The following is a 57,248-nucleotide window of genomic DNA, read 5'->3' as shown; positions in this document are numbered from 1 at the left end:
GCCTGGTCGAGCAACATCCGCACGGCGTGGTGGTGGCACCGGACATCCGTACCGGCGTGCTCGGTGAGGTCGTCGTGTACCCCAAGGGGCGCGTTCGGCTCGCGCACGTGGACATCGCCGCCGAGATCGCCGGACTGTCGCAACGTACGAAGCCGGACGGCTATCCGCTGCGGATGATCGGCATGCGGGAATCGCGATCAGAGAACTCCTGGCTGCACAATTCGCCATTGCTGATGCGCGGCAACAGGACTCAGTGCGCACTCATGCATTCCGACGATGCCGCCTCCCGGCAGTTGTCCGACGGCGACGCCGTGCGGGTGCGCTCACCGTACGGCCAGATCGACATCGCGCTGTCACTCACCGACGACATCATGCGCGGCACGGTCGCGATACCGCATGGTTGGGGGCACAAGGGGAGTGGCGGCTGGCGGATCGCGAATCAGGCGGGTGGGGCCAATGTCAATCAATTGATGTCGAGCGATCCGGGCGATGTCGAGGCGCTGGCCGGCATGTCCTGGCTGACGGGCGTGCCGGTGCAGGTGGAACGCTGCTGATCCTCCGCGAAACGGCATTCCGGCAGGTCCCTGCTCGAACTTTCTCTGCTGGAATGCCATTTCGGCGGTCGAGGGTATTACTGTAAGTGTTACAGTTGTGGGCGTGAGCGAAGTCGTCGATCAGGCCGTCACCAGTGTCGACATCGGGAAACGGGCCGCCGGGCGGGCCGAGAAACGCATGTTGATCGACGGCGAGCTGGTGGCCGCGGCCTCAGGTGCCGAATTCGACAACCTCAGCCCCGCCACCGGTCTGGTGCTGGGGACGACTGCGGCCGCCGGTGCGCACGATATGGATAACGCGATCGGGGCTGCCCGGCGTGCGTTCGACGATTCCGACTGGAGCACCAATCGTGAGTTGCGTCGGCGCGTGCTGGCCCAATTGCAGGCCGCGATCGAGGCCGAAAAGGACGATCTGCGTGAGGAATTGATCGCCGAGGTGGGATGCCCGGCGATGACGACGGAAAATGCCCAGCTGGACTGGCCGCTGGCCGATGCGCTGCGGTACCCGGCCCGCCTGATCGATGAATTCGAATGGGAGCGGACTCTCGACGGCGGCGGGCTGTTCGGTGAGCGCAATGCCCGCACGGTGGTCAAAGAGGCGGTCGGTGTGGTGGCCGCGATCACCCCGTCGAACTTCCCGATCGAGGTGATCCTCAACAAGCTCGGGCCGGCGCTGGCCGCAGGCAATACCGTTGTGCTCAAACCAGATCCGAACACCCCGTGGAATGCCACCCGGTTGGGCCGGCTGATCGCGGAGCGCACCGACATGCCACCCGGCGTGGTCAATGTGGTGCCCACGCCGTCCAACGAGGTGGCCGGGCGACTGGGCACCGACCCGCGTGTCGACATGGTGTCGTTCACCGGGTCGACGGCAGTCGGCCGGCATCTGATGCGCGTCGGCGCCGACACCATGAAGCGCACATTCCTCGAACTCGGCGGCAAGTCGGCGATGATCGTGCTCGACGACGCGAAGGCCGCCCACATCATCCCCGGCGCCATCGGAGCCTGCGTGCACGCCGGGCAGGCGTGTGCGGCCAACACCCGGATGCTGGTGCACCGCAGCCTGTTCGACGAGGCGGTTGCCAATGTGACGATGGCCTTCGGAGCGGTCCCGGTGGGCGATCCCGCCTTGCCGACCACGCTCGTCGGCCCCTTGATCAGTGCGGCGCAGAAGCAACGGGTGCTCGACGCCATCGACGGTGCGCGACGCGACGGCGCGGACATCGCGGTGGGCGGCGGCGAGGTCGCCGGTTTGGCAGGCCATCTGCGCGACGGGCACTTCGTGGCACCCACCGTCATCGTCGGGGCAGATCCACGATCGGCGATCGCCCAGGACGAGGTGTTCGGTCCGGTGCTGGTGATGTTGCCGTTCGACGATGACGACGAGGCGGTGCGGATCGCCAACGACAGCGCGTTCGGCTTGGCCGGCGCGGTGATGTCCGCGTCATCGGAGCGGGCGATGGGCGTCGCCCGGCGGATCCGCACCGGCGCCATCGGTGTCAACGGCGGGATGTACTACGGGGCCGACGCCCCATTCGGCGGGTACAAGAACAGTGGCGTCGGAAGACAATGCGGCATAGAGGGGTTCGCTCAGTACACCGAAACCAAAACGATCGGCTGGCGGCTGCCCCGGCACTAGCGGTCTTTCCGCGAGCAGACGCAAACTCGCACATTTGCGTACCCGGGAGTGCGATTATGCGTCTGCTCGGCAGAATGCCTCAGCACGATCGAGAATGCTGTCGAGGATGTGGTCGAAGTTGCCGTCGTCGGCCATGCCGATTCGGTAGCCGCGCCCCGGGATCGAGGCGATCAGCGGCATCGCCTCGGCATCGATCACCTGTTCCCAGTACTCGCGGGGAAACTGATCGTCCGCGGTCCGGCTCTGCAAGCGCTGCAGCACAGCGGAACTGCGGACGAGCACCGAAATGGCCGTGTAGGTGTCGAAAGCCTGCTTGGCAGTGAGCCCGGCCGCCACCAGCGCGGCCACCGGCTGCTCGATCTTCTCCAGCGCGATGCGGGCCGCCGGCACGCCGCGGGTCCCGCGGATCAGGATGAGATCACACATGATCGGATTCTCGGTGAACATCTCGCGCATGCGGTGGGCATGGATGCGCAGGGAGTCCCGCCAGGTGTCCGCGTCGATGGACAGCACGCTGAGGTCGTAATCGAGCAGGACGCGCTCGGTCATCGCGTCGAGCAGCTGATCTTTGCGGCGGAAGTACCAGTAGATACTGGTGACCCCGACATCGAGATGCCGGGCCAGCTGCGGCATGCTGAGGTTGTCGATCGACACCTCGTCGGCGATTTCGAAAGCGCCGCGCAGGATTTCGTCGACGCTGATCGACCCGCGTTCGCGGCGTTGACGACCACTGGTGTTCACGGGCCTGACCATGGCATCGTCCTTCAGCGGATCGGGTCGAACGTGACGGGTATGGCAGTAGGGGAGCGGAACGGCTGCCCGTAGATGTGCGGGCCGTCATCGGTGACCAGCTCGAGACCGCGGACCCGGCCGAGCAGGCTCTCCATGGCCACCCTGGTCTCCATCCGGGCCAGGTGCAGTCCTAGGCAGGTGTGCTCTCCAGCGGCAAAGGTGATGTGTGGCACCCGCTTCCGGAAGATGTCGAACTCCTCGGGCCTTTCCCACCGGTTCTCGTCGCGGTTGGCAGAACCCATGCAGACGTCGATCACCGCGCCTGCCGGCAGCGCCACACCCTCGAGTTCGGTGTCCCGCGTAGCCGAGCGTTGCACTGTGGTGAGAGGCGTCTCGTACCGCAATCCCTCTTCGATCGCCTGGCCGATGAGCCCATGGTCGGCCTGCACGGCGGCGAATTGCTCAGGGTGGGTGAGCAACAGGTACAGCAGATTGCCCGAAGAGCGGTAGGTGGTCTCCAGCCCGGCGGGCAGCAGCAGCCGCAGGAACGAATAGATGGCCTCATCGGTCAGCCTCTCGCCGTCGATCTCGGCGGTGACGAGGTCGCCGATGATGTCGTCGGTGGGCTTGGAGCGGCGTAGCTCGATCTGGCCGAGGAAATAGTCTTTCAACGCCGCGGAGGCTTCGAAAGCGCGCTTGTACTTCACCGTGTAACTGATCAGTTCGACGGCCCGTTTCCGGAACCAGGGCAAGTCTTCCTCAGGCAGGCCGAGCAGCGTCGAGATCACCCGAGTCGGAAATTCGAAGGTGAAATCGCGCACCAGATCAGCGGTGCCGGCCTCGATGAACTCATCGACGAGCGCCTCGCAGATGGGGCGGACGATCTCGGGTTCCCACCGTTGCAGCGAACGCGACTTGAAGGCGGCCGAGACCAGGTTGCGATGGTCGCGGTGGGTTTTGCCCTGCATCGCCAGGATGGTGGGGCCGATGAAGAGGCCGATGGTGTTGTCGTAGATCGTCGAGTTGAACGATTTGCCGTCCCGGAACACGGTATTGACCGCGTCGAATGACACGGCCGCGAATTGGTGTTCTGGCAGTAGCGAATCGGGCGTCTTGGACCAGTCCATCACAGAGCCGCGAAACACCCCGTGCTGTGCGCGGTGCCACGCGAAGATCGGGTACGGATCGCGTAGTAGGGCGGCAGTGCCGGTGGCGGACGCGTCGGCGGCTTCGCCGGCAGCGACGTCCTGCACTTCACTTTCCACAGCTCACCCCACCGTTCGCACGGGATTCACGATGCTGATGCATATTACTGTAAATATTACAGTAATGAAGTGCGATCGCATGTGGACCGTCAGAGGGCGATCGGGGCCCCATTGCTCATCGACGCGATGAAGCCTCCGTCGACCTGGATGTCCTGACCGTTGACCCAGCGTGCCTCGGGAGATGCCAAGAAGGCGATCAGCGGCACCACATCGTCGACCGTGGCGTGCCGGCCCACCGTCGCCCGAACCAAATCGAGAACGTCCTTGCCCATGGTCTGTTCGAAATCGGTCAGGATGGGTGTCTCGACGGGGCCGGGGCTGACGGTATTGACCCGCACCCCGTACTTGGACCAGGCCGGTCCCGCCAGCCGTTTGGTGAACAGGATCGCGGCCTGCTTCGAGGTGGTGTACACAGGGAAGTTCGGATCCTGTCCGGTCTGCCACTGCGCCACCGCATCTCCGTCGGCGAGCTCGAGCAGCCCGTCGAGGATGTCGAGGCGTTGTTGCCAGCCCAACGCCGCGGTCGATGCCACCGTGACGATCGAGCCGCCCTGCCGCAGTAGCGGCAACATGCCCTCGACCATCAGTCGCATGCCGAGATAGTTGACCTTCAGGACGTCGGCTGCCGGTGCAGTGCCCGGGACTCCTGCGACGTGCGCCAGCATGTCCCAGCCGTCACCGATCTCGCTCAGGAACCTGGCGATGTCATCGGCATCGCGTAGGTCGCAGGTGGCGTGTTCGGAAGCCGGTGTCTCGTTGGTGCGCAGGTCGACGGCGAGCACGTGGTCGCCGCGTTGGTGAAAGTGCGCCGCGGTGGCCGCTCCGATGCCGGATCCAGCCCCGACGACAACGATTCTGCGTGCGCTTTCCGACATGCGCCGACCTCTCACTGAATGAACGACAGTAAGGATGACTGTAAACAATTCCGGCCGGTCGGACAATCGTCTGCGACATGCTTCGAGGGTGCTACCGTGAGGCTTACCGGAACGGTCTTCGGCACGGTGGTGATGTGGGTCTTGCAAGGAGACGAAACGATGAGCGCGACCGACGAGCGTGCGGCGGTGCGGCCGCAGCGTGACGGGTTGGACGAGCTGCTGACGGTTGCCCGCCGGTCTTTCATCGCCGAAGGTCCGCCCGATGTCGCGTTGCGCCGCAACCGCATCGACCGCCTGCTCGCAATGATCCTGGACAACTCCGAGGAATTCGTGGCGGCCACCGCGTCCGATTACGGATCGCGATCGCGATCGGCGGCATTCTTTGCCGAGATCCTGGGCATGCTCTCGGTCATCGAGGACACCAGGGCCCATGTGCCGCAATGGATGCGCGCGACGAAGCTGATGCGGACAGCCCGGTTCGCCGGCCTGCGCGCGGAGGTGCTGCCGAGTCCACTCGGTGTCATCGGTGTCATCGGTCCGTGGAACTTCCCCGTCCAGTTGACAGTGTTGCCGGCGGCGGCGGCATTCGCCGCGGGCAACCGCGTGATGATCAAGATGTCGGAGGTCACCCCTGCTACCGCGGAGCTGATGGCGGCGACCGCGCCGAGGTATTTCGACGCCACCGAACTGCAGGTCGTGACTGGCGGACCGGAGGTGGCCGCCGAGTTCGCCGGCCTGGCGTTCGACCACCTGTTCTTCACCGGCTCACCTTCGATCGGGGCGCTGGTGGCCCGGGCCGCGTCCGACAACCTGGTTCCGGTGACCTTGGAGCTGGGCGGTAAGAACCCGGTTGTGGTTGCGCCCGGAGCCGACATCGAGCGTGCGGCGAGTCGAATCGCCCAGGCCCGCATGGTCAATGGTGGCCAGGTCTGCGTATGCCCCGACTATGTCTTCGTACCCGACGCTGAGGTGGACCGGTTCGTCGCGGTTGCGCGCGCGACGCTGAGTGGACTGTTTCCCACCATCATCGACAACGCCGACTACTGCTCCTCGGTGAACCAGGCCAACTTCGACCGGGTGGTCGGCCTGATCGCCGATGCGCGAGGCCATGGCGCGCGGATCGACTCCGTCGTGCCGGCAGGAGAGATCCTGCCGGATCCTGGTTCGCGCAAGATCCCTCCGACCATCGTGCGCGACATCGACGACCGGATGCGGATCGCGAACGAGGAGGTGTTCGGACCGGTGCTCGCCGTCCGCGGCTACTCCGCACTCGCCGAGGCCATCGACCACATCAACGCCAACCCGTCACCTTTGGTGGCCTATTGGTTCGGCCCCGACGACGCTGACTTCCGGCACTTCGTCAGCCATACTCGCAGCGGTGGCGTGGCCCGCAATGACTTTGCCGCCCACATGATTCCGTCGAGCGCACCGTTCGGCGGCGTCGGGCGCAGCGGAACCGGCGCCTACCACGGAAAGGCGGGTTTCGACACGTTCAGCCACTACCGCACCGTGGTCGGCAGCGACCTGCCGTTCAGCGTCACCGGTCAGGCGGCCAGACCGTTCACCGCGCCGATGCGCCTCATGGCCGACCTCAGCTTGCGGCGAGCCCGCAGCCGAACCGCCGCCCGGCTCAGGAAATTTCGCTGATCGCCTGCTCGCGGGCCCAGCGGTAGTCGGCCTTGCCCGCCGGGCTGCGCTCGATGGCCGGGCGGAACACCACGGCCTTGGGCAGCTTGTAGCGGGCGATCGAGGATTCGGCGTGCCGGATCAGGTCGTCGGCATCGACCGGACCGTCAGCCAATGCCTCCTCGGCCAAACAGACGACCGCCACCACTTCCTGCCCCCAGCGTTCACTCGGCCGGCCCGTGACCACCACATCCCGCACCGCCGGATGTGACGCGATCGCGGATTCGACCTCCTCGGCGAAGATCTTCTCGCCACCGGAATTGATGGTGACCGAGTCACGGCCGAGCAACTCGATGACACCACCGTCGAGATGGCGGGCCCGGTCACCGGGCGTCGCATAACGGACGCCGTCGATGACCGGGAACGTCGCCGCCGTCTTGGCCGCATCACCCTTGTAGCCCAGCGGCACGAACCCGCGCTGTGCCAGCCACCCCAGACCATCGTGGCCGGCGGGCAGCACCGCGGTGAAATCCTCGGCCACCACGCAGGTATCGGGTCCGGCGTTGAAGGTGCCGGTCGAGACCGCGCCGGATGCCGACATGTGGCTCATCTGAGCGCCGGTTTCCGACGAACCCACCCCGTCGACGACGATGAGGTTCTCCTTGGCGTCGATGAGTTGTTGTTTGACGTACGGGGTGAGCTGTGCGCCGCCGTTGGCCACGACGGAGAGAGACGACACATCCACCGTGCCGTTCTGGACGCCGGCTCTGATCGCATCCAACAGCGGGCGGGCCATCGCGTCACCCACCACCGTCGCCACCAGAACCTGCTCGCGTTCGATGGTGCGCACCACGTCATCGGCGTCGAAACGGTCCACCACGCCGGGAAATACGACCGTCTGGCCCGTGCTGATCGCTGTCATCACGGCCCACTGGGCCGCACCGTGGATCAGCGGCGGCAGGATCATCAGCTTGGTGCCGGGATTCTCGGCCGCACGGCTGACGATCTCATCGACAGAGGCCGCTTTCTCGCCGGTCATCATGTTGCGTCCACCGAACGCGGTCATGAAGATGTCGTGCTGGCGCCACAAGACACCCTTGGGCATTCCGGTGGTCCCGCCGGTGTAGAGCACATAGAGATCGTCCGGGCTGGGTTCGACGGGGACGGCACCCTGCGACGGTGTGCCGACGATCGTCTCGTAATCCACTGCGCCGTCGAGCAGGTCATTGCCCGAGCCGTCGGCGATCTGAATCAGGACCCGCAGCCCCGGAAGCTCCGGCAGGACCTCGGCGACCCGCGGTGCGAAGGCGGCGTGGTACACGAGAGCGGACGCCCCGGAATCGGCCAGCAGGTATTGCAGTTCGTTCTTGACGTAGCGGTAGTTGACGTTGAACGGGGCAACGCGGGCTCGGAAGGAACCGAGCATGGACTCGACGAACTCAGGTCCGTTGTAAGCATAGATCCCGAGCAGATCCTGACCCACCTCGTGACCTGCCAGCTCGGCGCGTTCGGTCTGCGCACCCAGTCCGCGCGAATGCAGGTACGCCGCCAGGCGATTCGACCGATCCACGATCTGGCGATAGGTGTAGCGCCTGTCGCCCTGCACGATCAACGGACGGTCTCCGATGGCGGCGGCGACGGCTTCGGCGACAGCCGGAACGGTGAACTGCACGGTATCTCCTAGTGGGCGGATCAGCGCTGCCAGGCGCGCAGCAGGTCGTCGGTGGTGGTGACGGTGGCCAGCAGGGACAGCGTATTGTCGATCACCGCGTCGGCATAGGCTTTCGGGATCCCGGCCACGGCGTCGCGGGGGAGCACCACCCGGTACCCGGCATTGACGGCGTCCATCACCAAGTTGATGATTGCGATGTTCACCGATACGCCGACGGCCACGATGGTGCGTACCCCGAGGTTGCGCAGGATCGCGTCGAGATCGGTACCGCCCATCGGACCCAGGCCATGCCAGCGTGACAGTACGAGATCGTCTGGCTCCGGGCCGAATTCGGGAAGCAGGGTGGCGCCCGGAGTGCCGGGCAGGATGCCGACGTCGTTGCGGCCGATGGCGAAGATCTTGGCGTTGTGGTTGGAGCCCAGTCCATCCGGGCGTCTCTGGACGAGGCAATGCACCACTTTTGCAGAGGCGGCCCGGGCGACCGGCAGCAACCGGGCGATGTTGGGTAGCGCCTCGTGGCGGGCCGCGTCGGCCAGTGCGGCCAGCCCGGCGTCGGGCCCGACCACCGCGCCCTGGCATTCCTGGGTGATGATCGCGGTGTGCGCGGGTGTGACCAGTTCTCTCAGATCGGGTCTCATACGCCGGCGGCAGCACTCTCGACCGGAGGAACCTCGTAAAACTGAGTGGCCCACTTACGCATGGCCATATAGGGTTTCGCATCGATCTTGGCCAGTGGAGGGTGTTCGACGTACTTCTGGTAGCGCCAGATGTCGCAGTCCTCCCACACGGTCTTGAGGAACTGCTTCTCGACCTGTCTGCGTACCTGCTCGGGTGGGATGTCGGACGTCTCACCCGGAATTTTGGGCCACCAGATCGAATAGAACATGTCCGACACCTCGTCGTCGACGGGCGTGCAGGCGAAGATCAACCGGTGATTCGAGGAACCCTCGAAGGCACTCATCGCGAACCCCAGCCCCGAGAAGTGACTGTGAATCCTCAGTGCCATCTTGTTTGGATCGTCACTGCGGGCGTCGGGCCAGCCTGTCAGGAACCGCCATTCCTCGCCGACATGTTCCCAGTGCAGGCACACCGGCGTCACGGTGGCGCCGTGCACGTACCGGAAATGCGAACTGTCAGGACCGTTCTCGGCCACGATCTGCGGATGCACCGGGATCGCGTCGGCCCGGCTGGAGAACTCCGGATAGGGCCGGTAGTACGCATCCGGATCGGTTTCGAACTGCGGGAACTTGTGGAAGATGTCGGGCAGATCCCACTGTGGTTCCGAACCGGCGGGCTGGTACCACATGAAGATGCAGCCGTACTGCTCCTTGACCGGGTACGAACGCAGCCGAAGACCGCGGTTGGGCTTGTCGGGCTGGTAGGGGATATAGGTGTTGTTGCCCTCGGGGCCCCACCGCCAGCCGTGGAACGGGCACTCGACACAGTCGCCCACCACCTTGCCACCGTGCCCGATGTGGGCGCCCAGATGCTTGCAGTGGGCTTCCAGCACATGTAGCTCACCGGATTCGTCCCGGTAGGCCGCGAGATCCTCGCCGAAGTACTTCAGCGCCTTCACGTCACCAACTGCGAACTCCGCTGACCAACCGATCATGAACCAGCCGGTGACCTTCCAGGTGAACGGCACTTTCATGGCCGGCTTCCTCCCTGCTTCCACTCCGTAGCCCATAGGTACGGAAGACATTACAGTAGTGGTTTCTGGAGAGAAAGGGTCCACATCGCGATTGCGTGGAACGCGATGGTGCCCGGGCGGACGCGACCGTGATGTTGATTCTACTGAATGGCTTACGGTAGCGTTTACAAAAGCAGGTTTGACCGTCCCCGCAGCGCCGGGCGACCTGGTCGGAGGTTATGTCGCGGACCGTGACTCGTCACAGAGTCGGAAAAGGATGATCGATGACTGCGGCCACGGTGGTGTTCGACCCGTTCTCTGAGGACTTCTTCAACAGTCCTTACGAGATGTACCGCCAGATGCGCTTGCATGCACCGGTCTATTACAGCGAGCAGTACGACTTCTATGCGCTGACCCGTCATGAGGATGTCGCCGCCGCGTTCAAGGACCACGAGACCTACTCCTCGGCCTACGGCGTCGACCTCGCCCAGGTCCGCAAAGGCGATGTGACCGAGCATGGTTCGATCATCGCCATGGATCCGCCGGCGCACCGGAGGATGCGCAGCCTGCTCAACAAGGTCTTCACGCCGCGTGCGATCCAGTCCAAACGGGAACTCGTGACCGAGCTGGTGGACAAGCACCTTTCAGCAGTAGACCCGGCCGGGTTCGACTTCGTCCAGGACTTCTCGGCGCTCTTTCCCGTCGACGTGATGACCACCCTGCAGGGTGTACCCGACGAAGACCACCAACAGATTCGGCTGTGGATCGACGATCTCCTCCACCGGGAGCCCGGCGAAATCGAGATGAGTGCGGCAGGGATGGAATCGGCCGTCAACATGGCCGTCTACTACTTCCGGCTGATCAAGAAGCGGCGCGACGAACTGGGCGAGGATTTGATCAGCAAGCTGATCGAGTCCGAAATCGAGCGGGACGACGGTGAGATGTCCCCGCTGACGAACATCGAGATCACCGAATTCGCCACGCTTCTCGGTGGCGCCGGTGCCGAGACGGTGACCAAGCTGCTCGGCAACGCGGCGGTGGTGTTCGCGCAGAATCCCGGCGAATGGCAGAAGCTGCTCGACGATCGCAGCAAGGTGCCGGCGGCCGTCGAGGAGCTCCTGCGTTACGAGGCGCCGGCGCAATACAACGTGCGCCGTTCGATGCGCGAGGTCGAATTGCACGGGGTGACGATCCCGGTGGGCAAGCCGGTTTTCCTGGTGGGTGGTTCCGCCAACCGGGACCCGGAGGCGTGGACCGAACCGGACCGCTTCGACGTCGACCGCGATCGTGCCCAGGCGCAGAACCTCGGGCTGGGCTACGGGATTCACAGCTGCCTGGGCGCGGCGTTGGCACGGCTGGAGAGTGTGATCGCGCTGGACAAGATGCTGGACTTCATGCCGCGCTACGAAGTCGACTGGGACGGCTGCAAGCGGGTCAACATGCAGAACGTCGCCGGCTGGAGCAACGTGCCGGTTCGTGTGCTGAGCTGATCGAGCACCGGCCAGACGAGAGATATAGTCCAGCTCAATCGACCAGGAGGTGACCCGTTGTCCGATGACATCGAGGCGATCAAGCAGCTCAAGGCCCGGTACTGCCGATACTTGGACACCAAGGACATCGAAGCCTGGCGGGGCCTGTTCGCCGAAGACGTCGTCGTCACCCTGGACATGGCCGTCTCGACCGGTGGCGCCGATCCGCAGACCGCTCCACCGCTCAACGGCTTCGACGAGTTCTTTCCGGTGGTGTGGGGCGGCGTCGAGCATGCGGCGACAGTGCACCACTGCCACACACCCGAGATCACGTTGACCTCTGACACCACCGCGACCGGCATCTGGGCCATGGAGGACATGCTGTTCTTCGCCGACGGCAATGAGCTGCACGGAGCCGGGCATTACCACGAGACGTACGAGAAGCGTGACGGCACATGGCAGATCACCAGCCTGCACTTGACCAGAACCGTGTTGAAATTCAAGACTGCCTGACGTTTGTAAAAAGGTCTGCGGTCTCGCCGAACGCCTTGATGTAGTCGAGCGCGGACTGCGGGCTGCCGCCGTCCACGTGGATGACCGCCCAGGTGGCGCCGTGACCCTCCAGTTCGGCCAGCGCCTCGCGCGCGTGCCGAACCGATGCATCGTCGTCGAGGTCGACAGGCGGACACACCACCTGGATGTCGACGGTGGCTGGGTCGCGGCCGGCATCTGCGAGGCGCTGGCGCAGGCGCCGCACGGCGGAGCTGAACTGATCGGCATTCTCGATGGCCGCGGTGCGCATCGTCGCCGCCATTCCCGGCGTGGCTATGATCGGCATCCACCCGTTGCCGTGCTCGACCACACGCCGGATCGCGGCGGCACCGTTCCCGCCGATCCAGATCGGCGGATGCGGGCGCTGAGCCGGCTGCTGCAGCCACACCGGTCCCACTGCGGCGAAATCAGCACCGGTAACCGGTTTTTCGGGCTCGATCCAGATGGCGCGCAACGCCTCCAGTGCTTCGTCGAGCAGCTCGGCGCGGCGCTCCAGGCTGACGCCCACCGCCGCGAACTCGGATCCCAGGTAACCCGCTCCGACGCCGGCGATGAGCCGGCCGCCGGAGATCAGGTCCACGCTGCCCAGGGCCTTGGCCGACAGGTACGGATTGCGGAAGGGGAGCACGTACAGGTTGGTCATCAACCGGATGCGCGTGGTGGCCGCTGCCATGAAGCTCAGCGCGGCGATCGGGTCGAGAGTGTTGTGGCCACCGTTGTTCCGCCACTTGACCGACGGGGCCGGATGCTCGCTCAATGCGACCGCTGCGAAGCCCGCCGCTTCGGCTTGGGTGACTACTGCCCGGATGACCTCCGGCTGCAGGAAATCGTCAGGTGCGGTGGGCAGCTCGCTGGGGTATTCCAGGGTGTACTTCAATCCGTCTTTCCGTTCCGGAGTAATACTGTAAGCGTTACCGTAGCATCGATCGCTGATCGTCAACCGGGATGGAGTAGCGATGGATCGCCGACGAAAAGTACTCGTCATGGGGGCAAGTGGAAACGTCGGCGCCTGTGTCACCCGGCAACTCGTCGAGCGTGGAGATGACGTACGGGTGCTGCTGCGCCGCAACAGTTCGACCAGGGGCATCGACGGCGTGGAGGTCGAACGGTGCTACGGCGACGTCTTCGACACCGAAGCGGTGGCGGCGGCCATGGCCGACCGCGACGTGGTGTTCTACTGCGTGGTCGACACCCGAGCCCATCTGGCCGACCCGGCACCGCTGTTCTCCACCAATGTCGAAGGCCTGCGCAATGTTCTCGAGGTGGCCGTCGATGCCGACCTAAAGCGGTTCGTGTTCCTCAGCACCATCGGAACCATCGCCGTCGGTGACGACGGTGCCACCGTCGACGAGGACACCCCGTTCAACTGGGCCGGCAAGGGCGGTCCGTACATCGAATCGCGGCGCCAAGCCGAAGACCTGGTGCTGTCGTATGCCAGGGAGCGCGGTCTGCCGGCCGTGGCGATGTGTGTGTCCAATCCCTACGGCCCGCCCGACTGGCAGCCGAAACAGGGCGCGCTCGTGGCGATGGCGGCGTTCGGCAAGCTCCCCGTCTATGTGCGTGGCGTCGGCTCGGAGGTGGTCGGGATAGATGACGCAGCGGAAGCCCTCGTCCTGGCCGCCGAGTATGGCCGAATCGGTGGACGCTACATCGTCTCCGAGCGTTACATGACCCAGCGCGAGATGTTGACCGTCGCCGCGCAGGCTGTGGGTGCCCGGCCACCCAGGTTCGGCATCCCCATGGCTCCGCTGTACGTCTTCGGATGGTTGGCGGGCATCTCCAATCGCCTGCTCGGCACAGATTTTCCGATCAACCTCGCCGCGGCGCGGCTGATCTGGCTGACCTCGCCCGCCGACCACAGCAAGGCGACCCGTGACCTCGGCTGGAAGCCCGGGCCGACCGAAGAATTCATCGGCCGGGCAGCCAAGTTCTACGTGGACCGCAAGAACCGCGACGAGAAGGTCATCGACTTGTGAGTACGCCGGATTTCGACGCCATCGTCGTCGGGGCCGGATTCTCCGGATTGTATGCCTTGCACCGCCTCCGGGAATCCGGCTTGCGGGTACGCGTTCTGGAAAAGGCCGATGCCGTCGGCGGCACCTGGCTGGTCAATCGTTATCCGGGCGCGCGCTGCGACATCGAGAGCATCGAATACTCCTACAGCTTCAGCGACGAGATCCAGCAGGAGTGGGTCTGGACGGAGACCATGCCGGCCCAGCCGGAGATCGAGGCCTACCTGAACTTCGTCGCCGACCGGCTCGACCTGCGCCGCGATATCGCTTTCGGTACCGAGGTCGTGGCGATGAGGTTCGACGAGGCCACCTCTGAATGGTGCGTCACCACGGCCGACGGTCAGATCCTGCACACGCCGTTCGTGGTGGCGGCCACCGGAATCCTTTCGGTCCCTGTGGAACCCGATATTCCGGGGGCCAGTCGATTCACCGGTACATCGGTGTTCACCAGCCGCTGGCCGCGCGACGGCGTCGACCTCACGGGCAAGCGCGTCGGTGTGATCGGCACCGGCTCCACCGGTGTCCAACTGATCCCGGTGGTGGCCGAGCAGGCCGAGCAGCTGACGGTGTTTCAACGCTCACCCGCGTTCACACTGCCCTGGCAGGTGCGGCCGTTCGAACCCGGCGAGCTGGATCGCCTGAAGGCCGACTACGCACAGATTCGTGCCGCACAACGTGAGCATCCGGTGGGCGCGGCGCGGCTCAGCGCATTCTCGGTGTTGCTGGAGATGCTCGCGCGGCCACCGGTGAAGACGGCGACGCCAGAGGCGAAACAACGCGCTGTCGAGGAACACGGCGTGATGGGTGCGCTCAACTGGGGAGACGTCTTCTTCGACATCGACGCCAACCGGATGGCCACCGACCTGTACGGCCGGGCCGTCGCTCGTATCGTCACCGACCCGCAGACGGCGGCGGCCCTGGTACCGAGCCACCCGTTCGCCTGCAAGCGACCGATCATCGATCAGGGCTATTACGAGACGTACAACCGGGACAACGTCACCCTCGTCGACCTGCGTCGGGGAGCCATCCGGGAGGTGACCGCAAGCGGAATCTCGACCGAGCAGGGCGATTTCGAGCTCGACGTGATCATCTACGCCACCGGGTTCGATGCCATGACCGGAGCCCTGAGCCGAATCGACGTGCGTGGCCGCGACGGGGTGGTGCTGGGGGAGTACTGGGCGAAACAGGGTGCGCTGTCGTACCTGGGCCTGGCCGTGGCGGGCTTCCCCAACTTGTTCACGATTCAGGGACCGGGAAGTCCTTCGGCAGCAACGAACTTCGTGGCCGCTCTGGAACAACATGTGGAGTGGATCGCGGACTGCATCGCCTATCTGCGGGCCGGCGGATACCGGACCATCGAAGCGACGACGCAGGCACAGGCTGAGTGGGTCGAGCACACCACGTCGTTGGTGGCGCCCACGGTGCTGGTGCACCCGAGCTGCAATTCCTGGTACAACGGCGGCAACGTGCCCGGCAAGAAGCGGATGTACCTCGGATACACCGCGGGGATCCCCGAGTACCGTCGCCGCTGTGACGAGATCGCGCGCGACGGCTATACGGGATTCACCGTTGCATAGGGCAGCACGGATCGCCTGGGAACTCGGGGGTGTGGTGCCCCGCTCGGTGGGTGCGCTGCGCGGTGACTGGAATCCGTTCAGCGTGACCGGGCTCCGTCAACTCGGCGAGGTGACGCTCGACGAGCTGGTGGTGACCGGGATGACCCTGACCGGTCCGCCTCCACAGTTGCCGCGTGCCGTGGGCGACTACCGAGACGCCGCCTCCGAACTCGCCGCACTAGATGTCGACAGTGCGCACATCTGCCCGGACGCTCTGCAGGTCAAACACATCCGACCACGCCGGTTCGGCGCGCTGACGTTCGAGGAGCTGGTGTTCGATCACGAACCCGCGCTGCCTGCGTCGGTGCTCACGGATGGTCACGGCGGTGTGGCCATGGCCAGAGTGAGGCTGTACCGCTGTGGCGACGAGACGCGGCCGTGGCTCATCTGGATCCATGGGGCGGGACAGGGTGATCCGATGGACCTGCTGGTCGCGCGAGTCCGACGCTTGCGGGACATGGGCTTCAACGTGGCCTTGCCGGTGCAACCGGGCCATGGGCCACGGCGAAATTCCTGGCCCGAGTATCCAGCCCGCGATCCGCTGGCCAATGTGGCGGGCACGATGCGGGCGGTGTCGGAGGTGCGGGCGCTGATCGGCTGGCTCGAACCGCGGGCATCGTCGATCGCCGTGGCCGGGCTGTCGCTGGGCAGCGCTGTGGCGGCTCTTGTTTCGCATCTCGACGCGCGTGTTTCCGCGGTCGCGGTGTACACGCCCATTCTCGGGCTCAACACCATGATCGGGCTTCATCTCGGACGCTGGGGATCGGCTGGGCAGGCGGCCGGTGCCGAGTTGCAGTCCGGCATCGTCACGGCGCTGACCTCGGTGATCGATCCGCTTGCCACGCTGCCACTGGCCGAGCACCGGCTGATCGTGGGGGCATGGCACGATCGGATGGCGATGCGGGCCTCGGCGCTGGCCCTGCATGAACGGTGGGGCGGTGAACTGCACTGGCACGACGGCAGCCACGTCGGGCATCTGTTCTCGGGCGCGGTGCAGAAGGCGACCGAACAGTTCTTAGCTGCCGTAGGTTGAGATGATCCTGGCTGTGACACAGGCGATCTCATGATCGAGATCGTGGTCCTCGGGCAGCACCACCCACTGGAATGCGATCCCGAAGATCGATCCGGTGATGTCCCGCATTGCCATGTCGACATCGATGTCGGCCCGCAGGGAGGCGTCAGCGATACCCGCCTGCAGCCCCGCCTCGATTTTGACTGCGGCCCCGGCCAATTGCGCGCGGACGCCGTCGCGCAGCGGAGACGTGGTCTTGACGGCCTCGAACGCCGACACGAACATCGCCCGCGTCACCGAGGCATCCTCGGCGTGGATCTCCCGCACCCGGTCGAAATGCGCCAACACCTGCTGTAGTCCGGTGGCGCCGGGTTGGGGATCGGGATTGAGACGCGCGACGTACACATTCTGGAAGGCGTCGAGGATCGCGTCCTTACTGCCGTAGCGGGCGTGCACCATGGCCCGGCTGTACCCGGCCCGCCGGCCGATTTCAGCGGCTGTCGTTGCTTCCCAACCCTTTTCGACGATGAGTTCCGCGGCGGCCTGCAACAGCCTGCGCGAGGACAGCTCGACGCGTTCCGGCTGGGTCAGGCCATGGGCTGGGGAAGGCACCCTTGCATATTAGACGGTCGACAACTAACTTAGTTGTTCAGTGTCAAATTTCTGCGGCGGAGGTTATGGATGACACCGATCACGGTGCCCGTCTCCGGGGCGGTGCCCACAAGCATCGACGGTGTCACCCCATCCTGGCTGTCCGAGGCGCTGGCCACGCAGGTAACCGCGGTGCGGCCCAAACGGATCGCGGAGGACACCGGCTTTTCCGCGGCGTTGTACCGCATTCATCTGAGCGGATCCGATGATGTGCCAGAGACTTTGATCGTCAAGCTACCCGCTGAGTCTTTGGCTCGCGGCGGGATGGAGATGCTCGGCGGATACCAGCGTGAGCTGGACTTCTACCGGTGCGTCGCGTCGGATGCGCCCATCGCCACCCCGCGCTGTCACGTTGCGCGGATGTCCGGAGCCGATTTCATCCTGGTGCTCGAGGATCTGCGGGATTGGGAGAACGCCGACCATCTGGCCGGGTTGTCGCTCGAACGTGCTCAGCTGTGTATCGAACAGTTGGCCGGCTTGCACACATGGTCGGCAGGCGTTGATGGCAGTGTCCTGCAGAAGTTTCCGAGCATCGACAGCGCCTTGACGCGAGACCTGTTCCTGCCGGCCTTCGCACCGGGATGGGAGCTCTACCGAGACCACACCGAGCAAACGGTTCCGCCGGAGGTTGCGGTTTTCGCCGAGCGGTTCGCCGATCTGGCGCCCGCCGCGCTTGCAGCACTCTCGCAGCGGAACATGTTGCTGCACGGCGATATCCGGGCCGACAACATGTTCTTCAGGGGCGGGGCGTTGAAAGTGGTGGACTTCCAGTTGACGGTCCGCGGCGCGGGTGCGGCCGACATCGCCTACCTGGTCAGCCAGGGTCTGCCCACCGAGGTGCGCCATGGCCGCGACGAGGAGTTGCTGCGCGCCTACGTCAACCAGGTCGGTGGATACGCGTTCGACGAGGCCTGGCGGCATTACCGTTTCGCGACCGCCCTGCTGCTGTACATGCCGGTGGTCGCCCTGCTGACGTGGGATGTGGCACCCGAACGGTCGCGACAACTGTGCCTGACGCTCATCGACCGCGCCGTCGCGGCCATCGACGATATCGACGCGTTGGAGGAGTTTTCATGAGGACAGCGCGCGAAGTGGTCGAACAGTACAACTGGGTGGTCTGGAACGAGAGGGACTTCGCCCTCGCCGATGAGCTGTTGGGGGACACCGTCACCCGCCACGATGTGGGCGAGGTGGCGGTGCTCACCCATGAGGAGGCGGTCAACCGGGTGATCGACCACTGGGCGATGTTCGAGACGATCCGGTTCGACCTGAATCTGGTCGTCGCCGGTGACGACGGCGAGCACGTGGCGATCGTGTATGAGTCACCGATGACCTCCACCGATGGCCACGCCTTGACGATCAGCAGTATGGAGATCTTCCGTGTGGTCGATGGCCGGATCACGGAAGTCTGGAATTGTGGTTATAAGCAAGGAGTTTGGGCGTGAACAAATCGGTCCTCGATGAACTTGGCTACTACCTCTTGGCCGGTGCGGGCGGCGAAGGCCCGGCCACGCTGATGGACGAGGCACGGCGCGGGGAGGAACTCGGGTTCGGCACTGCCTTCATCTCCGAACGGTGGAACGTCAAGGAGGCGTCCTCGCTCGTCGGCGCCGCCTGCGCGGTGACCGATCGCATGCAGATCGCCACGGCGGCAACCAATCACAACACGCGCCATCCGCTGATCACCGGGTCGTGGGCCACCACGATGCACCGGTTGTCGCGAGGCCGGTTCACCCTCGGCATCGGGCGTGGCATCGCCGCCATGTACAACGCCTTCGGGGTGCCGGCGGTGACCACGGCGCAGATGGAGGATTTCGCGCAGGTGATGCGCAAACTCTGGCACGGCGAGGTGATCTTCAACCATAACGGTCCGATGGGCAAGTACCAGGTGCTGTTCCTGGATCCTGATTTCAACGAGGACATCCGCCTGGCGATCGTGGCCTTCGGCCCACAGACGCTGGCCCTGGGCGGCCGGGAGTTCGACGACGTCATCCTGCACACCTACTTCACGCCGGAAACGCTGCAACGCGCCGTAAAGACCGTCAAGGACGCCGCCGAACAGGCGGGCCGCGATCCCGACAGCGTGCGGGTGTGGTCCTGCTTTGCCACCGTCGGCGATCACCTACCCGAGGAATTACGGCTCAAGAAGACCGTGGCCCGGCTCGCCACCTACCTGCAGGGCTACGGGGACCTTCTGGTGAGCACCAACAACTGGGATCCGGCTGTGCTGCAACGATTCCGGGAGGACTCCGTCGTCACCTCAATTCCGGGGGGTATCGACCACAAGGCCAGTGCCGAGCAGATCGAGCACATCGCGACGCTCATTCCCGACGAGTGGCTGGAACCGTCGGCCACCGGAACGGCACAGCAGTGCGTGGACCGTATCCGCAAAGAGTTCGACTACGGCGCCGACGCGGTGATCATGCACGGGGCAACACCCGACGAGCTTGAGCCGATCGTCACCGAATACCGGGCCACCTCGGAGTCGGCGGGTTCCGGGAAATAGAAAAGCAGGAGCGTCGACCGCTTCCTGCCACTTCCAACATATAGCCCACCCGGGGGCTTGCGGCAAGACCCCGGGGGTGATGCAGAATCTCCTCCCGCAGTGCTGAGCTGCGGGAACAGGGGGATTCATGATCGACGTCATCATTGCCGGCGCAGGACCGACCGGGGCGATGCTCGCCGCCGAACTACGACTGCACGGTGTGGGCGTGCTGGTGCTGGAGAAGGACGACGAGCCGTCGAAGGTGGTCCGCGGGCTGGGGCTGCACGCGCGCAGCATCGAAGTGATGGACCAGCGCGGCCTGCTGCCCCGGTTCCTCGAACACGGGCAGAAACACCCGGTCGGAGGGTTCTTCGCCGGTATCGCCAAGCCTCAGCCCGACGGCCTCGACACCGCGCACGCGTATGTCCTCGGGATACCGCAGACGATCACCGAACGTCTGCTGACCGAGCGTGCCGCCGAACTCGGTGCCGAGATCCGTCGCGGATGCGAGGTGACCGGAGTGAGCCAGGACGGCGACGGCGTCACCGTCGAACTGGCGGGTAAAGGGTCGCTCGGCAAGCCTCCCGCCGGCGGATCCCGGGTGCGAGCGCGCTATCTCGTCGGCTGCGACGGCGGACGTAGCACGGTGCGCAAGGCGATGGGTATCGGCTTTCCCGGAGAGCCTGCGACGGTCGAAACGTTGTTGGGTGAGGTCGAACTGGACGTGCCCCCGGAAACGCTCGATGCCGTGATGGCCGAAGTCCGCAAGAGGCAACTGCGATTCGGGGCGATGCCGCTGGGCGACGGCGTGTACCGGGTGATCGTTCCGGCCGACGGAGTGGCCGAGGACCGCGCCACGGCACCGACATTGGACGAGTTCAAGCGCCAGTTGGTGCTCACCGCGGGCACCGACTTGGGTGTGCATTCCGCGCGTTGGCTGTCGCGATTCGGAGACGGCACGCGGCTGGCCGAACGCTACCGCAGTGGGCGGGTGTTGCTGGCCGGCGATGCCGCGCATGTGCATCCGCCGACGGGTGGACAGGGACTCAATCTCGGTGTTCAGGATGCCTTCAACCTGGGCTGGAAACTGGCCGCCGAAGTGGCCGGGTGGGCACCGGACGGGCTGCTGGACAGCTACGACACCGAACGCCGACCCGTGGCCGCCGACGTGCTGGACAACACGCGGGCACAGATGGAACTGATGTCCCTGGAACCCGGGGCTCAGGCGGCGCGTCGACTGGTGGCGGAATTGATGGACTTCCCCGGCGTGAGCAGGCATCTGACGGAGAAGATCATCGCGATCGCCATCCGTTACGACTTCGGTGAAGGTCACGAGATGCTCGGTCGCCGGTTACGGGATATCCGACTCAGGCGCGGCCGCCTCTACGAGCTGATGCACGCCGGGCGCGCGATGCTGCTCGACCAGACCGCGCGCCTCTCGGTGCACGGCTGGGAGGATCGCGTCGACCACGTCGTCGATACGAGCGAAGAGCTGGACGTGCCCGCGGTGTTGCTGCGGCCCGACGGGCATGTGGCCTGGGTGGGGGACGATCCGGCCGACCTGGTCGCCCACCTCGAGAAGTGGTTCGGCTCTCCTCGCGAGCAGACGTGAAACTGCCTATTAGGCACCGAAAGTGGGCAGTTTTATGTCTGCTCGCCGGAGAAGTTCACGGCATGATCAGGCTGCGGGACACCGGCTCGGCCACCGCTTGGCGGCTGAAGATGCCGTGTTGAAGGGTGACCAGCAGCGCGTTGCGGGTTTCCTCGGGAGAGATGAGCTCATCGAAGCCGAGGTGACCGGCCGACCGGAAGGACGCCTCCAGTTCCATTCTCTTGAGCACTTCGGTGTAGTCCTCACCGGCATGGGTGGCCGCGCTCATGGCGGCCGCACCCATCGCGCCCATCGTCGCGCCGGGATAGGCGAAGGTGGCCACCTGATCGTCGAAACCCAAGAGGGACATCACCATCGAGCCGAAACCGAACGCCTTGCGCAGTGTGACGTGCAGCTTCAGCGTCGTCGCCGCAGTCTGCGCGGCGAACATCCGTGCTCCGCTTCGCAGTACGCCGCTGCGCTCGGACTGACTGCCCGGCAGCATGCCAGGGTTGTCGGCGAGAAACACGATCGGCAGGTGGAAGGCGTCGGCCACCGAGATGAAGTGGGCGGCCTTGTCCGCGGCGTCGGCGTCGATCGAGCCCGCCATCACCTGCGGTTGATTGGCCACCACCGCAACCGGATAGCCGCCGAGATGGGCCAGCGCGCAGATGATGGCGCGGCCGAACTTGGGTTGCACCTCGAACCAGTCGGGACGGTCGAAGATTTCGTCGAGCACCGCGCGCATGTCGTAGATCTGCCGATTGTCGCGCGAGATGATGTCGAGGAGTTCGGGGGTCGGTCGGGGGTCAGCCGTGTCGTCGGCGAGCCGGGTCGGCGGATACGACCAGGCGCTCGACGGGAAGTAGGACAGGTAGCGGCGGATGTCGTCGATGACCGTCTCGTCGTCGTCGGCGTGGTTGTGGATCACGCCGCTCGCCAGGGCGACGTTCGGTCCGCCGAGGTCCTCTTTCGAGATGTTTTCTCCCGTGGACTCTTTCACCACCGGAGGTCCGGCGGTGAAGATGGCTCCCTGATCGCTCATGATCGTGAAATCGCACACCGGAGCCACCAGAGCGCCGTGCCCGGCCGACGGGCCGAGCACCGCCGAGACCGTCGGGACCTTCCCCGAGCACTTGGCCTGAGCGATGAGGTCGGTGGGCGTACGCCCATAGTGCTCACCGCTGGGGCGAAAACCCGCCCCCTCCAACAGCATCACCAGCGGAATCTTGTTGCGCAGCGCCAACTCGGCGAGCCGGTACCGTTTGGCGTTGCCGCCGGGCCCGATGCTGCCGGCCAGCGTGGTGAAATCCTCCGCACCCACCATCACCGGCGTGCCGTCGATCCGGCCTGAACCGGCGATGAGGCCATCGGCTGCAATGTCACCGCCGGCCAAGGTGCCGAACTCCTGGAAGGTGTCGGGGTCGAGCAGTCGTGCGATGCGGGCTCGGGCATCGAGTTTGCCCTTGGCGTGGTGCTTGGCCAGCCGTTCGGGACCACCCATGCCGAACGCCTGCTCACGCCGTCGAGCGAGGTCCTCGAGCGTTTCCTTCCACTCGGCGGCGTTCGTCATAATCTCTCCCACTTCTCGAACCGGCGGTTGGCTTGTAGCCTAACCTCGTTGACCATACTGAATTGCTTACTGTAGCGTCGATGAGGTGTCCGGATTGCGCACGGCGGAACAAGCTGGCAAAGGAATGCACCGTCGATGAGTGAACCGGTTCCCCGCGTTGTCAAGATCGACCGCGGCATCCCCAGTCGGCTGGCCGAGGTGCCGCAGACCGCCCGCGAGCTCGAAGCCCACGGATATGACGGCTGCTGGACCGGAGAGATCAACCACGACCCGTTCCTGCCTCTGGCACTTGCGGCCGAGCACACCGAGCAGATCCAGATAGGCACCAGCATCGCCGTCGCCTTCGCTCGCAACCCGATGACCATGGCCCAGCTGGGCTGGGATCTGCAGACATACTCGGGCGGACGCTTCATCCTCGGGCTGGGCACGCAGATCCAGCCGCACATCGAAAAGCGATTCAGTATGCCGTGGAGCCACCCGGCTCGCCGCATGCGCGAGTACATCGAAGCGCTGCAAGCGATTTGGGGATGCTGGCGCGATGGTGCAAAGCTGCGGTTCGAGGGGGAGTTCTACACCCACAAGATCATGACGCCCATGTTCACCCCGGAACCGTCGGACCTGCCGTTCCCCAAGGTGTTCCTGGCCGCGGTGGGGGAACTGATGACCGAAGTGTGCGGCGAGATGGCCGACGGACTGCTGGCCCACGCATTCACCACCCGGCGCTATCTGGACGACGTGACCACGGTCGCGTTGCAGCGCGGAATGGACCGTGGCGGTCGTGATCGCGCCGACTTCGAGTTGTCCTGCCCGGTGTTCCTGGTGACCGGCGTAGACGAGCAGGAGATGGCCGCGGCGTCGATCGCGACCCGCAAACAACTCGCCTTCTACGGCTCGACGCCGGCCTACCGCAAAGTCTTGGAGCTGCACGGCTGGGGCGATCTGCACACCGAACTGCACCGGCTGTCACTCGCCGGTCAGTGGGACGCGATGGGTGAGCTCATCGATGACGAGGTGCTCGACGCCTTCGCCGTTGTCGCCCCGGTCCCCGAACTTGCCGCGGCGTTGCGGCGCCGCTGCGACGGTGTCATCGACCGCGTGCTGCCAGGTTTTCCCGCCGCGGTGTCCCCGGACACCGTGAATGCGGTGCTGCAGGAGTTTCGAGAATGCCCGCCAGTGAGGAGCAACGTATGACCGTCCGCACGATCGACGATGTCGCCAGAATGTTCGCCAACCCGTCGGCGTACACCGACGAGGTGACATTGCACGCGGACCTGGCTCACCTGCGGGCCAACGCCCCGGTGTCCTGGGTGGAGGTACCCGAGTACGCCCCGTTCTGGGCCATCACCAAGCACGCGGACATCATGGAGATCGAGCGTGCCAACGACATCTTCACCAACTCGCCGCGCCCGGTATTGGTCACCCGCGAGGGTGACGAGCAGCAGGCTGCGATCGGAATCCGGACGTTGATCCACACGGACGACCCACTACATCGCGACCTGCGAGCCATCGGAGCCAACTGGTTCCGGCCAAAGGCCATGCGCGCGTTGAAGGATCGCGCGGACGAACTGGCCAAGCGGTTCGTCGACAGAATGGTCGACGAGGGGCCGGAATGCGATTTCGTGCAGCAGGTCGCGGTGAACTATCCGCTGTACATGATCATGACGCTGCTCGGTGTGCCCGAGTCGGACTTCGCATTCATGCTCAAGCTCACCCAGGAGCTGTTCGGCAGTGACGACGACGAGTTCAAGCGCGGCACCAGCATGGAGGAGCAGGGCATGGCGCTGCTCGAGATGTTCCAGTACTTCACCGAACTCACCGCCTCGCGTCGGGCGAATCCGACCGACGACCTCGCTTCGACGATCGCCAACGCCACGCTGGACGGCGAGCCGCTGTCCGATATCGACACCGTTTCCTACTACGCGATCATCGCCGCTGCCGGCCACGACACCAGCAGTGCCAGCATTTCTGGAGGCATGCACGCGCTGCTGCAGAATCCCGACCAACTGGCCCGGCTGCAGAATGACATGAGCCTGATGCCGCTCGCGGTTGAGGAGATGGTCCGGTGGACGACACCGGTCAAGGAGTTCATGCGTACCGCGCAACAGGACTACGAGATTCGTGGTGTACGCATCGCGAAGGGCGAGTCGGTGCTGCTGTCCTATGTCTCGGGTAACCGCGATGAGGACGTCTTCGTCGATCCGTTCTGCTTCGATGTCGGGCGAGATCCCAACAAACACATCGCGTTCGGCTACGGTGTGCATTTCTGCCTGGGCGCGGCACTGGCCCGGATGGAGATCAACAGCTTTTTCTCCGAGCTGCTACCGCGGTTGCGTTCCGCAGAGCTCGTCGGCGTACCGCAGCACATGGCCACGACGTTCGTCGGCGGGCTCAAGCACCTGCCGGTGCGGTATTCCCTGCGCTGAGAGTTCGCCGAGCAGACGCAAAACTGTCCCTTTCCGAGCGGAAAGGGACAGTTTTGCGTCTGCTCGCGGGAAAAATGGAGGCGCGTCTACTCGCTGCCCGAGTTGCCCCGCGCCGCGGCCTGCAGCGCATCGCCGCGGGTGCCCTGCTCGTGGTGACTCAGCGCCTGGATCGAAACATCGTGACCCTCGGCGGATTTGCGCAGCGCGCCGACGGTGGCCTGCTCGCGTGAGATGTGGGTGAACGGATCGAACGAGTACCAGCGCATCGCATTCTCGTACGTCATCTTGTTGATGTCGTCGTCGGGCACGTTGTTCTCGGTCAGCACGTCCCACAACTCCTCTGGGGCGCCCGGCCACATCGAGTCGCTGTGCGGGTAGTCGGCCTCCCAGCTGATGTTGTCGATGCCGATCTTGTCGCGCAGTGCCACGCCGACCGGGTCGGAGATGAAGCAGGTCAGGAAGTGCTCGCGGAACACTTCGCTGGGCAGCTTGCCGCCGAAGTTCTGGTGCGTCCAGGTCGAGTGCATCTCATAGGTGCGGTCGACGCGCTCCAGGAAATACGGAATCCAGCCGGTGCCGCCCTCGGACAGCCCGATCTTGAGATCCGGATAATCCTTGATGGGCTTGGACCACAACAGATCCGCGGCGGCCTGCACGATGTTCATCGGCTGTAGGGTGATCATCACGTCCAGCGGCGCGTCCGGTGCGGTGATGGCCAGCTTGCCCGAGGATCCGATGTGCACGTTGAGCACGGTGTTGGTGTCGCACAACGCCTTCCACAGCGGAGTCCAGTAATCGTCGTGGAAACTGGGATAACCCATCGCCGCCGGGTTCTCACTGAACGTCAGGGCGTGCACGCCCTTCTTCGACACCCGGCGGACCTCGGCGGCACACGCCTCGGCATCCCAGATCACCGGCAACGCCATGGGGATGAAGCGGGCGGGGTAGGCGCCGCACCATTCATCGATGTGCCAGTCGTTGTAGGCCTGGACGAGAGCCAGGGAGAACTCCGGATCCTCGGTGGCGAACAGGCGGCCGGCGAAGCCGGGGAAGGACGGGAAGCAGATGGAGCCGAGGATGCCGCCGGCGTTCATGTCCTTGACGCGCTCGTCGACGTTGAAGCAGCCCTTGCGGATCTCGTCGAGGCCCTGGGGTTCCAGGCCGTATTCCTCCTTGGGCCGGCCGGCGACCGCGTTCAGTGCGACGTTGGGAATGACGATGTCGCGGAACTGCCAGGTGTCGCTGCCGTCCGGGTTGTGCACCAGACGCGGGGCCTCATCGGCGTACTTCTTGGGAAGGTGATTCTTGAACATGTCAGGCGGTTCGACGATGTGATCGTCCACGCTGATCAGGATCATGTCGTCTTTGTTCACGAACGCACTCCATTCACGACGGCCTTACCGTATGGACGACAGTTTAGCCGGACGCGACGGCTTCAGGCCAGGCCATCAGCACATTCGTCGCTCAGCAGCAGCGCGCGCCCGGATTGGCCTCCGTATGGCGGTGCCGCATCTTCCAGTAATCCCGCTCGGACAGCACCGGCTCACCGGGGTGGGTACGTTCGCGGTGCGCGACGTAGCGGCGATAGTGGTTGTCGCCCATCAATGTTGACCAGTACCACCCGATGTGGCGTGCGGCTCGGCGTGTCCTCCGGGCAAGGCGTCCCACTGTTTCTGCACCTCCTTCTCGGCCGATGTGGTGATCAGGCCCGAGGGCGCGAAAAGGCGCGAGGGCACTTCCTCGTCCACCGCCAGCGGCCGGCCGGCCCCTCGCAGCGCTTGCAGTGCCATCACCACGCCCGCGACGAACACGATCAGCACCAGCACCGCGAAGACCACCGACAGGGTGCCCTGGATGAAGGTGTTGCGGATGACCGCGTCGATCTGATCGGGGTTCTTAGCCGCGCCGAAAGTCGACTTTCCGGCCTCCTGCGCCGCGACGTACTGTGAATGCTGCTTCCAGTAACCAACTTTCGGGTCGGCCGAGAAGATCTTCTGCCAGGATGCCGTCATCGTCACCGTCAGATCCCACAGCAGCGGAAGCCCCGGAATCCACGCCCACTTCACCAAGCCGCGCTTGATCACCACCACGGTGACGACGGTCAACGCGATCGCCGCCAGCAGCTGGTTGGCAATGCCGAACAGAGGGAACAAGGTGTTGATGCCGCCCAGCGGGTCGGTGACGCCCATCAGCAGAATCGAACCCCACGCCGCGACCACGATGACGCTGCAGGCCCAGGCGCCCACTCGCCAGCTGGGGTTCTGCAGCTTCTTCAGCGGGCCACCGAGATTGCCAAGACCGTCAGACAGCATGAACCGTGCGACCCGAGTGCCGGCGTCGACCGTGGTGAGGATGAACAACGCCTCGAACATGATCGCGAAGTGGTACCAGAAGGCCTTCAGGCTTTCCCCGCCGAACACCTGGTGCAGCACCTCGGACATACCGAAGGCCAGAGTCGGCGCACCGCCGGTGCGGGACACGATGGAATGCTCACCCACGCCGTCGGCCGCGGCGGTGATCTCCTGCGCGGTGATCGGCTGACCGGACAGGCCAAGGCCGTTGACGTACTCGGCCGCCGTCTGCGCGGTCGTCCCTGTGGAGGCGGTCGGTGCATTGATCGCGAAGTACAGGTGCTGGTTGAGGATGGCCGCGGTGATCAGGGCCATGATCGCGACGAACGACTCGGTGAGCATGCCGCCGTAGCCGATCAGCCGCATCTGGCTTTCCTTCTCCAAGAGCTTGGGCGTGGTGCCCGAGGAGATCAGCGCGTGAAAGCCCGACAGCGCACCGCAGGCGATGGTGATGAACAGGAACGGGAACAACGAGCCGGCGAACACGGGGCCGGTGCCGCTCGCGGCGAACTGGGAGATCGCGGGCGCCTGCATCACCGGCCGGGCGATGAGGATGCCCACGGCCAACAGCGCGATGGTGCCGACTTTCATGAATGTCGACAAGTAATCACGCGGGGCCAGCAGGAACCAGACCGGCAACACCGAGGCAGCCAGGCCGTAGATGATGATGCACCACGACAGCGTGACCTTCGAGAGCGTGAACCAGTCGGCACCCCAGGATGTTTCGGCCACCCAGCCGCCGGAGATCACCGCGAGCAGCAGCAGCGTGACGCCGATGAGCGACACTTCCGACACCCGGCCGGGGCGGAAGAACCTCAGGTACAGGCCCATGAAGATGGCGATCGGGATCGTCATCGCGATCGAGAAGACGCCCCATGGGCTTTCGGCCAGCGCGTTGACCACGACCAGGGCCAGCACCGCCAGCAGGATCACCATGATGACCAGCACGCCGACGATCGCCGCGACACCGCCGACCACGCCGAGCTCGTCACGCGCCATCTGCCCGAGCGAACGGCCACGGCGGCGCACCGAGATGGACAGCACCAGGTAGTCCTGGACGCAACCGGCCACCACGGCGCCGATGATGATCCAGATCGTTCCGGGCAGATAGCCCATCTGCATGGCCAGCACCGGGCCGACCAGCGGACCGGCGCCGGCGATCGCGGCGAAGTGATGACCGAACAGCACCCGCCGATCGGTCGGCATGTAATCCGTACCGTTGTCGAATAGCTCTGCCGGGGTGGCATTTTCGTCACGGGGCCGGACGATCTTCATCTCGATCAGCCGGGCGTAGAACCGGAAGCCGATGACATAGGTGCAGATCGCGGCGATCACGAACCACACCGCGTTGACCGTCTCCCCGCGGAAGAACGCGATCACCGCCCAGGCGATCGCGCCCAGTACGGCGACGGTGGCGAAGATGGCCTTGTGTCTGGCGGTGATGGGCGAGCGGTCGACGATCGCGACCGGCGGAAGTTCTTTGCTGGTGCGGATGTAGGTGATGTCGCCGTCGTGCTCCTCGATGCGATCCGCCGGTGGGGCATCCGGTGTTGCCACGGTTTCTCCTTGCTTGCCCAGTGTCATACGCGTCGCCTGAATCCTTTCATCGAGCCAAACCGCGTGGCATCGAATCCCGGTTTCCGCACCCTAACCAGGAAACCGGGGACAGGTCAGGTGAGGAATGCGCGGACGGCGTCGATCGTGTCCGCCTCGTCGGGAGTCTTGTCGTCGCGGTACCGCAGCACCCTGGCGAAGCGCAAGGCGACGCCGCCCGGGTAACGGCTCGACCGCTGGACGCCGTCGAAGGCGATCTCGACGACCTGCTCGGGCCGAACGGTCACCAGCCAGCCGTCGTCGTCCACCCGCAGTTCGTGGAAGCGCTCGGTCTGCCACGCCAGCATCGCGTCGGTCATGCCCTTGAACGTCTTGCCCAGCATCACGAATCCGCCGGTGTCCGGGTCTCTGGCGCCCAGGTGGATGTTGGAGAGCTTGCCGGTGCGTCGCCCCGACCCCCGCTCGACCCCCAGCACCACCAGATCCAGCGTGTGCACGGGCTTGACCTTGAGCCAGCCGGCGCCGCGGCGGCCGGCCTCGTACGGCGCCGTCGGCGCCTTTGCCATCACCCCCTCGTGCCCGGCGGCCAGAGTCCGGTCCAGAAACTCCTGTGCCACGGCGGCGTCGGTGGTGACCACTCGGTCTACGCGCCGGTCTTGCGGTATCAGCGCGTCGAGGGCGGCCAGCCGCTGCTCGGTGGGCTGATCGAGCAGATCCTGGCCGTCGACGTGCAGTAGATCGAAGAAGAACACCGACAACGGTTCGAGATCGTTCGGGTTCTTACGGCCGAACCTCGCGGCAGTGACCTGAAAGGGTTGCGGACGGTTGTCCGGGCGCAGCGCGATGGCCTCCGCGTCGGCGATCAGATCGGTGGCCGTCAAGGCCAGTGTCGCCGCGACCACCTCGGGCAGGCGATGGGTGACATCGTCGAGGCTGCGCGTGAACACCGAGACTTCGGATCCCTTGCGGTGGATCTGTACGCGGGCGCCATCGAGCTTGGCCTCCAAAATTGCTGTGCCGCCGAGCCGTTCGAGGGCATCGGCCACCCCGGTCGCGGTCTGCGCGAGCATCGGGCCAACCGGACGACCGACCTGCAGCTGGAACTTCGCCAGGGCATCACTGCCACCCGTGGCCGCCGCGGCCGCCACGGCGGGCAGATCGCCGGCGAGCATCGCGGCGCGCCGGACCTCGGCCGCGGGGATGCCGGAGGCGCGGGCGACCGCGTCGGCCATCACCCCGGCCAGGGCGCCCTGGCGCAGTTCGCCGCCGAGGAGGCGCCGCAAAAAGGTCTGCTCCGTGTCCGTCGCCGCGGCGAAAAGGCCCCGCACCAACTCGGCTCGCAGGGACTGCGAGCCCTTGCCCGTGATCCCCTTGATCTCGGTGAAGGCGGAGTCGACGCCGGTGACGGTCAACGTGGGGATCTCGGCCGGTGTCGGCAATGAACGCAGCGCCGCCCACCCGACGCCGATCTGGCGTTGGGGGAGTTCTCCGGACAGCCAGGACACCGTCACGGCGACGGTGCGGGCGTCGCCCTCGGCGGCGGTTCGGGCCAGCAGGGCCGCGATGCGGTCGATCTTGGCCAGCCGCGCCGAGGTACCCGCGATGTCGGCAGATGCGGCGGCAACGTCGGCGAGCAACACGTGTTCAGCGTGCCACGGGGCTCAGACAACCTCCGGCGTTTGGCTGAGCACCTGCCTCAGGACGGCGGCCTGCGATTGCAGGTCCGCTGCGCGTTCGTGATGCCCGTTCGTGAGGTATTGGTCTGCCGCCGTGAGTCGTTCATCGATCTCGGCCTGAACAAGGCCGCGAATCTCGGAGTCACCGAGCACCCGGCGGGCGACCTCTGTCGAACCCACACCGGACACCGCACCCGCAATCGGTCCACCGATGCGGGTATCGGTCTGGTCGGCCGGCGGAGTCTCCGCGTTGTCGATTGCACTCAGCGCCGACCTGAGGGCGGCGACGCTCGCGGCGTCGCGGGACTTGCGCGCCGACAGCAGGGACTCGCGGAGTAGGTCGCGCCAGTGCTGGGCAGGTGTCATGGCAGGCGAACTTAACCGGGTGGTGGGTCGGCGTCGAGGGTTTTTCGCGCGGCCGCGCTGTCAGGGGAGCGCCAGCGCCAACCCGAAAGGCTTACGGGAAGGGTTGATGAGATAGGTTGCTTTACGATTTCGGTCATTTTTGGAAAGGAAGCTAGATGGAGATCGAAGGCAAGAAAGCCATCGTCGTCGGCGGCGCCTCAGGCTTCGGCCGGGCCACCGCCGAGGCACTGGCCAAGCGCGGCGCCAGCGTGGCTGTGCTGGACCGGCCGCAGTCCAAGGGGCAGGAAGTGGCCGACGCGATCGGAGGCTCGTTCTTCCCCGTCGACGTCACCGACTTCGACGGCACCGAAAAGGTGCTGGAGCAGGCTGTCGCCGATCTGGGCGGCCTGCACATCATCGTGACCACCGCCGGTGGCGGCATCGGTGAGCGCACCATCAAGAAGGACGGCCCGCACAGCCTGGAGTCCTTCCGCTCCACCATCGACCTCAACCTGATCGGCACGTTCAACATCAGCCGGCTCGCCGCTTGGCACATGAGCAAGAACGAGCCCGTCGATGCCGAGGCCGAGGAGCGCGGCGTCATCATCAACACTGCCTCCATCGCGGCGTTCGAGGGTCAGATCGGCCAGGTCGCCTACACCGCGTCCAAGGCCGCCATCGCCGGCATGTGCCTGACCATGGCGCGTGACCTGGGCAGCCTGGGCATCCGCGTGCTGGCCATCGCCCCGAGCCTGTTCGCCACCGGCCTCACCGAGGGCATTCCCGACGAGTTCGCCGCCGTGCTCACCAAGGATGCGGCGTTCCCCAAGCGCCTGGGCAAGCCTGAGGAGTACGCCAAGCTCGCCGTCGCGATCGCCGAGAACCCGATGCTCAACGGCCAGTGCCTGCGTTTGGACGCCGGTCAGCGCTTCGCCCCCAAGTAGAGTGAATTCCGGCGTGATCGAGGGCGTCCCGCGTCATCGATCACGCCGGGATCGCATACCGGGGAGGCGCAATGGCGACCATCGCAGACCAGGTCATCTCCGCACTGACACTGAGCGGGGTGCGCCGGGTGTACGGCCTGCCCGGCGACAGTCTCAACGGCTTCACCGACGCCATCCGCCGCAGCGGTGACATCGCCTGGGAACACGTCCGGCACGAGGAGACCGCAGCCTTCGCGGCGGCCGCCGATGCCGCACTCACCGGCCAACTGGCGGTGTGCGCGGGCAGCTGCGGTCCCGGCAATCTGCACTTGATCAACGGGCTGTTCGACGCGCATCGCAGCCGCGTGCCGGTGCTGGCCATCGCCGCCCACATTCCGCGGACCGAGATCGGGTCCGAGTACTTCCAGGAAACCCACCCGCAGGACCTGTTTCGTGAGTGCAGCGTCTACTGCGAGCTCGTGAGCACTCCCGAGATGCTGCCGCGAATCCTCGAAATGGCCATGCGTGCCGCGATCGAGGACAACGGAGTCGCCGTCATCGTCATCCCCGGCGAGATCTTCCTGCAACGCGGCGGGGGCACGGGTTGGACGTCACGCCCGGTGCGACCGACCCGATCCATCGAGCGCCCCGACGACGAGTCGGTGCGCCGCGCCGCGGACATCCTCAACGGTGCCCAGCGGGTCACCATCCTCGGCGGCGCCGGCGTGGCCGGCTCGCACGACGCGCTGATCGAACTGGCGTCGACACTGCAAGCGCCCGTCGTTCACGCGTTGCGCGGCAAGGAATTCATCGAATACGACAACCCGTTCGACGTCGGAATGACCGGGCTGCTCGGTTTCGCCTCCGGCTACAAGGCCATCAAGGAAGCCGACACCCTACTGATGCTGGGCACCGACTTCCCGTATCAGCAGTTCTATCCCGAGGGCGCCACCGTCATCCAGGTCGACATCCGCGGGCGAAACCTCGGTCGCCGCACGCCGATCGACCTGGGACTGCGCGGCAGCGTCGCCGATACCCTGGCGGCCCTGCAGCCGCTGCTGCGCCCCAAGACCGACCGCGAGCACCTCGATCGGTCGCTGCGCCACTACCGCAAGACCCGCGCGCAGCTGGACTCGCTGGCCGTCAACGACCGGGACAAGACCCCGATCAGGCCGGAATACGTTGCCGCGCTTGCTGATCGACTCGCCTCCGACGATGCGGTGTTCACCTGCGACGTCGGGTCCCCTGTGGTGTGGGCGGCGCGGTACCTGACCATGAACGGGCGGCGCCGCCTGATCGGGTCGTTCAACCACGGCACCATGGCCAATGCGCTGCCCCATGCGATCGGTGCCCAGACCGCGTTCCCCGGCCGCCAGGTGGTCGCCCTGGCCGGTGACGGCGGCCTGACGATGCTCTTCGGCGAACTGGTGACGCTGATCCAGAACCGGTTGCCGGTCAAGCTGATCGTCTTGAACAACTCGTCGTTGAACTTCGTCGAACTCGAGATGAAGGCCGCGGGCATCGTCACGTTCGGCACCGACCTGGTGAATCCGGACTTCGCCGCCGTGGCGCAGGCCATGGGCATACACGGCAGGCGGGTCACCGAACCGGCGGACCTGGAGGGCGCCATCGCCGACGCCTTCGCGCACGACGGCCCCGCCCTGATCGACGTCGTCACGGCCCGACAGGAACTTTCGATACCGCCGGCCATCACCGTCGAACAGGCCAAGGGCTTCTCGCTCTACGCGATCCGCACCATCATGGCCGGGCGGGGTGACGAACTTCTCGACCTGGTCACCACCAACGTCGCCCGCCGCATCCTGGACTGACCGCTCACGCCGGCCGCGGAATCGCGGCCGCGGTGCTCTGGCCCAGCCATTTCGGGATGGCGCGGCGGACCTCACCGGATCCCGACAGCGCGACACTGCCGTCGAGCACCGCGCGAGCCCATCCGATATCACCGCGCCAGATCTCGACCAGCGTTCGCAGATGGGTCTGCACGGTGCCGGTCACCTCGTACCCGGGATCGAAATCGCAGACATCGGCCTGCCCGTCGCTGACCGTGAGCCACCACCGCGACGCCTTCGACGCGACACCATCGAGGACGAACGCGACCGTCGTGCGTGAGCGCGGCCAGTCCTCGATGGGGATGGTGCGCCGCATGTCCCACATCAGCAGGTGCGGATCGAGATCCTGCTCGCCGAGCTCACCGATCCAGCGCACGCCCCACGCGCCGAGCGCCGTCACCACACCTGCCAGCTCCTGACCACAAGGGGTCAGCGAATAGGTTGCACGGCCATCGATTTCGTTGCGTTCGACAACACCGGCCCGCGTCAGTGACTTCAGCCGTTTGGACAACAGCGCCGGCGACATCTTCGGCACGCCTCGGCGCAGATCGTTGAAGTGAGTGCTGCCCAGCAGCAGTTCCCGGACCACCAGCATGGTCCAGCGTTCGTCGAGCAGTTCCATGGCCTTGGCCATCGGACAGAACTGGCCATACGTCGACACGGCGGCACCTCCTGCGAGAAACGCTGTGCTCAAGTACACCGCTGTCAGCCCCGAGAAGCCAGTACAGATCTTGAACCACCACCGCTACAGATCTGATACTGGACCCCCCAGGTCGGCGGCGTCACGATGGTTTCACCCTGCGGGAAGGAACCGGTCATGAACCCCGTCATGAACACCGCCATCACCGATCGTGAGCTCGAGGCCAAACACCGGGCGCTGTGGGCGCTGGGCGACTACGCGGCGATCGCCGCAAACATCGTTCGACCTCTGGGACCGGTGCTCGTCGAGGCCAGCGGCATCGGGCCCGGCGACCGTGTGCTGGACGTGGCGGCAGGCACCGGCAACGCCGCCATCGCCGCCGCCGCGACCGGTGCGCAGGTGACCGCCAGCGACCTGTGTCCCGAACTGGTCGAACAGGGCCGACGGCTGGGAACGGAGGCCGGCGTGGTGATCGACTGGAACGAGGCCAACGCGGAGGCCCTGCCATATCCCGACGAATCGTTCGACGTGGTGCTGTCCTGCATCGGGGTGATGTTCGCGCCGCACCACCAGCAGGCCGCCGACGAACTCCTGCGGGTGACGCGCCCGGGCGGGCGGATCGGTCTGATCGCCTGGACGCCCGACGGGTTCATCGGGCAGCTGTTCGCCACGATGAAGCCGTATGTGCCACCGCCGCCACCGGGGGTCTCTGCGCCGCCACGGTGGGGCGACGAGGACCATGTGCGCACCCTGTTGGGTGACCGCGTCGGCGAGTTGTCTTGTGAGCGGCGGCAACTGGAGGTGAACGCCTACGCCGACGGCGCCGCGTTCCGCGACCACTTCAAGGCCGACTACGGTCCGACGATTTCGGCTTACCGGGCCATCGCCACCGACGCCGACCGAGTGGCCGCACTGGACGCAGAGATCGCCGCACTCGGAGACCGATTCATCTCCGGTTCCACGATGCCGTGGGAATACCTGTTGACAGTGGCGAACGTGCACTGACCCGGAAGGGCAGCTGGCACCATGGCTGCATGCCCGACGATGTGCAGGAATTGCCGACACTCAGTGCCACCGATCAGGACGCCATTCAACGCTGGCTGCGGGATCAGCGGATCGGGACCACCCTGACCGATGTGGCGCCGCTGACCGGCGGCACCCAGAACATCGTGGTGGGCATGTGCGTCGACGGTCGTCGAATGGTGTTGCGCCGCCCGCCCTTACACCCGCGGCCCACGAGTGACAAGACCATGCTGCGGGAGATCGCCGTGCTTCGCACATTGGCCGGCTCGCCCGTACCGCACCCGGGGTACATCGCCGCCTGCACCGACCTCGACGTCATCGGCGTCGTGTTCTACCTGATGGAGGAGGTCGACGGGTTCAACCCCGGTACCGAGGTGAGCCCGGAGTATGAAGCCGATGCCGACCTGCGCTACCGCGTCGGCTTGTCGTATGCCGGAAGCCTGGCCGAACTGGGCAACGTCGCCTGGGAGAACAGTGAGCTCGCCGCGATCCGCCGGCCCGGATCCTTTCTGGCCCGACAGGTTCCGCAGTTCCAGGGTCTGCTCGAAAGCTACCGGCACGAGCAGTATTCACCCGAGTCGTTGACGGGGGTGGGGGAGCTGGCGCAGTGGCTGGAGGACAACCGCCCGCCCGACGCCGAACCCGGGATCATGCACGGCGACGCGCACCTCAACAATGTCCTGTTGCGCAGGGACACGCCGGAACTGGCCGCGTTCATCGACTGGGAGATGTGCACGATCGGTGATCCGCTGCTCGATCTCGGGTGGATGCTGGTCTGCTGGCCCGACGAACCCAATCCCATCAACGCGGGATCGGCGCTGGCCGCCCTCGGAGGGCTGGCCCACCGCAGCGAACTCATCGAGGCCTACCGCGCCGCAGGGGGCCGCCACACTGACCGGTTGAACTGGTATGTGGCACTGGCCTGTTTCAAACTCGGCATCGTCATCGAGGGCACCTGGTCGAGATATCTGGCCGGGCGGGCCAGCCGCGACGCCGGCGAGCAATTGCACGCCTCGGCGGAGAACCTGCTGACGCTCGGGACGCGGGTGGCCAGGGGGGACAACCCCTTCGAGTGAAATCAGTACGTGTCGATCGCGAGCTTGATCGCCAGGGCCACGCCCGCCGCGCCGATCAGGAACCGAAGCGGGGTGGCCGGTGCACGCCGCACGATCACCGGACCCAGACGTGAGCCGATCAAGCAACCGGCGCCCAACGGGATGACGGCCGGCCAGTACACCGGGGCGACCACGATGAACGCCACCGCCGCAACCGAATTGGCGACACCGAGGATCACGTTCTTGGAAGCGTTGGCATGTGCGAGTGTCGCGCCGCCGGTCCGTAGCAGCAACGCGAGCAGCAGCACTCCGGCGGCGGCACCGAAATAGCCGCCGTAGATGGTGATCAGGAAGATGGCCCCGGCCTCCATGGCGACCTTGATCCGATGCTCGCGGTGATCGGCCACGCGGGTCTCCCGCAGGCGGCCCCGGGGCAGCAGGATCGCCACTGACGCGAAGGCCAGCAACAGCGGAACAACTCTCTCGAAGCCCTCGGCCGGAGTGCACAGCAGCAGGGCCGCGCCGAGTGCCCCGCCGGCCACCGCGACCGGGATGATCCGCATGATCCAGGCCCGCTGACCGGCGAGCTCGGGCCGTGACCCGAGCACCGAGCCGATGCCGTTGAACACCAACGCCACGGTGTTGGTCACGTTCGCGGTGACCGGGGGTAACCCGATGAGAAGCAGTGCGGGATAAGTGGCCACCGAGGCCAGGCCGGCGATGCTGCCGGTGAGCCCGCCGGCGATACCGGCGAGGACAAGCAGGATGACCTCGGCGACACTCATGAGGCTTCCACTCCGCCGAGAATACGTAGGCAGTGAAAGTGTTTGCGCGACCGGCCGGGCTGCGTCTAACATCGCCAACGTGCCAAGGCGACTCGTAGTAGCAACCCGCAGCGGGGTCTGATCAGACCGACCCCTCGCTGTGGGTCGTTCGCTACGTCGTCGGTCACTTCCTCTGAGTAAGAGAAGACCGGCACATGAATCTCAAAGCACAAGCACCGCAATCGGGTGATCCGATGTCATTCTCGGCCCATTTCGCCACCCCGTTGCCGCGCGGCCTCCGAGAGGCCGGCGAGTCCGCATCCTGGGAGCAGTTCCTGGGCGAATACGCGGCCGGCCCGGGTGCAGTCAAACTCGGCCAGTGGACCTGTACCGATACGCAGCGTTCCGCCGGCAGGCTGGGGCCGCAGGCCCGCCACTACCAGGCCACGCTGGCTTTGGGCGACACCATCAGCACGTTGACCGTGGCCGCGAGCGGACCCGTCGCCGCACTGACCGAAATGCTCTACGCGCGCGGGATCACCGTCGAAACCAGGTCGTTCCATCAGCTGCCCACCGGCGGTCGGACCGCGACTTTCATCGAAGGCAGCGACGGCCTGCACAGCGAGTGGGCGATGGGCCTGGCCGATGATCCGGAGCAGTCGGCGCTGCATGCGGTGATCGCGTGCGCCAATCGGCTATTGGCTGCCTGACCCCGCCGAGCAGACGCAGAATCGCATGTTCGGCCGGAAAATCGTGCGAGTCTGCGTCTGCTCGCGGGGTGAGGTGCGCCGAATGGCTCAGTGCAGCGGGCGCAGCACGATCGGCATGCCGTCGATCGGCACCGGCATGCCGCCGTAGTCGTAGCTCGCCTGGTAATCAGGGCTGGCCAATTCGAGCTTGTAGCGGCGCAGCAGCCGGTGCATCACGGTCTTGATCTCCAGCTGGCCGAACACCATGCCGATGCACTTGTGCGCGCCACCGCCGAACGGGGCGAACGCGTAGCGGTGCCTCTTGTGCTCGCTGCGGGGCTCGGCGAAGCGATCCGGGTCGAACTTCTCCGGCTCGGTCCACAGCTCGGGCAGCCGGTGGTTGATCGAGGGCCACGTCACCACGCTCGTGCCGGCCGGGATGAAGTAGCCCAGCAGCTCGGTGTCGCGCACGGCCTCGCGGAAGTTGAACGGCAGCGGCGTCATCATCCGCAGCGACTCGTTGATCACCATGTCGTAGGTTTCCAGCTTGTCCAACGACTCGAAGTCCAGCGGTCCGTCGCCGATTCGGGCGGAGTCGTCGCGCAGCCGTTCCTGCCACTCCGGATTGGCCGCCAGGTGGTAGCACATCGTCGTCATCGTCGAGGTGGACGTGTCGTGGGCGGCCATCATCAAAAAGATCATGTGGCTGATGATCTGGTCATCGGTGAAGGACTGGCCGTCCTCGTCGGCGGAATGACACAGCACGCTGAACATGTCGGTGCTCTCCGACCGCCGCTTCTCGCTGATCCGACTGGCGAAGTATTCCTCGAGGGTCTTGCGCGCCTGGATGCCGCGCCACCACTTCAGCGGGGGCACCGGCGTCCGCACAATCGCATTGCCCGCGCGGGTGGTGGTGGTGAACGCGTTGTTGACCGTGGTGACCAGGGCGCGGTCGGTGCCGGCCGGTACGCCCATGAACACTTCGGACGCGATGTCGAGGGTGAGCTCCTTCATCGCCGGGTGCAGCAGGAAGCGCGGGTCGTCGGCCACCCAGTCATTGGCCAGCACGGCCGAGGCCACCGAATCGATATGAGAGATGTAGCCGCTCAGCCGCGTGCGGGTGAACGCTTCCTGCATGATCCGGCGGTGGAACATGTGCTCGTCGAAGTCGAGCAGCATCAGGCCGCCCTCGAAGAAGGGGCCGATCACCGGATCCCAGGCACGCTGCGAGAAATCCTTGTTGCGGTTGGAGAAGACCGCCTGCGTGGCATCGGGACCCAGCGCCATCACAGAGGACAGGGCGGGTGACTGGGCGTAGTAGAGCGGGCCGTTCTTGCGGTACTGCTCGAGGATGTAGTCAGGACCGCCGCGGAAGATCTCGATCATGTGGCCGATGATCGGCAAGCCTGAGTCGCCCATTATCGGCTTCAGCCCGCTGCCGGCCGGGGGCTCGGCGAAGACGAACTGGTCCCACTCTTTGGCCTTGAGCCTCTTCTCCAGAGCGCCCATGCCCGGCAGCGTGTTGGGTGTCGGGGTGAACCGGCGCTTGGCCTGATCGAGCAGGTAATGCGGGGTGCTGATGGTTGTCATGGGCCGCTCCTGACCATAAAAGCCTGACGAAGTGTGGTCGATGTCACCACTTGAGGCCATCCTGACTGTCAGACTTGACGCATGTCAAGTTTTGAACTGGCGCGTCGTGGATGCAAAGGTCTAATGCCATGACCGCCGAATCGATACCCGGGAGCAGCAACGGCTCCACCGGGCGTCCGCAGGCCCGTCGCAGCCGGGGCGACCGGCAACGCGAGGCCATCGTGGCGGCCGTACGGGATCTGCTCGAGGAGCAGTCGTTCGCCGATCTGTCGGTGAGCACCATCAGCGAACGCGCCGGGGTGGCCCGCTCGGGCTTCTACTTCTACTTCGATTCGAAGTACGCGGTACTGGCCGTCATCGTGTCCGACGTCATGGAACAGCTCGCCGCGTTGACGCACAACTACGCGCCCCGGGATTCCGGTGAAACCCCCGCGGCCTTCGCCAAACGGATGGTCGGCAGTGCGGCCACCGTTTTCGCCACCAACGACCCGATCATGTCGGCCTGCACCGTCGCGCAGAACACCGACGCCCAGATCCGGGAAATCATGAACGACTACGAGGATGCGGTGATCGGCCAGATCGTCGGCCTTGTCGAACAGGACGACGGTGCCCGCCCGATCTCCGACGACCTGCCCGCGCTGGTGCGCACCCTGGTCGCGACGACGGCGATGACGCTGTCCCACGACTCGGCGTTCGTCGGGCGCGGCACCGACCCGGCACGTGCGCTCGACGTGGTCGAGCGGCTGTGGCTCAACGCACTGTGGGGTGGCCAAGAGGCCTAGCGTCACAGGTAAGGTTCACCGACATGGGGAGCGATACCGCGGGTAACGGTCGGGCGAGGCTTCGGGAGGGCTTCCAGGGGAAAAGGTGTCTGATCACGGGGGCGGCCAGTGGCATCGGCCGGGCCACCGCGCTGGCCCTGGCTGCTCGCGGTGCCGAGCTCTACCTGACCGATCGCGACGAGGTGGGGTTGGCGCAGACCGTGGCCGACGCCAGGGCGCTGGGCGCCCAGGTGCCCGCACACCGGGCGCTGGACATCTCTGACTACGACCAGGTGGCGGCCTTCGCCGCTGATGTCCACGCGGCGCACTCGTCGATGGACGTGGTGATGAACATCGCCGGGGTGTCGGCGTGGGGAACCGTTGATCAACTCACCCATCAGCACTGGCGCTCGATGATCGACGTCAACCTGATGGGTCCGATCCACGTGATCGAGACCTTCCTGCCGCCGATGGTGCAGGCCCGCCGCGGCGGGCACCTGGTGAATGTCTCCTCGGCCGCCGGCATCGTCGCATTGCCCTGGCACAGCGCCTACAGCGCCAGCAAGTACGGGCTGCGCGGTCTGAGCGAGGTGCTGCGGTTCGACTTGGCGCGACACCGCATCGGGGTGTCGGTCGTGGTGCCCGGTGCGGTGAAAACCGGTCTGGTGCAGACTGTTCAGATCGCGGGCGTCGACCGCGACGATCCGAACGTGCAGAAGTGGGTGGACCGGTTCGCCGGCCACGCCATCTCAGCGGAGAAGGCCGCCGACAAGATCCTGGCCGGCATGGTGCGCAACCGTTTCCTGATCTACACCTCGGCCGACATCCGCGCCCTGTACACCTTCAAACGCGTGGCGTGGTGGCCCTACAGCGTGGCGATGCGCCAGGTCAACGTCCTGTTCAGCCGGGCGCTGCGACCAAAGAGCGTGCAGCGCTAGCGTTTTCCCCAATGCCATAACGGTGTGTTCAGCATGCCGAACCCGGTCACCTTCGTTTCGCCCCACTCTTTGTACAGCTCCACCTCGATCGCGGTGCTCCGCTGTTCGTCAGCCGCGGGTGTGGTTTCCAGAAAGTCCATCAGGGCATGCGAATGCGTCACCACCACCACCTGCGATTGCTTCGTGGCGGTTTTGACGAGGGAGGCCAGCGGCCGGACCAGGTCCGGATGCAATGAGGTCTCCGGTTCGTTGAGCACCATCAGTGACGGCGGACGGGGGCTGGTCAGTGCCGTCGCCCACAGTAGGAAACGCAGTGTGCCGTCAGATAATTCGGCCGCCCGAAGTGGGCGCAGCATGCCGCGCTGGCGTAGTTGCAGGTCGAACAGGCCATCGTTGACCGCCACTGAGATCGTGGCCCCGTCGAACGCCTCGGCCACCGCGCGTTCGAGATCGTCGAACCCCGCCTCGATGATGGTCTGAACCGCCGCGGCCAGATCTGAGCCGTCGTCGGAGAGCACCGGGGTGCGGGTGCCGATGTGAGGTTGGCGGGCCGGTGCACCGGCGTCCACCCGGAACCCGTCGTAGAACCGCCAATCGCGCAACCGGTCGGAGATCGCGGCGAGTTCCGGAAGTGCATGTGGGTGGGCATATTCGGCCAGCACGCTGCGATAGCTGGGCAGTGAACGGGTCAGCTCGTCGAAACCGCGGCCCGATTGCGCGGCGACCTCGGCGTACTCGCGGGTGCGGCCCACCAAGGTGGAGGCTGGGCGCAGCACCGGCCCGGCGAACACCACCTCGCGTTTGATCTCGGGATCCTGGGCGAAGGCCGACGGCTCGCCACCCGAGCCCGCCATCTGTGGCAGCCCCAGATCCACCAGATAACCGAAATCGTCCGCGGCGAAGCCGAGTTCGAGGGATACCGGACGGGTCCGGACTGTGCCCTGGGTTTTCTCGTTCGGTTGTTCGGGCCCTGCCCACAGGACGGACTGCAGGCCGCCCTCGCGGGCGAGCGATCCGATCACCTGACCCCGTCCGCAGTCGGCCAGCAGCCGTAGTGCGCGGTAGATCGACGACTTGCCGCTGCCGTTGGCGCCGGTGACCACCGTGAGTTCGGCCAAAGGCAGGATCACCTCTCGCAACGAGCGGTAGCCCCGAATCGCGATGGTCTGCAACATGGAGTCGAGGCTATTGGTCGGCGGTGACAGCCGGGCCGGTGGGAACCTCGTCCATGGCCAACTCCAGCCGAACGCCCAGCAGCCGGATCGGTCGGTCCAGCTCGAACTGATCGAACACCGCCAGCGCGGCGTCGGTGATGACGTCGACATCGGTGCTGGGCGCACTCAGCTTCCGGATCTTGGTACGCGTATAGAACGTCGCCGTGCGCACCGTGACCGCCACCCGGGTGACGATGCGGCCCTGTTCGACCACCTCGTCCAGGGTCCGCCGGGTCAGGTCGCGGATCGCCTCATCCATCTCATCGCGGTCGGTGAGGTCCCGGGGGAACGTGATGACGTGACTGCGTGACCGCGGAATCCACGGCTCGGAGCTGACCTCGGTATCGCCGCCGCCCTTGGCCAGCAACAGGATCCACAGCCCGGTGCTGGGTCCGAAGGCCGAGGTGAGCACCGTGGCGTCGGTCGCCGCGAGGTCGGCAACGGTGGTAATGCCCAGCACTGCAAGCTTTTTGGTGGTTTTTGGCCCGATGCCCCAGAGCGCGTCGGGCGGACGGTCACCCATCACCGACATCCAGTTGGCCCCGGTGAGCATGTACACGCCTGCGGGTTTGGCCAGGCCGGTCGCGACCTTCGCGCGCTGTTTGTTGTCGCTGATGCCGACCGAGCACGATAGTCCCGTCTCGGCGGCGATCACGGTGCGGATGCGCTCGGCCAGCTCGACCGGATCACTCACGTCGGCACCCAGATAGGCCTCGTCCCAGCCCCAGACCTCGAGCGGATGGCCGAGATCGCGCAGCAGACCCATCACCTGTTCAGATGCCGCGTCGTAGGCGTCTGGATCCGACGGCAGGAAGGTGGCGTCGGGACATTTGCGCGCCGCGGTGCGCAACGGCATGCCGGCGTGCACACCGAACTCGCGGGCCTGATACGACGCGCAGGTGACCACCTTGCGGGGTTCGGTGGGATCACCGCTGCCGCCGACGATGACGGGCAGGCCCTCAAGTTCCGGGTGGCGGCGCAGCTCCACCGAGGCCAGGAACTGGTCCAGGTCGACATGCAGCACCCAGGTGGTCATCGCACTAGTGGCCACACAACTTGCGGGCAGTGTCCTGCCAGGCGGTGACCATGTCGTCGAGACTGCGGCCGAGGGAGAGTTGATAAGCCAGGTAGTCGGCGTCGAGCAGCCCGATCAGGGCATCGGCCTGCCCGTCGAGATCACCTGTGGTGCCCGCGGTTTCGAGCAACATCCGGACGTGGGTGCGGTGCAAGGTGAACGGCCCGGAGTAGCGGAGCGCGGGGTCGCGGATGGCATCGGACAGGAGCGCCTGATGGCAGTGCACGAACCGGAGTCGATCCGCGCCGTAGGCCAGCAGTCGTTCCAACGGAGGCGCGCCGGGTCCCAGCGGGGGCGGGCCGAACATGAAGGCGTTCTGTTCGGCGGTCTCGTCCTCGTCCAGTAGCACCATCATCAGCCCCGCACGGCTGCCGAATCTGCGGAACACCGTTCCTTTCCCGACGCCCGCTTCGATCGCGATATCGTCGGTACTGACCGCGTCGGGGCCGCGCTCGGCGATCAACCGCCGTGCGGCGTCGAGAATGAGTGCGCGGTTCCGTGCGGCATCGATACGTGTTTGGCCGCGCTCCTGTGGCGCCGGGTCGATGCCCGCGAGCCGGGGCGGGCGGTCGGAGGCTGCCACAACTGCACTTTAACTCAGCCGGAATTAATCGGACCACAGTCCGGTTGATTGTTGCGAAGATCGGGCGAAGCGAACAAGGAGACTGAAACATGGCCGATATCAAGGTGCTGGTGCTGATCGGAAGCCTGCGCGCGGCTTCGATCAACCGGCAGCTCGCCGAACTGGCGGTAGAGCAGGCACCCGACGGAGTGGTACTGCGGATCTTCGACCGACTCGGAGAGCTGCCCTTCTACAACGAGGACATCGACGGCGACGACGTGGCCGAGCCCGTGGTCGCGCTGCGGGCGGCGGCTGCCGAGGCCGACGCGACGCTGGTCGTCACTCCCGAATACAACGGAAGCATCCCGGGCGTGCTGAAGAACGCCATCGACTGGCTGTCGCGGCCCTTCGGCAACGGCGCGCTCAAGGGCAAGCCCCTGGCGGTCGTGGGCGCCGCGCTCGGACAGTACGGCGGCGTGTGGGCGCACGACGAGACCCGCAAGTCGTTCGGCATCGCCGGACCGCGGGTGGTGGAGGATCTCAAGCTGTCGATCCCTGGCAAGGCGCTCGATGGCAAGCATCCGAGAGAGAACGCGGAGGTTGCCGAAGCGCTCCGCGACATTGTGGGCAAGCTCACAGTTGAGGTCGGCTGAGCGTTCGTCTTGGCGTTTTGCCGTTGGCGACGCTTTCAGGCAAAATTCCTGCCGCCGGTTGGGTCCTACGACCCGGCCGGCGGCTTTGCTATTGGGGGACCGGCCGCTGTGTGTGAGGCCACCTTGTCGGTGGCTGGTGGTACACCTAGGGGCGCGGCGCGACACGGTCTGTCAAGTCGGGTACGACACGCCGTCAACGTGGTTGCTGGCAAGCTTACGACCTGGGAATTTCAGAAATGTTATTCAGAACATGTTGTATGGCTTCGAACTGTCGGCCACTAGGTGTAGTGTCTGTGAGACCGACAGGCCACCACGGTTCGGGAGCCGGCCGGAGCGCAGCGAATCCGGCCGAGTCGGTTTCAAGACCAGCCGGAGAGCGGCTTCGACCGGCAGGAATTTTGGCGGCCCGAAGGTCGCTGAACTTAAGCGAAACGTAAGACCCGATCAGTTGCCAGTCACCTGTCTAGTTTTTTTCACTTTCCGCAAGAGGAGCCGTACCGAAGATGACCGTCACCGTGTACACCAAGCCCGCATGCGTGCAGTGCAACGCCACCTACAAGGCGTTGGAGAAGCAGGGCATCGAGTTCGAGAAGGTCGACATCACCCTTGACAGCGAGGCCCGTGACTATGTCATGGCGCTCGGCTACCTGCAGGCCCCGGTAGTGGTGGCCGGCAACGAGCACTGGTCGGGTTTCCGGCCGGATCGGATCAAGGCACTCAGCACGGTCGCGGCCAGCGCGTAACGGAAGGTAATCCACGGGGGAGGACGGAGAACACGATGAGCCATCTCGTCTACTTCTCCAGTGTCTCGGAGAACACCCACCGCTTCGTCGAGAAGCTGAAGTGGCCCGAAGACCGAGTCACCCGGATACCGCTGCACGGCCGCATCGAGGTGAACGAGCCTTACGTTCTGATCCTTCCCACCTACGGCGGCGGCCGTGCTACCCCCGACGTCAACAACGGTGGCTATGTGCCCAAGCAGGTCATCGCGTTTCTGAACAATGAACACAATCGGTCGTTGATCCGCGGCGTCATCGCCGCGGGCAACAACAACTTCGGTGCGGAGTTCGCGTACGCGGGCAATGTGGTCTCGCGCAAATGCGGTGTGCCGTACCTCTATCGCTTCGAACTCATGGGAACCCCGGACGATGTCGAAGCTGTCCGCGCGGGGTTGAAAGACTTTTGGAAGGACCAGACGTGCCACCAACCGTCACAGCTGCAGAGCCTGTAACCAACGCCGGGCATGCCCTGCCCGGAGAGACTGATTACCACGCGCTCAACGCGATGCTGAATTTGTACGACGCCGACGGCAAGATTCAGTTCGACAAAGATGTGCGGGCCGCGCGGGAGTACTTCCTGCAGCACGTCAATCAGAACACTGTGTTCTTCCACAGCCAGGACGAGAAGCTCGACTACCTGGTCGAGAAGGAGTACTACGAGCGCGAGGTGCTCGACCAGTACAGCCGCAACTTCGTCAAGAGCCTGCTGGATCGCGCCTACGCCAAGAAGTTCCGGTTCCCGACGTTCCTCGGTGCGTTCAAGTACTACACCTCCTACACACTGAAGACTTTCGACGGAAAGCGCTATCTGGAGCGCTTCGAAGATCGCGTCGTGATGGTGGCGCTGACCCTGGCCGCCGGTGACACCGTGCTGGCCGAGAAACTCGTCGACGAGATCATCGACGGCCGCTTCCAGCCGGCCACTCCCACGTTCCTCAACTCGGGCAAGAAGCAGCGCGGCGAGCCGGTCAGCTGCTTCCTGCTGCGCATCGAGGACAACATGGAGTCCATCGGGCGCTCGATCAACTCGGCCCTGCAACTGTCCAAGCGCGGCGGCGGAGTCGCCTTGCTGCTCACCAACATTCGTGAGCACGGGGCCCCGATCAAGAACATCGAGAACCAGAGCTCGGGCGTCATCCCGATCATGAAGCTGCTGGAGGACTCGTTCTCCTACGCCAACCAGCTCGGCGCCCGCCAAGGTGCCGGTGCGGTGTACCTGCACGCGCACCATCCCGACATCTACCGGTTCCTCGACACCAAGCGCGAGAACGCCGACGAGAAGATCCGGATCAAGACGCTGAGCCTCGGCGTGGTGATCCCGGACATCACGTTCGAGTTGGCCAAGAAGAACGAGGACATGTACCTCTTCTCGCCGTACGACGTCGAGAAGGTCTACGGCGTGCCGTTCGCCGACATCTCGGTGACCGAGAAGTACCACGAGATGGTCAACGACGGCCGGATCCGCAAGACCAAGATCAAGGCACGCGAGTTCTTCCAGACACTGGCCGAGCTGCAGTTCGAGTCGGGCTACCCGTACATCATGTACGAGGACACCGTGAACCGAGCCAATCCGATCGCCGGCAAGATCACCCACTCCAACCTGTGCTCGGAGATCCTGCAGGTCTCGACCGCCTCGGAGTTCAACGACGATCTGTCCTATTCCAAGGTGGGCAAGGACATCTCGTGCAACCTCGGGTCGATGAACATCGCGAAGACGATGGACTCGCCGGACTTCGCGCAGTCCATCGAGGTGGCCATCCGGGCACTGACCGCGGTGAGCGACCAGACGCACATCTGGTCGGTGCCCTCGATCGAGCAGGGCAACAACACCTCACATGCGATCGGGCTCGGGCAGATGAACCTGCACGGCTACCTTGCCCGCGAGCGGATCCACTACGGCTCCGAAGAGGGCATCGACTTCACCAACATCTACTTCTACACCGTGCTGTTCCACGCCCTGCGGGCATCGAATCTCATTGCGATCGAACGGGGTACGAGCTTCGGCGGCTTCGAGGACTCGAAGTACGCCTCCGGTGAGTTCTTCGACAAGTACACCGAACAGGCGTGGGAGCCGGTAACCGACAAGGTCCGGCAGATCTTCGCCGATGCGGAGATCCACATCCCGACGCAGGACGATTGGAAGCAGCTGAAGGAGTCGGTGCAGAAGCACGGCATCTACAACCAGAACCTGCAGGCCGTCCCGCCGACCGGCTCGATCTCCTACATCAACCACTCGACGTCCTCGATCCACCCGGTGGCATCGAAGATCGAGATCCGCAAGGAAGGCAAGATCGGTCGCGTCTACTACCCGGCGCCGTACCTGACGAACGACAACCTGGAGTACTACCAGGATGCGTACGAGATCGGGTACGAGAAGATCATCGACACCTACGCCGCGGCAACTCAGCATGTGGATCAAGGTCTTTCGCTGACGCTGTTCTTCAAGGACACCGCCACCACCCGCGACGTCAACCGCGCGCAGATCTACGCCTGGCGCAAGGGCATCAAGACGCTGTACTACATCCGGTTGCGGCAGATGGCACTGCAAGGCACTGAGGTTGAAAACTGCGTCAGCTGCATGTTGTGACGCACGACTAGCGCGCTCCGAATGGCCAGCTATGGCACGTCTTTTCGACAATGACGTGCCATAACTGGCCATTCGCTGGTGTCAGGCCGGGCTCACATGGCAAGGAACGCCATTGATCGCATGGGTGTTGCTCGGCACATCGATGATGTCGGTGGGATTGAGCAGGTTGTTGTTGATTCCCGGATGACGGTTCGCGGTGGTCAACTGCGTTCCGTCGAGTCCGTGACCAAAGCCGTGGGGCAGCGACACCACACCGGGCTTGACCTCGTCGGTGACTTCGGCAACCACCGTAACCGCGCCTTCGGAGGTGGCGACATTCGCCATCGCGCCGTTTTCGACACCGGCGCGCGCCGCGTCGACAGGGTGGATGAGCAGAGTGCAACGGTCACGCCCCTTCATGAGGGCAGGGACGTTGTGCAGCCAGGAGTTGTTGGACCGCAGATGCCGTCGGCTGATCAACACGAGCTCGGGAGTCTCGCGCTCCATGCGCGACAGCAGCCGGGGGACATCGCTGACCAGATGGTCGTGCAGCAGTTCGACCTTCCCCGAGGGTGTCGTCACGCTCGTCTCGAGCCGTCCCCCTTCGAGTTCGGCCAGCCGCAGTCCATCGGGATGCCGCCGCACCTCGCTCAGGGTGAGGCCGCCCGGCCGGTCGCCCAACTGGTCGCCCCACGGCCCCACGCGAATGCCCATATCCATCAAGCGTTCTGGCCCCTTGCCTGCCAGCGCGGACATGACCTGCCCGGCGTCACGTCCCGTCAGCGGGTTGCCTGGAATCCCGGACATGGTGGCGACCATCCCACCGACGTAGAGGTCGTCGAGCGTGGCGACGTCGACCTCGGGCACCGGCGTGCCGAACATCGCGCCGCCCAGTCGCAGTAGCAACTCCCACTCAGGGGGACGCTGGGGGTCGGGTTCGAAGACCGGCTCCGAATACTTGATGCACGAGGCGACGGAGTACATCCAGTACAGATCATCGAAGTGGGGCAGTTCCAGAGGTGACGATCCGGGCAGGATCACATGGGCATGCCGGGTGGTCTCGTTGAGCCAGTTGTCCACCGCGATCAACGCGTCGAGGCGGCCCAAAGCCGCCGACAGCCGCCCTGCGCCCGGCGCCGAGACAGCGGGGTTGCCGGCAACGGTGATCAGCGCGCGAAGCCGTCCTTCGCCGGGTGTGTCGATCTCCTCGGCCAGGCAGCCCACCGGAAAGCTGTTGAGCACCTCGGGTGCGCGCCGGACACGGCTGCGATAACGACCGAACCGCCATCCCGACTCGTCCTGGTCGGGTGGCTTGGCGAACATCGGCGCCCAGACCGCCGGTTTCGGGAACACCGAACCGCCGGGGCGGTCCAGCGCACCGAGGGCGGTATTGATCACGAATACCAGCCAGGTGGCCAGCGTGCCGAATTCCTGTGTGCACGCACCGATTCTGCTGTACAGCACCGGGTGCTCGGCATGCGCGAGGTCATGGGCCAGCCGACGGATCGTGCGTGCGTCGATACCCGTTGTGAAAGCGACTTTTTCGGGCGTGAAAGGCTCGGCCATCGCGATGATCTCATCGAGCCCAGCGACTTTTCCGCGCAGATGCTCGGGGCGCCGGACCCAACCGTTCTCGGCCAGGGCGCGCAGAATCGCGAACAGCAGCAGCGCGTCGGTGCCGGGTTGGATCGGCACCCACTCACTCGCACGCTGCGCGGTCGGAGTGCGACGCGGGTCGACAACCACCACGCGGCCGCGCTGCGCCACACCGGACAGCAGACCCATGATGTCGGGCGCCGACAGCATCGACCCCTGGGAGGCAGCCGGATTGGCGCCGAGGATCATCAGGTGGTCCGTGCGGTAGAGGTCGGGAATGGGGCCGTTCCACATGCCGCCGAACAGCAGAGTGCTCACCACGTTCAGGGGCCACTGGTCGACGGTGCCCGGCGAGTAGTACCCCTTCATGCCAGCCGCCTCGGCGAAGCCGATCAGCGCCCCGATGTAGGTCGCCAAGTGACTGTTGTGCGCGACAGGGTTCCCGACGTACACGCTCAGTGCGCCGGCACCGTCGGTATCGAGGACGGGCCGCAGCACCCGTTCGGCCTCGGCGAGTGCGTCCTCCCAGGACACCGCCACGTGAGTGCCGTCGGGCCGACGCACCATCGGCCGGCGCAGCCTGTCAGGATCGGCGTGAAGGTGCCCCAGCGACACCCCTTTCGGACAGATGTGCCCGCGGGACCACACATCGTCGGGATTGGCGCGAATGCCTTGGACGTGGCCGTCACTCACCGTGACATGCAAACCGCACATCGCTTCACACAACGGGCATGTCACCTTGTGAGAAGGCATGTCGTCTCCTGACCGGTTGGGCTTTCTAGGGGCGCGTGCGCTGTGCCCGGATATAAGTGTTGAGCACGTCGACCAGGGTCCGGCGATCTCTGCTGGTGTCCAGGGGCTGCGGCGAAACCATTTGGGCGAGAACGATTCCCCGTAACGTCGCCCAGATGAGGTTGCCGATCTCGGTGGCCTGTGGCGCGTCCAGATCTTCGCCGAGGTGTCTGCCGAGCTCGGTGAATTCCCGCATGGTGGCGGACAATTGGGCGTTGACCTCGCTGTCGCGCGCTGCGCGGGTGGAGATGAGGATCTCGATCGCGGCCATCGAGGTCGGGCTTGAGAACGCCTGCCACAGTGCGTCCACCACCACCTCGGTGCGGCGATCGGTGGTCAGGCTTGCTGTCTCGTGACGAAGTCTCTCGAGTGCCTCGGTGAGTTCGGCGATTCCCTGGTCGACCACTGCCATCAGCAGTCCGCCGAGGTCTCCGAAGTGATACTGCACAACGCCCCAGGTGAGGCCGGCGCGCTCGGTGATGCGTCGCACGCTGGGTGCTGCGAAGCCTTCGTCGAGGATGTAGCGCACCGTTTCGTCGATGACGGTTCGGCGTGTGCGTTCGGCGCGTTCCTGATTGCCGCTGGGCGGCCGCCGGGGTACTGGGGACCCTGCCATGCGCCCTACGTCACCACATCGTGCCGGCAAGGTGGTCCAGCGGCCGGAGGTCGTGGGCAGCCCGGATACCGGCGGGGGCGCGGCATACCGCCTCGATGGCGTTGACGGCCCGCGCCGCGGTGGCGACGACGCCGCCGATGTTGTGATCGATCCCGGATCCGCCGACATGGGTGTCGATTCGGATACCGGGATCACCTTCGACGGTGACGCGGTGTACGCCGGGCCTGCCGTCTGGGGGACGGGCCCAGTCTGGCGCATCATTCGGGGTGAGTCTGTTGATGTGCTCCATGGTGATGATGACCTCGCCGTCGCGGATGCCTTCCACCGCGAACCGGACTGCTGCCACCCGGCCGGGCGCGACGTCCATCATGGTGGTGGAGATCGGTTCCGGAGTCACCCATTTCTGATGTCGCTCGCGTACTTCGTCGAGTGTGACGCCGAGGTCGCGGGCCAGGCTGCGCACCTGGATTCCCCACATCGACGCGAGCACGCCCGGCGCGAAGAGGATGGGCTGGTGGTCGGGATCGGTGCCGAAACCGAAACTGACACCGGTGAATTCGGCGTCGTCGTAGCTGCCGTATTCGCAGATCTCCTGGACGGTGATCGCGGTGGCCCGGCCGGCCAGGCTCAGCGCCGAATAGACGAGGGTATCGCCCGAGAAGCCCGGGTCGATGCCGTTGACGTAGAGCGTCGAGTTGCCGTCCTCGCACGCCTGCTGCAGCGGTTCGCGCAGCCATGCATCGGTGAATTCGGGTGCGACCAGCCAGACAAAGGATGTCCCGACGACGTTCGTCCCCGCACTCAGGAAGCGGATCAGATCCGCCATGGCCTCATGCGGACGTGTCTCGGCCTGCGAGGTGTAGACGACACAATCCGCGCGCAGCGCGACAAGTTCTTCGATGTCCGACGTGGTGATCACTCCGGTCGGAGCGGACAAACCGCAGAGGTCTGCGGCGTCACGCCCGATCTTGTCCGGGGATGCGGCGTGCACACCGACGAGTTCGAGATCTGGGCGCCCGATGATGGTCCGCAGCGCGTGGACACCGACGTTGCCGGTGGAGAATTGAATGACTCGGCGGGTCAATGGTTTTCCTTCAGAGTAGGTCGGTGATGGTCTTGAGGCCGGCCTCGTAGAGGGCTCCGGGGAGCATGCCGCCGTCGATCTCGATGGTGGTGCCGTTGATGTAGTCGGCCGCACCGGATGCGAGGAAGACGCAGGTGCGCCCCACTTCGGCGGGTTCGCCACCTCGTTTGAGGGGGATCGGGGCGAAGTACTTCTCGCCGTCCGGGTCATCCTTGGGCAGCACGAAGGACTGGAAGTTCTCGGTGACGGTGGGCCCGAGCGCAACGCAATTCACCCGCACCGTCGGACCCCATTCCTGGGCCAGCGACCGCGTCATGTGATTGAGGCCGGCTTTGGCCGCGCCGTAGGACACCAGCGTGGGGGAGCCTGCCGGATGACTCGCCCCGCTGGAGATGTTGATGATGCAACCGGTGCCGTCCTGCGTTTTCATCTGCCGGTGTGCGCGGATGGCGAACCACAGCGGACTGATCAGGTTCATCTGTACGGCGAAGGCATGGAACAGCACGCTGCGTTCGTACTCGTCGTCACTGGCAGGTGCCCCTTGGATGCGCGAGACCAAGCTGGGCACGGCATCGACCGAAGGAGACGGGACGGTGCCGCCGGCATTGTTGACCAGGATGTCGACGCGTCCATAGATGTCTGCCACACGTGCGACGAAGGCGTCGATGGCCCGGTAATCGGCTTGGTCGCACACCATCTGAGCGGAACGGTCAGCCCAGTCCGGGGTGGTCTCGGTGCCAGGAAGCCTGTCCAACGGTGCGCGAGAGCAGCCGATCACCGTCGCACCCGCGCGGAGGAGTTCGTGCGCGATACCCACTCCCACACCACGGCTCGTGCCCGTGACTATCGCGACTTTTCCGTCCAGTTCGGGAGATGTATCGGAGCTGGCCACGCCAAAAGATTACATCTGTTATTTTTCTTGCGTCGCGAAATTACCGACATTGGGGTGCGGCTCAGGCATCGTGGCTGGGTGCACGGGAGGGGAGTCGACGATGAGCAATGTTCCGAGTCGGCGCGCGCGATTGGCGCACGCGGCAAAGCACGCTGAGCTGTGGAACGCCGGTAAGAAGGACGAGTGGGTGGCGTCGTGGCGCACCATCTGCCCGGGCGAGGTTCGGATGTTCGACCCCGTCGGTACCGAGGAGAAGCACGGCTTCGCCGCCGCCACCTCCGACGCGTTCGACATGTTCCAGTCGATCCTGAAGATCAGGATGATCACCGTGCAGGTCAATGGCGACGAGATGGCCTGGGTCTGCGAGAACTCTTTCGGCACTGAGCCCGACGTCCAGTCCGCCTACAGCATTGAGACTTTTGCCTGGGATCAGGCCGGCGATCTGCTGATCAAGACCTATTATCCGATGCCCGAACATATTGGGCCGGAAGAAGATCCGTACGCACACCTGCTCGCGAAAGACGCGCGGGAACCCGACTGATCCATCGAACGATCACCGTGCTGTCCGCAGGCGGTTCCAGAAGTCAGCTCTCGCGAGCCTGCTCCGCGCGTACCGCCTTCAGGCGTCGCTGCTCCTGCAGCACGTTTGTGTAGCTCTCGCGTTCTGCCATGAGCCACTCCGGCTTCTCCTCGAGCAGTTGGTCGATCTGCTCGGTGGTGAGTGCATCACCGACACCCCCGCGTGCGAGGCCGGCGATCGAGATGCCCAACTTGGCTGCCACGAGGTTCTTCGGGTGCGGGCCGTTCTTGCGAAGGTCCTTGAGCCACTGCGGCGGGTCATCCTGCAGGGCCGCGAGCTCGGAGCGGGTGATCGCGTTCTCCTGGAACTCCGCCGGTGTCGCAGGCAAATACACGTCCAGCTTCTTCGCCGCGGTGGCGGGTTTCATGGACTGCGCGTTCGGCCTGCTCATGGAACCAGCGTATCGGTAACCTGGGGCGGTGACCCCGCAGTCCCTCACCCTCGGGTACGTCCCTGGCGGGACACCCGCGAAGTGGGCACGGGTCTGGGCGGAGCGCCACCCGGACGTTCGGCTGCGGTTGCAGGCCGTCGCGGCGGCCGACGCGGCTGCCGCAGTGCGCGACGGCACCGTCGACGTGGCGTTGCTCCGTCCGGCCGCCGACACGTCTGGGCTGGCCCTCATACCCCTCTACGCGGAGACAACGGTGGCGGTGGTTCCGGCCGATCACCTTCTCAGTGCCGTCGACGAAATCACCGCTGCGGACCTCGACGGCGAACCGACCCTGCTGCCGCTCGACGATGTCGTCGCCTGGGCGGGCGCTCCCGGCACCCGGGTCGATCACCGTCCCGAGACCACGAAGGACGCAATAGAACTCGTCGCCGCGGGGATGGGGGCACTCATCGTCCCGCAGTCACTTGCGCGGCTCTATCACCGCAAGGACCTCACGTACCGCCCGATCGCCGACGCACCCACCTGCCCCGTGGCGCTCGCCTTCGCGGAAGGGCCGCAACCGGAACTGATCGAGGAGTTCATCGGAATCGTGCGCGGCCGTAAGGCCAGTTCGTCACGGGGGCAGGCGCAGTCGGCCCCGAAACGCACTGCCCGGGAGAAGACTCTCGCGAAGCAGGCCGCCCGGGCCGCGGCGGGCAAGGTCGCCCGCAAGCCGGGTCCGGCCAAGCGCGGTCGACGCTGATACGCCGTGCACCCGCAGACGTGTGAGCGGACCGGGACAAACTGGCAAAGCCGCTGCACCCTCTGGGGGCGCAGATTGATGTGCTTTTGTGGGCAATATTCCCAGGGTTTGCCACTATTGCATTAGTTTGTGTGCGAGGCGTTTCCTGGTTTGGGAATAGTCGACAGTGAATCTCCTGGATCTCGCGGTTCGCTGCCTGGGTATCACTTTGCGCGTTCGGCTTGCGGGGCCGGTCAACCAGCCGCTCCAGCTGGGTTGTTTTATGTTCATTGGTTTGAACGCGATGTTTGCCAACAAAGAGTGAGCAATTGAATTGCCACTATATGCATATTTGCCGGTGAATTGGTGAACGCAAGTTTTCGCGAACGACGGTTAGGGCCCTAACCGCCACATTATTCTCTTCCGATACGGGAGACCGGCGGGGCCAGTTGTGACGGGTTTGGGGACCGTAACCGCCGATTCTCGGGGGAGGAATCATGAGTGGAGACCCGTCACTGCGATTACTGTCGATCGACTTGCTCGACGACGACGAGCACAACACCCTGGATGTCTGGGGCAACCGCGCAGCCCTGACCCAGTCGGCGGGGGTGCCGGCATCAATTCCGGAGTTGTTCTCGGCGCAGGTGGACCGGGCCCCGGCCGCGACGGCATTGACATGCGGGGAGCGCTCGTGGACCTACCTCGAGCTCGACCGCGCCGCCAACCGGTTGGCGCACCTGCTGGTCGGCCACGGCGCCGGCGCGGGCGAGTGTGTCGCATTGCTGTTCAACCGTTCCGCCGAGGCGATCATCGCGATCCTGGCCGTGCTCAAATCCGGGGCGGCATACCTGCCGATCGATCCGGCGCATCCCGACGCGCGGATAGCCTTCATGATCGCCGACGCCGTACCGGTCGCCACGGTCACGACCACTGATCTGCGTCCGCGGCTGGCCGAACTCGCCATCCCGGTGATCGAAGTCGACCGCTTTGCCCATGACGGGCCACCTGCCAGCCGACTGCCCGAACCGGCTCCTGACGATCTGGCCTACCTGACCTACACGTCGGGAACCACCGGCGTGCCCAAAGCCGTTGCCGTGACCCATCACAATGTCACCCAGCTGCTCCAGTCGTTGCCTGCCGTGCTGCCTTCGGTGCCGGAACAGGTCTGGTCGCAATGGCATTCGCTGGTGTTCGACGTGTCGGTGTGGGAGATCTGGGGCGCCCTGTTGCTCGGCGGCCGGCTGGTGGTGGTGCCCGAGGCAGTGGGAAGCTCACCGTTGGAGCTGCATGAGCTGCTGATCAGCGAGCAGGTTACGGTAGTGTGCCAAACCCCTTCCGCAGCAGGCATGTTGTCCCCTGATGGGCTGGATTCGACGACCCTGGTCGTAGCCGGCGAGGCCTGCCCGACAGATCTGGTCAGACGCTGGGCGCCCGGGCGCGTGATGATCAACGCCTACGGGCCGACAGAGACCACCATCTACGCGGCGGTCAGTGCACCGTTGTCGGGACAGGCGCGGACGGTGCCGATCGGCCGCCCGGTGCCGCGTGGCGCGGCGTTTGTGCTGGACGAATTCCTGCGGCCGACGCCCGAGGGCACGATGGGCGAACTGTATGTGGCCGGGGCCGGGGTGGCCGTCGGATACGTGCGGCGGAGCGGCCTGACCGCATCGCGGTTCGTCGCCTGCCCGTTCGGTGCACCAGGGCAGCGGATGTACCGCACGGGGGACCTGGTGCGATGGGACGACAACGGGCAGCTGGAATATCTGGGGCGTTCCGACGAACAGGTCAAGATTCGTGGCTTCCGCATCGAGCTAGGCGAGATCCAGGCCGTGCTGGCCGAATCGGACGGCGTGGACCAGGCCGTTGTGATCGCGCGGGAGGACCGTCCCGGGGACAAGCGTCTGGTCGGTTACTTCACCGGCACTGCCGATCCGGCCGAAATCCGCGCTGCACTGGCCGAGCGCTTGCCGGCGTACATGGTCCCGGCCGCCGTGGTCGTGCTGGAATCGCTGCCGCTGACGATCAACGGAAAGCTCGACAGGCGTGCTCTGCCGGCCCCGGAATACCGCAGCGGTGCAAGCGAATTCCGGGCGCCGAGCACCGAGCTCGAGACCATTCTGGCCGAGATCTATGCGCAGGTGCTGGGCCAGGACCGGATCGGCGCCGACGACTCGTTCTTCGCTTTGGGCGGAGA

The 57,248-nt window shown here is 65.4% G+C and carries 52 protein-coding genes and 1 pseudogene (2 of these 53 only partly in view); 28 read left to right on the top strand and 25 right to left on the bottom strand.

Annotated features, from left to right (window positions below; all coding sequences use genetic code 11):
* Both H977_RS0131140 and H977_RS0131135 read left to right on the top strand, forming a co-directional pair.
* On the top strand, positions 1 to 554 hold the end of the coding sequence (locus H977_RS0131140) for a molybdopterin-dependent oxidoreductase (RefSeq protein ID WP_051289307.1). The gene continues 1,567 nt to the left of window position 1, outside the view; only the last 554 of its 2,121 coding nucleotides appear in the window; its start codon lies off the left edge, out of view; the stop codon is at positions 552 to 554.
* Positions 555 to 657: 103 nt separating this feature from the next.
* Positions 658 to 2,193 (top strand): aldehyde dehydrogenase family protein, encoded by a 1,536-nt coding sequence (locus H977_RS0131135; protein ID WP_029111532.1) that lies wholly within the window; start codon positions 658 to 660, stop codon positions 2,191 to 2,193.
* Positions 2,194 to 2,247: 54 nt separating this feature from the next.
* On the opposite strand, the gene H977_RS0131130 is transcribed toward H977_RS0131135, so the two are convergent.
* The 3 genes from H977_RS0131130 to H977_RS0131120 all read right to left on the bottom strand — a co-directional run bounded on the left by H977_RS0131130 (position 2,248) and on the right by H977_RS0131120 (position 5,065).
* A complete protein-coding gene (locus tag H977_RS0131130) occupies positions 2,248 to 2,946 on the bottom strand; it encodes a TetR/AcrR family transcriptional regulator (RefSeq protein WP_029111531.1) in 699 nt (232 codons plus the stop codon).
* Positions 2,947 to 2,957: 11 nt separating this feature from the next.
* Positions 2,958 to 4,190 carry a cytochrome P450 gene (locus H977_RS0131125; protein WP_029111530.1) on the bottom strand — a complete coding sequence of 411 codons (1,233 nt, stop codon included), beginning with the start codon at positions 4,188 to 4,190 and terminating at the stop codon, positions 2,958 to 2,960.
* Between the two features lie 89 nt (positions 4,191 to 4,279).
* Positions 4,280 to 5,065, bottom strand: a complete 786-nt coding sequence (locus H977_RS0131120; RefSeq protein ID WP_029111529.1) for an SDR family oxidoreductase — start codon at positions 5,063 to 5,065, stop codon at positions 4,280 to 4,282.
* A 159-nt stretch (positions 5,066 to 5,224) separates the two neighbouring features.
* Here H977_RS0131120 and H977_RS0131115 point away from each other — a divergent pair, with 159 nt between their 5' ends.
* Positions 5,225 to 6,712: an aldehyde dehydrogenase family protein gene (locus H977_RS0131115; protein ID WP_036477981.1), complete on the top strand. Its 1,488-nt coding sequence runs from the start codon at positions 5,225 to 5,227 to the stop codon at positions 6,710 to 6,712.
* Here the strand turns inward: H977_RS0131115 and H977_RS0131110 are convergent.
* From H977_RS0131110 to H977_RS0131100, 3 genes are read right to left on the bottom strand one after another with little or no spacing between them, the layout of a single operon-like run.
* Positions 6,696 to 8,363, bottom strand: a complete 1,668-nt coding sequence (locus H977_RS0131110) for an acyl-CoA synthetase (RefSeq protein ID WP_029111527.1) — start codon at positions 8,361 to 8,363, stop codon at positions 6,696 to 6,698. The genes H977_RS0131115 and H977_RS0131110 overlap by 17 nt on opposite strands.
* Before the next feature lie 20 nt (positions 8,364 to 8,383).
* On the bottom strand, positions 8,384 to 9,001 hold the full coding sequence (locus H977_RS0131105) for a cysteine hydrolase family protein (RefSeq protein WP_029111526.1): 618 nt from the start codon (positions 8,999 to 9,001) through the stop codon (positions 8,384 to 8,386).
* Entirely contained in the window at positions 8,998 to 10,014 is a 1,017-nt protein-coding gene (locus H977_RS0131100) for a Rieske 2Fe-2S domain-containing protein (RefSeq protein WP_029111525.1), read from the bottom strand. The genes H977_RS0131105 and H977_RS0131100 overlap by 4 nt, the downstream gene beginning before the upstream one ends.
* A 263-nt stretch (positions 10,015 to 10,277) precedes the next feature.
* Here H977_RS0131100 and H977_RS0131095 point away from each other — a divergent pair, with 263 nt between their 5' ends.
* On the top strand, positions 10,278 to 11,483 hold the full coding sequence (locus tag H977_RS0131095) for a cytochrome P450 (RefSeq protein WP_029111524.1): 1,206 nt from the start codon (positions 10,278 to 10,280) through the stop codon (positions 11,481 to 11,483).
* A 57-nt stretch (positions 11,484 to 11,540) separates the two neighbouring features.
* Positions 11,541 to 11,975, top strand: a complete 435-nt coding sequence (locus H977_RS0131090) for a nuclear transport factor 2 family protein (RefSeq protein WP_029111523.1) — start codon at positions 11,541 to 11,543, stop codon at positions 11,973 to 11,975.
* On the opposite strand, the gene H977_RS0131085 is transcribed toward H977_RS0131090, so the two are convergent.
* On the bottom strand, positions 11,962 to 12,891 hold the full coding sequence (locus H977_RS0131085; RefSeq protein WP_029111522.1) for a TIGR03619 family F420-dependent LLM class oxidoreductase: 930 nt from the start codon (positions 12,889 to 12,891) through the stop codon (positions 11,962 to 11,964). The two genes, H977_RS0131090 and H977_RS0131085, sit on opposite strands and share 14 nt — an antisense overlap.
* Before the next feature lie 79 nt (positions 12,892 to 12,970).
* Here H977_RS0131085 and H977_RS0131080 point away from each other — a divergent pair, with 79 nt between their 5' ends.
* From H977_RS0131080 to H977_RS0131070, 3 genes are read left to right on the top strand one after another with little or no spacing between them, the layout of a single operon-like run.
* Complete coding sequence (locus H977_RS0131080; protein ID WP_029111521.1) at positions 12,971 to 13,990, top strand: NAD-dependent epimerase/dehydratase family protein; 1,020 nt, start codon at positions 12,971 to 12,973, stop codon at positions 13,988 to 13,990.
* A complete protein-coding gene (locus H977_RS0131075) occupies positions 13,987 to 15,603 on the top strand; it encodes a flavin-containing monooxygenase (protein ID WP_029111520.1) in 1,617 nt (538 codons plus the stop codon). The genes H977_RS0131080 and H977_RS0131075 overlap by 4 nt, the downstream gene beginning before the upstream one ends.
* Positions 15,596 to 16,675, top strand: a complete 1,080-nt coding sequence (locus tag H977_RS0131070; RefSeq protein ID WP_036477787.1) for an alpha/beta fold hydrolase — start codon at positions 15,596 to 15,598, stop codon at positions 16,673 to 16,675. Before H977_RS0131075 ends, H977_RS0131070 begins: the two co-directional genes overlap by 8 nt.
* Here H977_RS0131070 and H977_RS0131065 read toward each other — a convergent pair.
* On the bottom strand, positions 16,658 to 17,266 hold the full coding sequence (locus H977_RS0131065; RefSeq protein ID WP_029111518.1) for a TetR/AcrR family transcriptional regulator: 609 nt from the start codon (positions 17,264 to 17,266) through the stop codon (positions 16,658 to 16,660). The two genes, H977_RS0131070 and H977_RS0131065, sit on opposite strands and share 18 nt — an antisense overlap.
* 69 nt (positions 17,267 to 17,335) lie before the next feature.
* Here H977_RS0131065 and H977_RS0131060 point away from each other — a divergent pair, with 69 nt between their 5' ends.
* The 4 genes from H977_RS0131060 to rox all read left to right on the top strand — a co-directional run bounded on the left by H977_RS0131060 (position 17,336) and on the right by rox (position 21,402).
* The gene (locus H977_RS0131060; protein ID WP_029111517.1) at positions 17,336 to 18,382 is read left to right on the top strand and encodes a phosphotransferase; all 1,047 of its coding nucleotides are present in this window, start codon (positions 17,336 to 17,338) and stop codon (positions 18,380 to 18,382) included.
* Positions 18,379 to 18,750: a nuclear transport factor 2 family protein gene (locus H977_RS0131055; RefSeq protein ID WP_029111516.1), complete on the top strand. Its 372-nt coding sequence runs from the start codon at positions 18,379 to 18,381 to the stop codon at positions 18,748 to 18,750. The genes H977_RS0131060 and H977_RS0131055 overlap by 4 nt, the downstream gene beginning before the upstream one ends.
* Positions 18,747 to 19,811: a TIGR03857 family LLM class F420-dependent oxidoreductase gene (locus H977_RS0131050; RefSeq protein ID WP_029111515.1), complete on the top strand. Its 1,065-nt coding sequence runs from the start codon at positions 18,747 to 18,749 to the stop codon at positions 19,809 to 19,811. Before H977_RS0131055 ends, H977_RS0131050 begins: the two co-directional genes overlap by 4 nt.
* Before the next feature lie 127 nt (positions 19,812 to 19,938).
* A complete protein-coding gene (rox, locus tag H977_RS0131045; protein ID WP_029111514.1) occupies positions 19,939 to 21,402 on the top strand; it encodes a rifampin monooxygenase in 1,464 nt (487 codons plus the stop codon).
* A gap of 55 nt (positions 21,403 to 21,457) precedes the next feature.
* Here the strand turns inward: rox and H977_RS0131040 are convergent, their stop codons facing one another.
* Positions 21,458 to 22,954: an acyl-CoA carboxylase subunit beta gene (locus H977_RS0131040; RefSeq protein WP_029111513.1), complete on the bottom strand. Its 1,497-nt coding sequence runs from the start codon at positions 22,952 to 22,954 to the stop codon at positions 21,458 to 21,460.
* Positions 22,955 to 23,089: 135 nt separating this feature from the next.
* Here H977_RS0131040 and H977_RS0131035 point away from each other — a divergent pair, with 135 nt between their 5' ends.
* Together H977_RS0131035 and H977_RS0131030 are read left to right on the top strand one after the other, a co-directional pair.
* Entirely contained in the window at positions 23,090 to 24,145 is a 1,056-nt protein-coding gene (locus H977_RS0131035) for an LLM class F420-dependent oxidoreductase (RefSeq protein ID WP_029111512.1), read from the top strand.
* Positions 24,142 to 25,377 (top strand): cytochrome P450, encoded by a 1,236-nt coding sequence (locus H977_RS0131030; protein WP_029111511.1) that lies wholly within the window; start codon positions 24,142 to 24,144, stop codon positions 25,375 to 25,377. The genes H977_RS0131035 and H977_RS0131030 overlap by 4 nt, the downstream gene beginning before the upstream one ends.
* Before the next feature lie 86 nt (positions 25,378 to 25,463).
* On the opposite strand, the gene H977_RS0131025 is transcribed toward H977_RS0131030, so the two are convergent.
* The 5 genes from H977_RS0131025 to H977_RS0131005 form a co-directional block, all read right to left on the bottom strand.
* Positions 25,464 to 26,750 carry an amidohydrolase family protein gene (locus tag H977_RS0131025; RefSeq protein WP_029111510.1) on the bottom strand — a complete coding sequence of 429 codons (1,287 nt, stop codon included), beginning with the start codon at positions 26,748 to 26,750 and terminating at the stop codon, positions 25,464 to 25,466.
* A gap of 91 nt (positions 26,751 to 26,841) precedes the next feature.
* The gene (locus H977_RS35100) at positions 26,842 to 26,979 is read right to left on the bottom strand and encodes a YbdD/YjiX family protein (RefSeq protein WP_234793642.1); all 138 of its coding nucleotides are present in this window, start codon (positions 26,977 to 26,979) and stop codon (positions 26,842 to 26,844) included.
* The gene (locus tag H977_RS0131015; RefSeq protein ID WP_029111509.1) at positions 26,979 to 29,285 is read right to left on the bottom strand and encodes a carbon starvation CstA family protein; all 2,307 of its coding nucleotides are present in this window, start codon (positions 29,283 to 29,285) and stop codon (positions 26,979 to 26,981) included. The genes H977_RS35100 and H977_RS0131015 overlap by 1 nt, the downstream gene beginning before the upstream one ends.
* Positions 29,286 to 29,398: 113 nt before the next feature.
* Positions 29,399 to 30,922: an ATP-dependent DNA ligase gene (locus H977_RS0131010; RefSeq protein ID WP_029111508.1), complete on the bottom strand. Its 1,524-nt coding sequence runs from the start codon at positions 30,920 to 30,922 to the stop codon at positions 29,399 to 29,401.
* Positions 30,923 to 30,943: 21 nt separating this feature from the next.
* Positions 30,944 to 31,324, bottom strand: coding sequence for a GatB/YqeY domain-containing protein (locus H977_RS0131005; RefSeq protein ID WP_029111507.1), 381 nt, complete (start codon positions 31,322 to 31,324; stop codon positions 30,944 to 30,946).
* 155 nt (positions 31,325 to 31,479) lie between these two features.
* On the opposite strand from H977_RS0131005, the gene H977_RS0131000 reads away from it, so the two are divergent.
* On the top strand, positions 31,480 to 32,247 hold the full coding sequence (locus tag H977_RS0131000; RefSeq protein WP_029111506.1) for an SDR family NAD(P)-dependent oxidoreductase: 768 nt from the start codon (positions 31,480 to 31,482) through the stop codon (positions 32,245 to 32,247).
* A gap of 71 nt (positions 32,248 to 32,318) precedes the next feature.
* The gene (gene poxB, locus H977_RS0130995) at positions 32,319 to 34,055 is read left to right on the top strand and encodes a ubiquinone-dependent pyruvate dehydrogenase (protein ID WP_029111505.1); all 1,737 of its coding nucleotides are present in this window, start codon (positions 32,319 to 32,321) and stop codon (positions 34,053 to 34,055) included.
* A gap of 4 nt (positions 34,056 to 34,059) precedes the next feature.
* On the opposite strand, the gene H977_RS0130990 is transcribed toward poxB, so the two are convergent.
* Positions 34,060 to 34,734, bottom strand: a complete 675-nt coding sequence (locus H977_RS0130990) for a winged helix-turn-helix transcriptional regulator (RefSeq protein WP_029111504.1) — start codon at positions 34,732 to 34,734, stop codon at positions 34,060 to 34,062.
* 156 nt (positions 34,735 to 34,890) lie between these two features.
* Here H977_RS0130990 and H977_RS0130985 point away from each other — a divergent pair, with 156 nt between their 5' ends.
* Together H977_RS0130985 and H977_RS0130980 are read left to right on the top strand one after the other, a co-directional pair.
* Complete coding sequence (locus H977_RS0130985) at positions 34,891 to 35,718, top strand: class I SAM-dependent methyltransferase (RefSeq protein WP_502691235.1); 828 nt, start codon at positions 34,891 to 34,893, stop codon at positions 35,716 to 35,718.
* A 29-nt stretch (positions 35,719 to 35,747) separates the two neighbouring features.
* On the top strand, positions 35,748 to 36,812 hold the full coding sequence (locus H977_RS0130980; protein ID WP_029111502.1) for a phosphotransferase family protein: 1,065 nt from the start codon (positions 35,748 to 35,750) through the stop codon (positions 36,810 to 36,812).
* Between the two features lie 2 nt (positions 36,813 to 36,814).
* Here the strand turns inward: H977_RS0130980 and H977_RS0130975 are convergent, their stop codons facing one another.
* Positions 36,815 to 37,576 carry a sulfite exporter TauE/SafE family protein gene (locus H977_RS0130975; RefSeq protein ID WP_029111501.1) on the bottom strand — a complete coding sequence of 254 codons (762 nt, stop codon included), beginning with the start codon at positions 37,574 to 37,576 and terminating at the stop codon, positions 36,815 to 36,817.
* A gap of 194 nt (positions 37,577 to 37,770) precedes the next feature.
* Here H977_RS0130975 and H977_RS0130970 point away from each other — a divergent pair, with 194 nt between their 5' ends.
* Positions 37,771 to 38,265 (top strand): 2-isopropylmalate synthase, encoded by a 495-nt coding sequence (locus H977_RS0130970; RefSeq protein WP_029111500.1) that lies wholly within the window; start codon positions 37,771 to 37,773, stop codon positions 38,263 to 38,265.
* An 87-nt stretch (positions 38,266 to 38,352) separates the two neighbouring features.
* Here H977_RS0130970 and H977_RS0130965 read toward each other — a convergent pair whose 3' ends face one another.
* Positions 38,353 to 39,834: a cytochrome P450 gene (locus H977_RS0130965; RefSeq protein ID WP_029111499.1), complete on the bottom strand. Its 1,482-nt coding sequence runs from the start codon at positions 39,832 to 39,834 to the stop codon at positions 38,353 to 38,355.
* 128 nt (positions 39,835 to 39,962) lie between these two features.
* Between H977_RS0130965 and H977_RS0130960 the strand changes: the two genes are divergently transcribed.
* Complete coding sequence (locus H977_RS0130960) at positions 39,963 to 40,616, top strand: TetR/AcrR family transcriptional regulator (protein ID WP_029111498.1); 654 nt, start codon at positions 39,963 to 39,965, stop codon at positions 40,614 to 40,616.
* A 23-nt stretch (positions 40,617 to 40,639) separates the two neighbouring features.
* The gene (locus H977_RS0130955) at positions 40,640 to 41,533 is read left to right on the top strand and encodes an SDR family oxidoreductase (protein ID WP_051289247.1); all 894 of its coding nucleotides are present in this window, start codon (positions 40,640 to 40,642) and stop codon (positions 41,531 to 41,533) included.
* Here the strand turns inward: H977_RS0130955 and H977_RS0130950 are convergent.
* From H977_RS0130950 to H977_RS0130940, 3 genes are read right to left on the bottom strand one after another with little or no spacing between them, the layout of a single operon-like run.
* The gene (locus H977_RS0130950; RefSeq protein ID WP_029111496.1) at positions 41,530 to 42,708 is read right to left on the bottom strand and encodes an AAA family ATPase; all 1,179 of its coding nucleotides are present in this window, start codon (positions 42,706 to 42,708) and stop codon (positions 41,530 to 41,532) included. The two genes, H977_RS0130955 and H977_RS0130950, sit on opposite strands and share 4 nt — an antisense overlap.
* A gap of 10 nt (positions 42,709 to 42,718) precedes the next feature.
* Positions 42,719 to 43,783 carry a DNA polymerase IV gene (locus tag H977_RS0130945; protein ID WP_029111495.1) on the bottom strand — a complete coding sequence of 355 codons (1,065 nt, stop codon included), beginning with the start codon at positions 43,781 to 43,783 and terminating at the stop codon, positions 42,719 to 42,721.
* Positions 43,784 to 43,787: 4 nt separating this feature from the next.
* Positions 43,788 to 44,405 (bottom strand): TetR/AcrR family transcriptional regulator, encoded by a 618-nt coding sequence (locus H977_RS0130940; RefSeq protein WP_029111494.1) that lies wholly within the window; start codon positions 44,403 to 44,405, stop codon positions 43,788 to 43,790.
* A gap of 89 nt (positions 44,406 to 44,494) precedes the next feature.
* On the opposite strand from H977_RS0130940, the gene H977_RS0130935 reads away from it, so the two are divergent.
* From H977_RS0130935 to nrdE, 4 genes are all read left to right on the top strand, one after another.
* The gene (locus H977_RS0130935; RefSeq protein WP_029111493.1) at positions 44,495 to 45,037 is read left to right on the top strand and encodes an NAD(P)H-dependent oxidoreductase; all 543 of its coding nucleotides are present in this window, start codon (positions 44,495 to 44,497) and stop codon (positions 45,035 to 45,037) included.
* Between the two features lie 503 nt (positions 45,038 to 45,540).
* Positions 45,541 to 45,780: a redoxin NrdH gene (locus H977_RS0130930; RefSeq protein WP_029111492.1), complete on the top strand. Its 240-nt coding sequence runs from the start codon at positions 45,541 to 45,543 to the stop codon at positions 45,778 to 45,780.
* A 35-nt stretch (positions 45,781 to 45,815) separates the two neighbouring features.
* Complete coding sequence (gene nrdI / locus H977_RS0130925; RefSeq protein WP_029111491.1) at positions 45,816 to 46,268, top strand: class Ib ribonucleoside-diphosphate reductase assembly flavoprotein NrdI; 453 nt, start codon at positions 45,816 to 45,818, stop codon at positions 46,266 to 46,268.
* 17 nt (positions 46,269 to 46,285) lie between these two features.
* The gene (nrdE, locus tag H977_RS0130920; protein ID WP_029111490.1) at positions 46,286 to 48,403 is read left to right on the top strand and encodes a class 1b ribonucleoside-diphosphate reductase subunit alpha; all 2,118 of its coding nucleotides are present in this window, start codon (positions 46,286 to 46,288) and stop codon (positions 48,401 to 48,403) included.
* An 81-nt stretch (positions 48,404 to 48,484) separates the two neighbouring features.
* Here the strand turns inward: nrdE and H977_RS0130915 are convergent, their stop codons facing one another.
* The 4 genes from H977_RS0130915 to H977_RS0130900 are packed head-to-tail and all read right to left on the bottom strand — an operon-like array spanning position 48,485 to position 53,362.
* Entirely contained in the window at positions 48,485 to 50,731 is a 2,247-nt protein-coding gene (locus tag H977_RS0130915; protein ID WP_036477779.1) for a molybdopterin-dependent oxidoreductase, read from the bottom strand.
* Positions 50,732 to 50,756: 25 nt separating this feature from the next.
* On the bottom strand, positions 50,757 to 51,386 hold the full coding sequence (locus tag H977_RS0130910; protein WP_029111488.1) for a TetR/AcrR family transcriptional regulator: 630 nt from the start codon (positions 51,384 to 51,386) through the stop codon (positions 50,757 to 50,759).
* Positions 51,387 to 51,396: 10 nt separating this feature from the next.
* Positions 51,397 to 52,470, bottom strand: coding sequence for an NAD(P)H-dependent amine dehydrogenase family protein (locus H977_RS0130905; RefSeq protein ID WP_029111487.1), 1,074 nt, complete (start codon positions 52,468 to 52,470; stop codon positions 51,397 to 51,399).
* Between the two features lie 10 nt (positions 52,471 to 52,480).
* The gene (locus H977_RS0130900) at positions 52,481 to 53,362 is read right to left on the bottom strand and encodes an SDR family oxidoreductase (protein WP_029111486.1); all 882 of its coding nucleotides are present in this window, start codon (positions 53,360 to 53,362) and stop codon (positions 52,481 to 52,483) included.
* A 100-nt stretch (positions 53,363 to 53,462) separates the two neighbouring features.
* Here H977_RS0130900 and H977_RS0130895 point away from each other — a divergent pair, with 100 nt between their 5' ends.
* A complete protein-coding gene (locus tag H977_RS0130895) occupies positions 53,463 to 53,903 on the top strand; it encodes a hypothetical protein (protein ID WP_029111485.1) in 441 nt (146 codons plus the stop codon).
* 43 nt (positions 53,904 to 53,946) lie between these two features.
* Here H977_RS0130895 and H977_RS0130890 read toward each other — a convergent pair whose 3' ends face one another.
* Positions 53,947 to 54,333: a DUF5997 family protein gene (locus H977_RS0130890; RefSeq protein ID WP_029111484.1), complete on the bottom strand. Its 387-nt coding sequence runs from the start codon at positions 54,331 to 54,333 to the stop codon at positions 53,947 to 53,949.
* A 28-nt stretch (positions 54,334 to 54,361) separates the two neighbouring features.
* Here H977_RS0130890 and H977_RS0130885 point away from each other — a divergent pair, with 28 nt between their 5' ends.
* Positions 54,362 to 55,075, top strand: coding sequence for a LysR family substrate-binding domain-containing protein (locus H977_RS0130885; protein ID WP_029111483.1), 714 nt, complete (start codon positions 54,362 to 54,364; stop codon positions 55,073 to 55,075).
* 515 nt (positions 55,076 to 55,590) lie between these two features.
* Positions 55,591 to 57,248, top strand: a pseudogene (locus tag H977_RS34260) (non-ribosomal peptide synthetase) (it continues 6,019 nt past the right edge of the window).

The organism is Mycobacterium sp. URHD0025 (assembly GCF_000426065.1).
GTDB lineage: Bacteria > Actinomycetota > Actinomycetes > Mycobacteriales > Mycobacteriaceae > Mycobacterium.
The sequence above is the reverse complement of the archived record's forward strand: the minus strand, read 5'-3'. Positions and strand labels throughout refer to the sequence as shown.

What these genes read in the sequence shown, in the direction of transcription:
- H977_RS0131130 (WP_029111531.1), bottom strand. Translation starts at nt 2,946, where the DNA reads ATGGTCAGGCCCGTGAACACCAGTGGTCGTCAACGCCGCGAACGCGGG.
- H977_RS0131120 (WP_029111529.1), bottom strand. Translation starts at nt 5,065, where the DNA reads ATGTCGGAAAGCGCACGCAGAATCGTTGTCGTCGGGGCTGGATCCGGC.
- H977_RS0131115 (WP_036477981.1), top strand. Translation starts at nt 5,225, where the DNA reads ATGAGCGCGACCGACGAGCGTGCGGCGGTGCGGCCGCAGCGTGACGGG.
- H977_RS0131105 (WP_029111526.1), bottom strand. Translation starts at nt 9,001, where the DNA reads ATGAGACCCGATCTGAGAGAACTGGTCACACCCGCGCACACCGCGATC.
- H977_RS0131100 (WP_029111525.1), bottom strand. Translation starts at nt 10,014, where the DNA reads ATGAAAGTGCCGTTCACCTGGAAGGTCACCGGCTGGTTCATGATCGGT.
- H977_RS0131095 (WP_029111524.1), top strand. Translation starts at nt 10,278, where the DNA reads ATGACTGCGGCCACGGTGGTGTTCGACCCGTTCTCTGAGGACTTCTTC.
- H977_RS0131080 (WP_029111521.1), top strand. Translation starts at nt 12,971, where the DNA reads ATGGATCGCCGACGAAAAGTACTCGTCATGGGGGCAAGTGGAAACGTC.
- H977_RS0131060 (WP_029111517.1), top strand. Translation starts at nt 17,336, where the DNA reads ATGACACCGATCACGGTGCCCGTCTCCGGGGCGGTGCCCACAAGCATC.
- H977_RS0131055 (WP_029111516.1), top strand. Translation starts at nt 18,379, where the DNA reads ATGAGGACAGCGCGCGAAGTGGTCGAACAGTACAACTGGGTGGTCTGG.
- rox (WP_029111514.1), top strand. Translation starts at nt 19,939, where the DNA reads ATGATCGACGTCATCATTGCCGGCGCAGGACCGACCGGGGCGATGCTC.
- H977_RS0131040 (WP_029111513.1), bottom strand. Translation starts at nt 22,954, where the DNA reads ATGACGAACGCCGCCGAGTGGAAGGAAACGCTCGAGGACCTCGCTCGA.
- H977_RS0131035 (WP_029111512.1), top strand. Translation starts at nt 23,090, where the DNA reads ATGAGTGAACCGGTTCCCCGCGTTGTCAAGATCGACCGCGGCATCCCC.
- H977_RS0131030 (WP_029111511.1), top strand. Translation starts at nt 24,142, where the DNA reads ATGACCGTCCGCACGATCGACGATGTCGCCAGAATGTTCGCCAACCCG.
- H977_RS35100 (WP_234793642.1), bottom strand. Translation starts at nt 26,979, where the DNA reads ATGGGCGACAACCACTATCGCCGCTACGTCGCGCACCGCGAACGTACC.
- H977_RS0131005 (WP_029111507.1), bottom strand. Translation starts at nt 31,324, where the DNA reads ATGACACCTGCCCAGCACTGGCGCGACCTACTCCGCGAGTCCCTGCTG.
- H977_RS0131000 (WP_029111506.1), top strand. Translation starts at nt 31,480, where the DNA reads ATGGAGATCGAAGGCAAGAAAGCCATCGTCGTCGGCGGCGCCTCAGGC.
- poxB (WP_029111505.1), top strand. Translation starts at nt 32,319, where the DNA reads ATGGCGACCATCGCAGACCAGGTCATCTCCGCACTGACACTGAGCGGG.
- H977_RS0130985 (WP_502691235.1), top strand. Translation starts at nt 34,891, where the DNA reads ATGAACCCCGTCATGAACACCGCCATCACCGATCGTGAGCTCGAGGCC.
- H977_RS0130980 (WP_029111502.1), top strand. Translation starts at nt 35,748, where the DNA reads ATGCCCGACGATGTGCAGGAATTGCCGACACTCAGTGCCACCGATCAG.
- H977_RS0130975 (WP_029111501.1), bottom strand. Translation starts at nt 37,576, where the DNA reads ATGAGTGTCGCCGAGGTCATCCTGCTTGTCCTCGCCGGTATCGCCGGC.
- H977_RS0130970 (WP_029111500.1), top strand. Translation starts at nt 37,771, where the DNA reads ATGAATCTCAAAGCACAAGCACCGCAATCGGGTGATCCGATGTCATTC.
- H977_RS0130965 (WP_029111499.1), bottom strand. Translation starts at nt 39,834, where the DNA reads ATGACAACCATCAGCACCCCGCATTACCTGCTCGATCAGGCCAAGCGC.
- H977_RS0130960 (WP_029111498.1), top strand. Translation starts at nt 39,963, where the DNA reads ATGACCGCCGAATCGATACCCGGGAGCAGCAACGGCTCCACCGGGCGT.
- H977_RS0130955 (WP_051289247.1), top strand. Translation starts at nt 40,640, where the DNA reads ATGGGGAGCGATACCGCGGGTAACGGTCGGGCGAGGCTTCGGGAGGGC.
- H977_RS0130950 (WP_029111496.1), bottom strand. Translation starts at nt 42,708, where the DNA reads ATGTTGCAGACCATCGCGATTCGGGGCTACCGCTCGTTGCGAGAGGTG.
- H977_RS0130945 (WP_029111495.1), bottom strand. Translation starts at nt 43,783, where the DNA reads ATGACCACCTGGGTGCTGCATGTCGACCTGGACCAGTTCCTGGCCTCG.
- H977_RS0130935 (WP_029111493.1), top strand. Translation starts at nt 44,495, where the DNA reads ATGGCCGATATCAAGGTGCTGGTGCTGATCGGAAGCCTGCGCGCGGCT.
- H977_RS0130930 (WP_029111492.1), top strand. Translation starts at nt 45,541, where the DNA reads ATGACCGTCACCGTGTACACCAAGCCCGCATGCGTGCAGTGCAACGCC.
- nrdI (WP_029111491.1), top strand. Translation starts at nt 45,816, where the DNA reads ATGAGCCATCTCGTCTACTTCTCCAGTGTCTCGGAGAACACCCACCGC.
- H977_RS0130915 (WP_036477779.1), bottom strand. Translation starts at nt 50,731, where the DNA reads ATGCCTTCTCACAAGGTGACATGCCCGTTGTGTGAAGCGATGTGCGGT.
- H977_RS0130910 (WP_029111488.1), bottom strand. Translation starts at nt 51,386, where the DNA reads ATGGCAGGGTCCCCAGTACCCCGGCGGCCGCCCAGCGGCAATCAGGAA.
- H977_RS0130895 (WP_029111485.1), top strand. Translation starts at nt 53,463, where the DNA reads ATGAGCAATGTTCCGAGTCGGCGCGCGCGATTGGCGCACGCGGCAAAG.
- H977_RS0130890 (WP_029111484.1), bottom strand. Translation starts at nt 54,333, where the DNA reads ATGAGCAGGCCGAACGCGCAGTCCATGAAACCCGCCACCGCGGCGAAG.